Annotated in this window: 55 protein-coding genes (1 of these 55 running past the window's edge); 37 read left to right on the top strand and 18 right to left on the bottom strand. The window is 71.9% G+C overall.

The genetic code is table 11. The annotated features are described in order from the left end of the window. From ACZ6TI_RS38060 to ACZ6TI_RS38070, 3 genes are all read left to right on the top strand, one after another. On the top strand, positions 1-1,623 hold a 1,623-nt coding region (locus tag ACZ6TI_RS38060; RefSeq protein ID WP_465350102.1), incomplete at its 5' end, for a cellulose binding domain-containing protein. Between the two features lie 240 nt (positions 1,624-1,863). Further along, positions 1,864-2,124, top strand: a complete 261-nt coding sequence (locus tag ACZ6TI_RS38065) for a hypothetical protein (RefSeq protein WP_465350103.1) — start codon at positions 1,864-1,866, stop codon at positions 2,122-2,124. A gap of 119 nt (positions 2,125-2,243) precedes the next feature. Further along, positions 2,244-3,149, top strand: coding sequence for a sigma-70 family RNA polymerase sigma factor (locus tag ACZ6TI_RS38070; protein ID WP_465350104.1), 906 nt, complete (start codon positions 2,244-2,246; stop codon positions 3,147-3,149). Between the two features lie 107 nt (positions 3,150-3,256). Here ACZ6TI_RS38070 and ACZ6TI_RS38075 read toward each other — a convergent pair whose 3' ends face one another. The 8 genes from ACZ6TI_RS38075 to ACZ6TI_RS38110 all read right to left on the bottom strand — a co-directional run bounded on the left by ACZ6TI_RS38075 (position 3,257) and on the right by ACZ6TI_RS38110 (position 9,954). After that, positions 3,257-4,123, bottom strand: a complete 867-nt coding sequence (locus ACZ6TI_RS38075; RefSeq protein WP_465350105.1) for an urease accessory protein UreD — start codon at positions 4,121-4,123, stop codon at positions 3,257-3,259. Next, positions 4,069-4,782: an urease accessory protein UreG gene (ureG, locus tag ACZ6TI_RS38080; protein WP_465350106.1), complete on the bottom strand. Its 714-nt coding sequence runs from the start codon at positions 4,780-4,782 to the stop codon at positions 4,069-4,071. The genes ACZ6TI_RS38075 and ureG overlap by 55 nt, the downstream gene beginning before the upstream one ends. Positions 4,783-4,812: 30 nt before the next feature. Continuing rightward, complete coding sequence (locus tag ACZ6TI_RS38085; protein ID WP_465350107.1) at positions 4,813-5,793, bottom strand: urease accessory protein UreF; 981 nt, start codon at positions 5,791-5,793, stop codon at positions 4,813-4,815. Then, the gene (locus ACZ6TI_RS38090) at positions 5,793-7,511 is read right to left on the bottom strand and encodes an urease subunit alpha (RefSeq protein ID WP_465350108.1); all 1,719 of its coding nucleotides are present in this window, start codon (positions 7,509-7,511) and stop codon (positions 5,793-5,795) included. Before ACZ6TI_RS38090 ends, ACZ6TI_RS38085 begins: the two co-directional genes overlap by 1 nt. Continuing rightward, positions 7,508-7,915 carry an urease subunit beta gene (locus tag ACZ6TI_RS38095; RefSeq protein WP_465350109.1) on the bottom strand — a complete coding sequence of 136 codons (408 nt, stop codon included), beginning with the start codon at positions 7,913-7,915 and terminating at the stop codon, positions 7,508-7,510. The genes ACZ6TI_RS38090 and ACZ6TI_RS38095 overlap by 4 nt, the downstream gene beginning before the upstream one ends. Further along, positions 7,912-8,214 carry an urease subunit gamma gene (locus ACZ6TI_RS38100; protein WP_465350110.1) on the bottom strand — a complete coding sequence of 101 codons (303 nt, stop codon included), beginning with the start codon at positions 8,212-8,214 and terminating at the stop codon, positions 7,912-7,914. Before ACZ6TI_RS38100 ends, ACZ6TI_RS38095 begins: the two co-directional genes overlap by 4 nt. Before the next feature lie 99 nt (positions 8,215-8,313). Further along, the gene (locus ACZ6TI_RS38105) at positions 8,314-8,691 is read right to left on the bottom strand and encodes a RidA family protein (protein WP_465350111.1); all 378 of its coding nucleotides are present in this window, start codon (positions 8,689-8,691) and stop codon (positions 8,314-8,316) included. A gap of 15 nt (positions 8,692-8,706) precedes the next feature. Beyond that, positions 8,707-9,954: an amidohydrolase family protein gene (locus tag ACZ6TI_RS38110; protein ID WP_465350112.1), complete on the bottom strand. Its 1,248-nt coding sequence runs from the start codon at positions 9,952-9,954 to the stop codon at positions 8,707-8,709. 81 nt (positions 9,955-10,035) lie between these two features. Here ACZ6TI_RS38110 and ACZ6TI_RS38115 point away from each other — a divergent pair, with 81 nt between their 5' ends. Both ACZ6TI_RS38115 and ACZ6TI_RS38120 read left to right on the top strand, forming a co-directional pair. Then, positions 10,036-11,193, top strand: a complete 1,158-nt coding sequence (locus ACZ6TI_RS38115; RefSeq protein WP_465350113.1) for an alanine racemase — start codon at positions 10,036-10,038, stop codon at positions 11,191-11,193. Then, positions 11,193-12,671, top strand: a complete 1,479-nt coding sequence (locus ACZ6TI_RS38120; RefSeq protein ID WP_465350114.1) for a beta-N-acetylhexosaminidase — start codon at positions 11,193-11,195, stop codon at positions 12,669-12,671. The genes ACZ6TI_RS38115 and ACZ6TI_RS38120 overlap by 1 nt, the downstream gene beginning before the upstream one ends. A gap of 356 nt (positions 12,672-13,027) precedes the next feature. Here the strand turns inward: ACZ6TI_RS38120 and ACZ6TI_RS38125 are convergent, their stop codons facing one another. After that, positions 13,028-13,552: a tetratricopeptide repeat protein gene (locus tag ACZ6TI_RS38125; protein ID WP_465350115.1), complete on the bottom strand. Its 525-nt coding sequence runs from the start codon at positions 13,550-13,552 to the stop codon at positions 13,028-13,030. A 64-nt stretch (positions 13,553-13,616) separates the two neighbouring features. Between ACZ6TI_RS38125 and ACZ6TI_RS38130 the strand changes: the two genes are divergently transcribed. The 6 genes from ACZ6TI_RS38130 (at position 13,617) to ACZ6TI_RS38155 (ending at position 19,635) form a co-directional block, all read left to right on the top strand. Continuing rightward, the gene (locus ACZ6TI_RS38130) at positions 13,617-14,048 is read left to right on the top strand and encodes a hemerythrin domain-containing protein (RefSeq protein ID WP_465350116.1); all 432 of its coding nucleotides are present in this window, start codon (positions 13,617-13,619) and stop codon (positions 14,046-14,048) included. Further along, positions 14,045-15,190 carry a 2-phosphosulfolactate phosphatase gene (locus ACZ6TI_RS38135; RefSeq protein ID WP_465350117.1) on the top strand — a complete coding sequence of 382 codons (1,146 nt, stop codon included), beginning with the start codon at positions 14,045-14,047 and terminating at the stop codon, positions 15,188-15,190. The genes ACZ6TI_RS38130 and ACZ6TI_RS38135 overlap by 4 nt, the downstream gene beginning before the upstream one ends. A gap of 252 nt (positions 15,191-15,442) precedes the next feature. Then, positions 15,443-17,245 carry an aspartate--tRNA ligase gene (gene aspS, locus ACZ6TI_RS38140; protein ID WP_465350118.1) on the top strand — a complete coding sequence of 601 codons (1,803 nt, stop codon included), beginning with the start codon at positions 15,443-15,445 and terminating at the stop codon, positions 17,243-17,245. A gap of 14 nt (positions 17,246-17,259) precedes the next feature. Further along, complete coding sequence (locus ACZ6TI_RS38145) at positions 17,260-18,018, top strand: sugar nucleotide-binding protein (protein WP_465350271.1); 759 nt, start codon at positions 17,260-17,262, stop codon at positions 18,016-18,018. Positions 18,019-18,028: 10 nt separating this feature from the next. Beyond that, entirely contained in the window at positions 18,029-18,517 is a 489-nt protein-coding gene (locus ACZ6TI_RS38150) for a GyrI-like domain-containing protein (protein ID WP_465350119.1), read from the top strand. A gap of 254 nt (positions 18,518-18,771) precedes the next feature. Beyond that, positions 18,772-19,635: a hypothetical protein gene (locus ACZ6TI_RS38155; protein WP_465350120.1), complete on the top strand. Its 864-nt coding sequence runs from the start codon at positions 18,772-18,774 to the stop codon at positions 19,633-19,635. Here ACZ6TI_RS38155 and ACZ6TI_RS38160 read toward each other — a convergent pair. Then, positions 19,623-20,237, bottom strand: coding sequence for a TetR/AcrR family transcriptional regulator (locus tag ACZ6TI_RS38160; protein WP_465350121.1), 615 nt, complete (start codon positions 20,235-20,237; stop codon positions 19,623-19,625). The genes ACZ6TI_RS38155 and ACZ6TI_RS38160 overlap by 13 nt on opposite strands. 103 nt (positions 20,238-20,340) lie before the next feature. Between ACZ6TI_RS38160 and ACZ6TI_RS38165 the strand changes: the two genes are divergently transcribed. Beyond that, complete coding sequence (locus ACZ6TI_RS38165; RefSeq protein WP_465350122.1) at positions 20,341-21,345, top strand: aldo/keto reductase; 1,005 nt, start codon at positions 20,341-20,343, stop codon at positions 21,343-21,345. Between the two features lie 3 nt (positions 21,346-21,348). On the opposite strand, the gene ACZ6TI_RS38170 is transcribed toward ACZ6TI_RS38165, so the two are convergent. From ACZ6TI_RS38170 to ACZ6TI_RS38180, 3 genes are read right to left on the bottom strand one after another with little or no spacing between them, the layout of a single operon-like run. Beyond that, on the bottom strand, positions 21,349-22,482 hold the full coding sequence (locus tag ACZ6TI_RS38170) for a M14 family zinc carboxypeptidase (protein ID WP_465350123.1): 1,134 nt from the start codon (positions 22,480-22,482) through the stop codon (positions 21,349-21,351). A 59-nt stretch (positions 22,483-22,541) separates the two neighbouring features. Further along, positions 22,542-23,525, bottom strand: a complete 984-nt coding sequence (locus tag ACZ6TI_RS38175) for a questin oxidase family protein (protein ID WP_465350124.1) — start codon at positions 23,523-23,525, stop codon at positions 22,542-22,544. 28 nt (positions 23,526-23,553) lie between these two features. After that, positions 23,554-24,042 carry a GNAT family N-acetyltransferase gene (locus ACZ6TI_RS38180; RefSeq protein WP_465350125.1) on the bottom strand — a complete coding sequence of 163 codons (489 nt, stop codon included), beginning with the start codon at positions 24,040-24,042 and terminating at the stop codon, positions 23,554-23,556. Positions 24,043-24,077: 35 nt separating this feature from the next. On the opposite strand from ACZ6TI_RS38180, the gene ACZ6TI_RS38185 reads away from it, so the two are divergent. The 11 genes from ACZ6TI_RS38185 (at position 24,078) to ACZ6TI_RS38235 (ending at position 37,587) form a co-directional block, all read left to right on the top strand. Further along, complete coding sequence (locus ACZ6TI_RS38185; RefSeq protein WP_465350126.1) at positions 24,078-24,638, top strand: helix-turn-helix domain-containing protein; 561 nt, start codon at positions 24,078-24,080, stop codon at positions 24,636-24,638. Next, the gene (locus tag ACZ6TI_RS38190; RefSeq protein WP_465350127.1) at positions 24,635-25,879 is read left to right on the top strand and encodes an MFS transporter; all 1,245 of its coding nucleotides are present in this window, start codon (positions 24,635-24,637) and stop codon (positions 25,877-25,879) included. Before ACZ6TI_RS38185 ends, ACZ6TI_RS38190 begins: the two co-directional genes overlap by 4 nt. 46 nt (positions 25,880-25,925) lie before the next feature. Continuing rightward, a complete protein-coding gene (locus ACZ6TI_RS38195; RefSeq protein WP_465350128.1) occupies positions 25,926-26,141 on the top strand; it encodes a hypothetical protein in 216 nt (71 codons plus the stop codon). A gap of 74 nt (positions 26,142-26,215) precedes the next feature. Then, positions 26,216-27,760 (top strand): replication-associated recombination protein A, encoded by a 1,545-nt coding sequence (locus ACZ6TI_RS38200; RefSeq protein ID WP_465350129.1) that lies wholly within the window; start codon positions 26,216-26,218, stop codon positions 27,758-27,760. After that, complete coding sequence (locus tag ACZ6TI_RS38205) at positions 27,757-31,542, top strand: hypothetical protein (protein ID WP_465350130.1); 3,786 nt, start codon at positions 27,757-27,759, stop codon at positions 31,540-31,542. Before ACZ6TI_RS38200 ends, ACZ6TI_RS38205 begins: the two co-directional genes overlap by 4 nt. A 77-nt stretch (positions 31,543-31,619) precedes the next feature. Further along, on the top strand, positions 31,620-32,078 hold the full coding sequence (locus ACZ6TI_RS38210; RefSeq protein WP_465350131.1) for a DUF948 domain-containing protein: 459 nt from the start codon (positions 31,620-31,622) through the stop codon (positions 32,076-32,078). 25 nt (positions 32,079-32,103) lie between these two features. Then, the gene (locus ACZ6TI_RS38215; protein ID WP_465350132.1) at positions 32,104-32,409 is read left to right on the top strand and encodes a hypothetical protein; all 306 of its coding nucleotides are present in this window, start codon (positions 32,104-32,106) and stop codon (positions 32,407-32,409) included. Continuing rightward, on the top strand, positions 32,406-35,093 hold the full coding sequence (gene alaS / locus ACZ6TI_RS38220; protein ID WP_465350133.1) for an alanine--tRNA ligase: 2,688 nt from the start codon (positions 32,406-32,408) through the stop codon (positions 35,091-35,093). Before ACZ6TI_RS38215 ends, alaS begins: the two co-directional genes overlap by 4 nt. 15 nt (positions 35,094-35,108) lie before the next feature. Next, on the top strand, positions 35,109-35,570 hold the full coding sequence (ruvX, locus tag ACZ6TI_RS38225) for a Holliday junction resolvase RuvX (RefSeq protein WP_465350134.1): 462 nt from the start codon (positions 35,109-35,111) through the stop codon (positions 35,568-35,570). Next, positions 35,567-36,757 (top strand): endolytic transglycosylase MltG, encoded by a 1,191-nt coding sequence (gene mltG, locus ACZ6TI_RS38230; protein WP_465350135.1) that lies wholly within the window; start codon positions 35,567-35,569, stop codon positions 36,755-36,757. Before ruvX ends, mltG begins: the two co-directional genes overlap by 4 nt. Next, positions 36,754-37,587, top strand: a complete 834-nt coding sequence (locus ACZ6TI_RS38235; protein ID WP_465350136.1) for a shikimate dehydrogenase — start codon at positions 36,754-36,756, stop codon at positions 37,585-37,587. Before mltG ends, ACZ6TI_RS38235 begins: the two co-directional genes overlap by 4 nt. Here ACZ6TI_RS38235 and ACZ6TI_RS38240 read toward each other — a convergent pair. Next, on the bottom strand, positions 37,544-38,782 hold the full coding sequence (locus ACZ6TI_RS38240) for a multidrug effflux MFS transporter (protein ID WP_465350137.1): 1,239 nt from the start codon (positions 38,780-38,782) through the stop codon (positions 37,544-37,546). The two genes, ACZ6TI_RS38235 and ACZ6TI_RS38240, sit on opposite strands and share 44 nt — an antisense overlap. Next, positions 38,779-39,744 (bottom strand): AsnC family transcriptional regulator, encoded by a 966-nt coding sequence (locus ACZ6TI_RS38245; protein ID WP_465350138.1) that lies wholly within the window; start codon positions 39,742-39,744, stop codon positions 38,779-38,781. Before ACZ6TI_RS38245 ends, ACZ6TI_RS38240 begins: the two co-directional genes overlap by 4 nt. A gap of 77 nt (positions 39,745-39,821) precedes the next feature. Here ACZ6TI_RS38245 and ACZ6TI_RS38250 point away from each other — a divergent pair, with 77 nt between their 5' ends. Genes ACZ6TI_RS38250 through ACZ6TI_RS38260 form a run of 3 tightly spaced genes read left to right on the top strand, consistent with a single transcriptional unit; the run spans position 39,822 to position 42,538 of the window. Then, a complete protein-coding gene (locus ACZ6TI_RS38250; RefSeq protein WP_465350139.1) occupies positions 39,822-40,853 on the top strand; it encodes an ABC-2 transporter permease in 1,032 nt (343 codons plus the stop codon). A 3-nt stretch (positions 40,854-40,856) separates the two neighbouring features. After that, positions 40,857-42,035, top strand: coding sequence for a chorismate synthase (aroC, locus tag ACZ6TI_RS38255; protein ID WP_465350140.1), 1,179 nt, complete (start codon positions 40,857-40,859; stop codon positions 42,033-42,035). After that, positions 42,035-42,538, top strand: coding sequence for a shikimate kinase (locus ACZ6TI_RS38260; RefSeq protein WP_465350141.1), 504 nt, complete (start codon positions 42,035-42,037; stop codon positions 42,536-42,538). Before aroC ends, ACZ6TI_RS38260 begins: the two co-directional genes overlap by 1 nt. Here ACZ6TI_RS38260 and ACZ6TI_RS38265 read toward each other — a convergent pair. Continuing rightward, positions 42,528-43,244, bottom strand: coding sequence for an alpha/beta fold hydrolase (locus ACZ6TI_RS38265; RefSeq protein WP_465350142.1), 717 nt, complete (start codon positions 43,242-43,244; stop codon positions 42,528-42,530). The genes ACZ6TI_RS38260 and ACZ6TI_RS38265 overlap by 11 nt on opposite strands. Positions 43,245-43,306: 62 nt before the next feature. Between ACZ6TI_RS38265 and ACZ6TI_RS38270 the strand changes: the two genes are divergently transcribed. After that, positions 43,307-44,269, top strand: coding sequence for a helix-turn-helix transcriptional regulator (locus ACZ6TI_RS38270; protein WP_465350143.1), 963 nt, complete (start codon positions 43,307-43,309; stop codon positions 44,267-44,269). A gap of 30 nt (positions 44,270-44,299) precedes the next feature. Here ACZ6TI_RS38270 and ACZ6TI_RS38275 read toward each other — a convergent pair whose 3' ends face one another. Next, complete coding sequence (locus tag ACZ6TI_RS38275; protein WP_465350144.1) at positions 44,300-44,992, bottom strand: Clp protease N-terminal domain-containing protein; 693 nt, start codon at positions 44,990-44,992, stop codon at positions 44,300-44,302. 67 nt (positions 44,993-45,059) lie between these two features. Here ACZ6TI_RS38275 and aroB point away from each other — a divergent pair, with 67 nt between their 5' ends. The 4 genes from aroB to nusB all read left to right on the top strand — a co-directional run bounded on the left by aroB (position 45,060) and on the right by nusB (position 47,621). Further along, entirely contained in the window at positions 45,060-46,121 is a 1,062-nt protein-coding gene (aroB, locus tag ACZ6TI_RS38280; RefSeq protein ID WP_465350145.1) for a 3-dehydroquinate synthase, read from the top strand. Beyond that, positions 46,118-46,561, top strand: a complete 444-nt coding sequence (locus ACZ6TI_RS38285; RefSeq protein WP_465350146.1) for a type II 3-dehydroquinate dehydratase — start codon at positions 46,118-46,120, stop codon at positions 46,559-46,561. Before aroB ends, ACZ6TI_RS38285 begins: the two co-directional genes overlap by 4 nt. A gap of 63 nt (positions 46,562-46,624) precedes the next feature. Continuing rightward, a complete protein-coding gene (gene efp, locus ACZ6TI_RS38290) occupies positions 46,625-47,182 on the top strand; it encodes an elongation factor P (RefSeq protein ID WP_465350147.1) in 558 nt (185 codons plus the stop codon). Positions 47,183-47,210: 28 nt separating this feature from the next. Further along, positions 47,211-47,621, top strand: a complete 411-nt coding sequence (gene nusB / locus ACZ6TI_RS38295; RefSeq protein ID WP_465350272.1) for a transcription antitermination factor NusB — start codon at positions 47,211-47,213, stop codon at positions 47,619-47,621. 64 nt (positions 47,622-47,685) lie between these two features. Here nusB and bldD read toward each other — a convergent pair whose 3' ends face one another. Continuing rightward, a complete protein-coding gene (gene bldD / locus ACZ6TI_RS38300; RefSeq protein WP_020517563.1) occupies positions 47,686-48,174 on the bottom strand; it encodes a transcriptional regulator BldD in 489 nt (162 codons plus the stop codon). Positions 48,175-48,453: 279 nt separating this feature from the next. Here bldD and pyrR point away from each other — a divergent pair, with 279 nt between their 5' ends. The 6 genes from pyrR to ACZ6TI_RS38330 form a co-directional block, all read left to right on the top strand. Further along, on the top strand, positions 48,454-49,014 hold the full coding sequence (gene pyrR / locus ACZ6TI_RS38305) for a bifunctional pyr operon transcriptional regulator/uracil phosphoribosyltransferase PyrR (RefSeq protein ID WP_465350148.1): 561 nt from the start codon (positions 48,454-48,456) through the stop codon (positions 49,012-49,014). Continuing rightward, entirely contained in the window at positions 49,011-49,934 is a 924-nt protein-coding gene (locus ACZ6TI_RS38310) for an aspartate carbamoyltransferase catalytic subunit (RefSeq protein ID WP_465350149.1), read from the top strand. The genes pyrR and ACZ6TI_RS38310 overlap by 4 nt, the downstream gene beginning before the upstream one ends. Continuing rightward, a complete protein-coding gene (locus tag ACZ6TI_RS38315; protein WP_465350150.1) occupies positions 49,931-51,196 on the top strand; it encodes a dihydroorotase in 1,266 nt (421 codons plus the stop codon). The genes ACZ6TI_RS38310 and ACZ6TI_RS38315 overlap by 4 nt, the downstream gene beginning before the upstream one ends. After that, complete coding sequence (carA, locus tag ACZ6TI_RS38320) at positions 51,193-52,335, top strand: glutamine-hydrolyzing carbamoyl-phosphate synthase small subunit (RefSeq protein WP_465350151.1); 1,143 nt, start codon at positions 51,193-51,195, stop codon at positions 52,333-52,335. The genes ACZ6TI_RS38315 and carA overlap by 4 nt, the downstream gene beginning before the upstream one ends. Further along, positions 52,335-55,646 (top strand): carbamoyl-phosphate synthase large subunit, encoded by a 3,312-nt coding sequence (gene carB / locus ACZ6TI_RS38325; RefSeq protein WP_465350152.1) that lies wholly within the window; start codon positions 52,335-52,337, stop codon positions 55,644-55,646. The genes carA and carB overlap by 1 nt, the downstream gene beginning before the upstream one ends. Before the next feature lie 118 nt (positions 55,647-55,764). After that, positions 55,765-56,315 carry the 5' portion of a quinone-dependent dihydroorotate dehydrogenase gene (locus tag ACZ6TI_RS38330; RefSeq protein ID WP_465350153.1) on the top strand. The gene runs 478 nt beyond the window's last position, so only the first 551 of its 1,029 coding nucleotides appear in the window; its start codon is at positions 55,765-55,767; its stop codon lies beyond the right edge, outside the window.

Genomic DNA, 56,315 nt, shown 5'->3' on the forward strand with positions numbered 1-56,315 from the left:
GACCCGCTGCCGCCGGTCGAAGGACTGCCCGCGAACGTCGCGGAGCTGGTCGAGCGGTGCCTGGAGAAGCGGCCCGACGACCGGCCGTCCAGTGCGGAGCTGGCCGACGTGCTGGCCGCCGCCTCCGCGGGCGCTCCGGTGGCGCGGGGCTACGTCGCGGACTGGGCGTCGGACAACGCCGAGGACACCACGATCCTGCCGAACCCGCACCCGTACACCGCGGGCATCGGCCGGGTCCGCCCCGGCCACGCCCAGGTGGCGGACGGGCCGGCCCAGGCCGGCCGCGGCGTCGCCGCGGTGCGCGCCTCCGCCGAGGGTCCGGCCGGTCTCTCCGCCGCGGCCGCCGCGATGGCCGCCGCCGAGGAGAGCGCGCCGGTCTCGCCGGCCCCCGGCAACGCGGTGCCCGTCCCGGTCGCCGAGGTCGAGGCCGCCGTGCACGGGGAGCCGCAGAACTCGGTCGTCGAGTCACCCGCCGTGCCGCACGCGCCGAATCGCGGACCGGGCTCGGCTCCGGGCCGCAACAACCGCTTCGGGGCGACGCCCCGATCCACTCCGGTGGCCGGCGCCCCGAACGGCCCGTCGCAGCAGCACGGCTCGCTGCGGCCGGCCGTCGGCGGCCCCGGCGCACCGGACCAGGGCCTGGCTGGTGGCGGCACGCCGCCCCCGCCCGGGAAGGGCCGGTCCGCCGGCACCGGCCCGAATCCGTCCCGGCCACCACGGTCGGGCCGCACCCAAGGCCGCCGCGTGTTGATCGTGGCGGGCACGGTCGCGCTGCTCGGCGCGGCGACGTACGCGTGGACTCTCGCGGCAGGAGGGCCGGGGGGCACCACCCCGGCTAAGGGGCAGCCGCAGCCCACCGTGCTGGCCGCGTCGGGCAAGTGCGTCGTCAGCTACGCCGTCTGGTCCGTGGACGCGAACAAGCGCTTCAAGGCGTCGGTGACCGTCGCGAACCGGGACAACCAGGCGATCAAGAACTGGAACCTCTGGTTCATCATGCAGGGCGACCAGGTGCTCAACGGCAACGGCCGGGTCAGCCTGGACCAGCAGGGCCGCACGGTCACGGTGAAGGGCGCCTCGACGCTCAGCCCGCAGAAGGCCGTGACCATGGAGATCTCCGGTCGATACACCGAGAACAACGAAGCGCCGATGGTGTTCCAGCTCGGCGGGCAGACCTGTGACGCGTACGTGTCGCCCAAGCCGGGTGAGCCGTCGCGGCCGGTGCAGCGGTTGTCGAACGGTGATGTGCGGCTCGGGCCGCCGGCCTCGCAGATTCCGGTGCCCGGGATCTCGGTGGGGCCGAACGGCATCGTGACTATCAAGCCGACTCCCGGCGTCTCGACCAAGCCCGGCGGCGGGATCACCACGCTGCCCACCGACGTCGAGACCATCGACCCTCCGCCCGTCTGCCCGGACCCCACCGACCCGCGGTGTGAGCCTCCGGGCCCTGGGCCGGGTGAACAGACGCCGACGAACACCACGACGGAGCCGACGACCACGACCACGGAGCCGACGATCGAACCGGAGGGTGGCACGACGCCGCCGGTCGACGACACCGACACCGGCAGCGACGTCGACGACACCGACACCGGGACGGAACTCATTCCGCCGCCGCCCGGCGGCTGACCGGCCCTGCTTTCGGCCGCCTGATCGGAACTCCCGAACAGGCGGCCGTTGCGCGTTAGGGTGAAGTCGACACTTGCAGGCACGTTCCTCCGGTTGCGATCAATTTCCGGCTGTAGGCATGGATGACATCGGTTGTGCACCCACTTACGGCGTGCCTGCGGGCCGGCTGACAACTCCGAGCGCATGATGGCGCTGTCAGCTGGATCACAGAGCAGAACGTCGCAACACGGGGAGCTCACCATGATCAGCACCGTTGAGGACCTGGCGGCGGAGGCCTTGTTCGTCTCCGACCTGCAGCCGTCCGACAGCCCGAGCCGCGAACGGCTCGAAGGCGCGGTCACCGCCATGATCCTGCGGCACGGCAGTGACGGATGTGCCGCGGTCGTCGCCGAGGAGTTCGGCGACCACCCGGAGGTGGCCGTGCGCCGCATGTGCTGGGTGCGCAGCGAGCTGCGGGTGGTGGCCCAGAGACGGTCCATGAGCACTCCGCGCGCTTACTGAGGACTTTTCACAAAAAACACCACAAAAGCAACCGAGTTCGGCCGCGCCTGCACCTTAAGGCCGCAAATGTTCTCCTCGTCAGCCGGTTCAGACCGGTTCACACGAGCGAGGAGGACCACGTGATCGATACGACCGCACTCCCCGCCGCCGTCGGCTCCATCACTCACGACGCACCCTCCGCGCGTGACATCGAGGACCTCGTCCGTGAGCACATGCCGATGGTTGGCCACCTGGTCCGGGAGTTGCTGAACCGCGTACCCGGCCATGTGCACGCCGACGATCTGTCGTCCGCGGGCTTCGCCGCGCTGCTGGGAGCCGCCCGGTCCTTCGACGTGTCCCGGGGCATCCCGTTCCACCGCTTCGCCGCGGTGCGCATCCGTGGCGCGTTGCTGGACGAGTTGCGGGGGCAGGACTGGGCCAGCCGTTCGGTGCGGGCCCGGGCCCGTAAGACGACGGCCGCCCGGGCGGAGCTGACCGCGGCGCTGGGGCGCACCCCGTCGGACGCCGAGGTGGCCGAAATGCTGGGGATAGGCGTGCAGGAACTGGCCGCCGTCGAGGACGACGTGCAGAAGGCCGCGCTGCTCAGCCTCCAGGGCTTCCCGACCGGGGCGGCCGAGGAGATGGTGCCCGAGCAGAGCGAAGGCCCGGAGGACCTGTTGCTCAAGCGCGAGCGGCTCGGCTATCTGCACCAGGCGATCCAGGCTCTCCCCGAGCGCCTGCGCCTGGTGGTGACCGAGTCGTTCCTGCAGGAACAGCCCCTCAGCGACGTGGCGGCCCGGCTGGGCGTGACCGAGTCCCGCATCTCCCAGCTCCGCACGGAGGCGTTGCGGCTGCTGCGCGAGGGCTTGAACAGTTCGCTCGCCCCGGAATTGCTGGCGGTCGCGGCGGGCGGCGCCCGCTCCCGCAAGGGCTGCCTGCAGCGCCGCCGCACCGAGTATTTCCAGCGAGTCGCCGACCAGGGCAACCTGCGCACCCGCCTGGCCCTGACCGACGAGCACGGAGTCCCGATAGCGGTGGCGGCCTAGCAAGAACGCCCGCAGCGAAGGGCGGCTCCTCCGGGAGCCGCCCTTCGGCATTCGCTCAGGCGGTTGCCCTTCGGCATTCGCTCAGGCGGTTGCCCTTCGGCATTCGCTCAGGCGGTTGCCGCGAGCGCCTCGGGCCGGGCCGGCGGGGAGGGGAGGCCGAAGGACTCGCAGATCGGGTCCAGGACGCGCTGCACCTGGCGGATGTCGGCGCCCACCGCGGACGCCAGCAAACCCGGACCGGCCAGGGGCATCACGGCCGCGTCCGGGCCGGGCAGGTGCGGATCCGGGAGATCGGGTCCGGCCAGCACTGCCGAGCCGATGGCCCGGGCGCTGCCCAGCACGGCGGCGCCTGACCAGCCCGGGGCGCCGATGGCCAGTTCGTGGCGGTAGAGGGTGCGGCCGGCGTACCGGATGGTGGTGTCGGCTCGCACCGAGCCGGAGTCCTCGTCGTGCCGGCCGCAGACCAGGTCGTCGCGCCAGACCAGCGTGCCGCCCTCCGCGACCTCGACCCGCGTGATGGCGTGGTGGTCGCAGCCGGCGGCGGCGATGGCCGGCTCGGGCAGCCAGCGCAACACCGCACCCGGCCCGACCGCGGCGTGGATGGTCAGCCGCGACGGCGGCGCCGGCCGGCCGGGCAGCAACAACGTCGCGGCGACGCTGCGGACGTCCAACCGGGCGCCCGCACCGACCTCGATGGTGAGTTCCAGCTCATCCCCGCGCAGCGGCCCCGCCGCCCCGCCGATCAGATGGACGGTCACCCCCGCCGCGCGGCGATGGTCCGACTCTTCGGCGCGGTTCGCAGAGCCGGACGGCGTGGGGCCGGTGCGGCGGACCAGCAGCGGGGATTCGCCGCGGAGGACGGCCAGGCGGGTGCGGCCGGAGGCATCCGCCTCGGCGACTATCCGGGCCTCGGCCCGCATCAGCCCGATCCGGCCGGTGCGCCGGCGCGTGCCGCCACCAGCGTGCGGATCCACTCCGCCACCGGGGTGGCCGCGCGGTCCTGCACCAGGGACAGGAAGACCGTGGGCAGATCGCCGCGCCGGGCCCTGGCGTCGCGGTCCATCACGCCGAGGTCGGCGCCGACCTGCGGGGCCAGGTCGGTCTTGTTGATCACCAGGAGGTCGGCGGCGGTGACGCCGGGGCCGCCCTTGCGGGGCACCTTGTCGCCGCCGGCCACGTCGACCACGAAGATCTGCTGGTCGATCAGGCCCTTGCTGAACGTCGCCGTGAGATTGTCACCGCCGCTCTCCACCAGCACCAGGTCGAGCGGGCCGAGCTTCTCCTCGAGGTCCTCGACGGCGTCCAGGTTCGCGGAGATGTCGTCGCGGATCGCGGTGTGCGGGCAGCATCCGGTCTCCACCGCGCGGATCCGCTCGGCCGGCAGCACCCCGTTGCGCAGCAGGAAGTCGGCGTCCTCGGTGGTGTAGATGTCATTGGTCACGACGGCCAGCCGCAACTCCTCGCCGAGGGCCCGGCACAGCGCCGCGACCAGCGCGGTCTTGCCGGAGCCGACCGGCCCGCCGATGCCGATGCGCACGGCCCGCGGACCGGTGTGCAGCGGGTCGTGCGGGTCGACGCCCGGCTCGGGATGGGTGTGCGGAACTTCGTCGGGCCCGTGCTCGTGAGGATGCATTTCGTTACCTTTCTCCGCGGGGCCGGCCGTTCAGGAAGCGAACAGCCGAACCTCCCAACTTGCGTGGTGCTCGGCGCCGATGTCGAGCAGAGGAGCGCCGTTCGCCGGCAGGTCGTCGACCGGATCCCCGGCGTGTGCGGCCGCCTCCGCCGCGATCCGATCGCATTCCGGGGCCAGCGCGGCGATGAGCGCGTGCGCGGCATAGGGATCGAGCCCGAGCAGTCGCACCGCGGCACTCGCCGACCCGGTCACCGTGCCGTGTGCCGCAGCCGTGGCGGCCGCGAGCGGATCCAGCCCGGCGACCGCTGCCACCACACCCAGCGCGACCGGATGATGCGGTTCCCGCCCGATCGCCGGCACGACCCACATCGCCCGCGCGGCCCGCAGCAGCGCCCGCCCCTGGGCTCGCGAAGCCCGCCGCAAAGCAGGCGACGGAGTCCGGGCGTCCATCCCCGCATCGAGCTCGGCGCTGATCGCGCTCGGCGAAAGACTCGCGCCGGGTTGAGCGATGCTCGCGTCAGCCGAAACGCTCGAGCCGGGTTGAGTGATGCTCGCGTCAGGCGAAATGCCCGCGCCGGGTTGAGTGATGCTCGCGCTCGGCGGTGGGGTCGCGCCGGGTTGAGCGATGCTCGCGCTCGGCGGTGGGGTCGCGCCGGGTTGAGCGATGCCTGCGCCAGGCGAAATGCCCGCGCCGGGTTGAGCGATGCTCGCGCCCGGTGAAACCCTCGGGCCAGGTTGAGCGACGCTCGCGCCAGGCGAAACCCTCGCGCCGGGGGAGAACCCGGTGCTGAGTGGAGGCCCCGCGCCGAGGGAGAAGCGCGCGCAGGCGGCGGCCGCGAAAGCGGCTGCCACCACGCCGGCCGTGGCGAGCCGGCCCCGCAGGAATCCCTCCACGCCGGACAGATCCCGCACCCGCCCGCCGGACACCGCCGCCTCGAAGCCGCCCGAATGAGCGTGCCCACCGGCGGGCAGCCGTCCGTCGGCGAGGACGAGCAACGTGGCCAGCGACATCAGAACAGGAAGTAGCGCTGGGCCATCGGCAGCTCGGTGACCGGATCCGGTTCCACCACCTCGCCGTCGATGCGCACGGTGAACGTGTCCGGCTCGACCTCGATGCGTGGCAGGGCGTCGTTCATCGGCATGTCCGCCTTGCCCACCGAGCGGGTGTTCGACACCGGCACGAAGGCCCGCTTGCAGCCGATCCGGTCGCCGACCATGGCGTCGATCGCGGCCGGCGCGACGAACGCCACCGACGTCTGCGCGGGCACCACGCCGTATGCCCCGAACATCGGCCGCGGCAGCATCGGCTGCGGCGTCGGGATCGAGGCGTTCGCGTCGCCCATCTGCGCCCAGGCGATCATGCCGCCCTTGATCACCAGGGACGGCCGGACACCGAAGAACGCCGGGTCCCACAGCACCAGGTCGGCCAGCTTGCCGGGCTCGACCGAACCCACCTGCTCGGCCATGCCGTGCGCGACCGCCGGGCAGATCGTGTATTTCGCGACGTATCGCTTGGCCCGCTCGTTGTCCGCGCCGCCGTCACCGGGCAGCGCCCCGCGCCGCGCCTTCATCACGTGCGCGGTCTGCCAGGTGCGCAGGATCACCTCGCCGACCCGGCCCATCGCCTGCGAGTCGGACCCGATCATCGAGATGGCGCCGAGGTCGTGCAGCACGTCCTCGGCGGCCATCGTGGACGGCCGGATGCGGCTCTCCGCGAACGCCAGGTCCTCCGGCACCGAGGAGTTGAGGTGGTGGCAGACCATCAGCATGTCGAGGTGCTCGCTGAGCGTGTTCCGCGTGTATGGCCGGGTCGGGTTCGTCGACGACGGCAGCAGGTGTGGCTGCCCGGCGACCGTGATGATGTCCGGCGCGTGCCCGCCCCCGGCGCCCTCGGTGTGGTACGCGTGAATCGACCGCCCGGCAATGGCCCGCAGCGTCTCCTCCACGAACCCGGCCTCGTTCAGCGTGTCCGTGTGGATCGCCACCTGCACCCCGGACGCATCCGCCACCCGCAGCGCGGCGTCGATCACCGCCGGCGTCGTGCCCCAGTCCTCATGCAGCTTGAATCCGCCCGCACCGCCGCGCAGCTGCTCCCACATCGACTCCTCGGACATGGTGTTGCCCTTGCCGAGCAGCAGCACGTTGATCGGGAACGTGTCGATCGCCTCGAGCATGCGGGCGAGATGCCAGGCGTTCGGGGTGACCGTGGTGGCCTTGGTGCCCTCGGCCGGGCCGGTGCCGCCGCCGATGATCGACGTGATACCGCTCGCCAGCGCGGTGTCCAGGATGGTCGGGCTGATCAGGTGCACGTGGCTGTCGATCGCGCCGGCCGTGAGGATCTTGCCGTTGCCGGCGATCACCTCGGTGCCGCCGCCGATCACCAGGTCGGGGTGCACACCGTCCATCGTGTCCGGGTTGCCGGCCTTGCCGAGCGCGACGATCCGGCCGTCGCGGATGCCCACGTCCGCCTTGATGATGCCCCAGTGGTCGAGCACGACCGCGCCGGTGATGATCGTGTCCGGGGTGCCCTCGGCGCGGGTGGCCCGGGACTGGCCCATCGACTCGCGGATCACCTTGCCGCCGCCGAACACCACCTCGTCACCGGCCTGCGGGCCGCCGCTGCGGTCCTCCTCGACCTCGATCAGCAGGTTGGTGTCGGCCAGCCGGATGCGATCGCCGGTGGTCGGGCCGAAGAGCGCGGCATAGCGGCCACGGTCCAGCGTGGTCACCGCGGGCTCCCGTTCTCCGGCAGCGCACCGGTGTCCTCGTCGAGCGAGCCGGCCGGCTCGATGTCGGTCGGGTCGGGCTCGGCGGGCGCCGGCGCCGGGTCGAGCGGGCCGCCGGCCAGGCCACGCAGGCCGGGCACGATGCGCCGGCCGCCCAGCGGCACCAGCGAGACGTCACGGGGCATGCCCGGCTCGAAGCGCACCGACGTGCCGGCCGGGATCGCGAGCCGATGACCCCACGCGGCGTCACGGTCGAAGTCGAGCGCGGCGTTCGCCTCGGCGAAGTGGTAGTGCGAACCGACCTGCACGGGGCGGTCGCCGGTGTTGCGTACGGTCTGGGTCTGGATCGGTCTGCCGACGTTGATCTCCACGACGCCCGCACCGGGGATGATCTCGCCCGGGATCATGAGATCGGCCCGTGCACGGTGACCAGCTTGGTGCCGTCCGGGAAGGTGGCCTCGACCTGCACCTCGGCCAGCATCTCGGGCACACCCTCGAGCACGTCGTCGCGGGTCAGCACGCGCCGGCCGGCGTCCATCAGCTCGGCGACGGTGCGACCGTCACGCGCGGCCTCGAGCAGGAAGGCGGTGATGATCGCGGTCGCCTCGGGGTAGTTGAGGCGCAAGCCCCGTTCCCGCCGGCGTTGCGCGACATCGGCCGCGACGTGGATGAGCAGACGTTCCTGCTCGTGCTGGCTGAGGAACAACGGACCTCCCCTTTAGCTCGCCCAGCGCATGCTCGCAGCCTGACGTTTCCGACGTGTTACCCGGAATGTAAGCACGTGCCGGGTCCCTCCCGGCGGCAATCAGCCCAGGTAGAGAACGGCGTCCACCTCGATCGCCATGCCCTGCAGCGCGACCGGGATCGTGGTCCGCACCGGCGGGTGATCACCCTTCAGGTATTGCCCGTAGATCTCGTTCATCTCCGCGAAGTCGCCGAAGTCGGTGAGGTAGACGCCGACCCGGACGGCCTGGTCGAGGCTGCCGCCGGCCGCCTCGGCGACGGCCGCCAGGTTGCGGAACGCCGCGTGCGCCTGCTCGGCGAACGAGCCGGTCACCCGGGTGCCGTCCGGCAGCGCCGGGACCGCCCCGGCCAGATAGACGGTGTCGCCGGCCACGATGGCCTGCGAGTACGGACCTCCGGGAGGGGCGGCCTGGTCGGTGTGCACGGCGCGCTTGGGCATGGCGGGACCTCCTGATCAGGACTTGCGGGGGAACTGCTCGGCGAGATCGTCGACGCCGACGAGTGGAGTGGTGAGCAACCTGCGGACCGCATTCTCGCGCTCGGCGAGGGCGGCGCGCTGCCCCGCGGTGAGCGGGACCCAGGGCGGTGGCGCGGTCGGAAACGACGCGGGCAGAAGCTCGCCACCGACATAGGTCGCATCGTTGACCAGGCGAACCTCTGCCCGGCGGGTCTGCCGATGCGCATCCACCAGCTGATCATCCCCGGACACGAGCGTGAACACCGCCACATCCGCGGGCGCGCCGGGCGTCAGAGTGCCGGCGTCCAGGCCGAGCGAGCGCGCCGGCCGCACCGTGGCCGCCGCGACCACCTCGGCCAGCGGCATCCCGGCGGCCAGCAGCTTGGCCATCGTGACCGGCAGGTCGAACACCGGTCCGAGGACCGATCGCGCGTGCAGGTCGGTGGAGATCGAATGCGGCGGCATTCCGCCCGCGAGCTGCGCCTCGGCCACGTCGAACGCGAACGCCCCCGACCCGTGCCCGATGTCGAACAACACCCCGCGCTCGTGTGCGTCGCGCGCCTCCGGACCGGTCGGATTCGCGATGCCGCTCGCGCAATGCGTCAGAATGTCGCCCGGCCGCAGCAGCGCCAGCACCTCGGCCAGCGGCGGCGGCGTCGTTCCGATGTGGACCATCACCGGCACGCCGCACTCCTCGGCCGCGGCCAGCCCACGCCGCAGCGGCTCCACACCGTTCGCGCCCACGGTGTCCCGGTCGATCCGCACCTTCACCCCGCGCACGAACCCCGCATGTCCCCGGATCGCCGTCGCGGCCTGCCCGGGATCACAACTGCCCAGATCAAGCCCTTCTCCGGTACGCGCGGCCAGCCCCTGCCCCGCGATGTTGAGCAGCGCGTGCACCCGGACCCGGCGAGTCGCCGCATAGTCCCGCAGCCCGCCGATCGAATACGCCCCCGCGGAACCCGCGTCCACCCAGGTGGTGGCCCCGCTGCACCAGGCGACCGGGTCGGGATCGATGCCCCAGTAGCCCGCGCCGGGATAGACGTGCGTGTGCAGGTCGACCAGCCCCGGAGTGACGAGCCGGCCGGTCACGTCCACGATCTCGGCGACCCCGTCGCGAGGCAGCGCCGGACCGACCGCGGCGATCCGCCCGGCCCGGATCGCCACGTCCAGCCGGCCCCGGTGACCGCCGCCCGGGTCGAGCACGTCACCACCGGTGAGCAGCAGATCTGCGGACTCGGGCACAGGCACTCCGGAAAATGTCGGTCGGCGTTGGTAGCTTCCACAGCGTTCCCCGATCGACGATCACCGGTCAAGGAGGCAGCGTTGCTCACCATCCCCGACGAGCCGATCGACTGGCGTGCGAAAGGCTTCTGGGCGCCGGCCGGCCCTCCCACGACCGGCACGAGCATCTTCGACGGCGGCTTCACCTGGCCGCTGCTGGTGATCCGCGAGTCGGCGGTGCGGGCGAACATCGCCACCATGGCGGCATATTGCGCCCGGCACGGCATGGACTTCGCGCCGCACGCCAAGACGACGATGGCGCCGCAGCTGCTGCGGGCACAGTTCGACGCGGGCGCCTGGGGCATGACCGTCGCGACCCCCAACCAGGCCCTGGTGATGCGCAATCTCGGCGTGCCGCGAGTGTTCATCGCCAACGAGGTGCTCGATCCCGCGGCGCTGCGCTGGCTGGCCGCGGAGACCGCGGCCGGCTGGGAGGTCTGGTTCCAGGTCGATTCGATCGCCGGGGTCGAGGCGGCCGCGGCCACCGGCGGGCCGCTGCGGGTGCTGGTCGAGCTCGGCCACGCCGGCGGGCGCACCGGGGTGCGCACGCTCGACGAGATGGAGGCGGTGGCCCGCGCGGTGGTCGCGGCCGAGGGCCTGACGCTGGCCGGGGTGACGGGGTACGAGGGACAGCTCGGCGACGTCGAGGCGGTGGATGCGTTCCTCGACCAGCTGGCGGCCGGTGTCCGCCGGCTCGCCGATCTGCTGCCCGCCACGCCGATCGTCTCGGCCGGCGGCAGCGCCTGGTTCGATCGGGTGACCGCCCGGCTGGCCGGCGCCGGGCTGGGGCAGCTCATCCTGCGCAGCGGCGCGTCGGTGACCCACGACGACGGGTTCTACCGCGAGATGACGCCGTTCAACCGGGTGCCCGCCGAGGGCCCGCTGCACGCCGCGATGGAGATGTGGGCCCAGGTCATCTCGACGCCCGAGCCCGGGCTCGCGCTGGCCGGCCTGGGCAAGCGCGACGCGCCGATCGACGAGGGGCTGCCGATCGTGCTCGAGCCGTCCTCCGGCCTGACCGTCACGAAACTGAACGACCACCACACCTATCTGTCGGTGGCGCCGGGCGCGTCGGTGAAACCCGGCGACCTGATCCGGTTCGGCCTGTCCCATCCGTGCACGGCCTTCGACAAGTGGCGGCACATCCCGCTGGTCGACGACGAGCGCCGGGTCGTCGACGTGCTGCACACCTACTTCTGATGATCCCGCTTCCGCGTTCCGTCACCCGGTCGCCCGGCCACCTCGACCTGGCGCCGGGCGACATCGCCACCTCCCTCGACCCCGCATTGCCGCCCGAGGGTTACCACCTCGTCGTGGACGCCGGCGTCACGATCACCGGCGGCTCACCGGCCGGCGTGTTCTACGGCCGGCAGACGCTGCGCCAACTGATGGCGCCCGAGACGCTGCGGCGGGCCCCGGCCGGCGCCGGGCCGGTGGCCGTGCCGCGGGTGGTGATCCGGGACGAGCCGCGGTTCCGCTGGCGGGGCGTGCTGCTCGACGTGGCACGGCACTTCATGCCGGTGGCCGACGTGCTGCGATTCGTCGAGCTGATGGCGTTCCACAAGCTCAACGTGCTGCAGCTGCACCTGACCGACGACCAGGGCTGGCGGGTCGAGGTGCCGGGCTGGCCGCGGCTCACCTCGGTGGGTTCGTGGCGCCCGCGCAGCATGCTCGGCTCGTCGTCGCACGGGCGTTACGACGACCGCCCGCACGGCGGCTTCTATTCCGCGGCCGACCTGCGCGAGATCGTGGCGTTCGCGGCCGAGCGGCAGGTCACCGTGGTGCCCGAGATCGACCTGCCCGGCCACATGCAGGCGGCCATCGCGGCCTACCCCGAACTCGGCAACGGCGTGACCCCGCGGGTGCGCACCGCCTGGGGCATCTCACCGCACCTGCTGAACGTGTCGGACACCGCGCTGCGCTTCTGCCGGGACGTGCTCGATGAGATCTGCGCGATCTTCCCGAGCGACGTGATCGGCATCGGCGGCGACGAGTGCCCGCCCGGGGAGTGGGCGGAGTCGCCGGCCGTGCGGGCGTTCCGGCGCGACCACGGCCTGGCCGACGAGCGGGCGGTGTACGGCTGGTGGATCACTCAGGCCGCCGAGCACCTGCGATCACGGGGCCGCCGGGCCTATGGCTGGGACGAGATCCTCGACGGCGGCGTGCCCGCCGACGCGCTGGTCGCCGCCTGGCGCGGCCCGGCCCAGGCCGCACGGGCGGCGCGGCTCGGCCACGACGTGGTGTCCTGCCCCGACACGTCGGTCTACCTCGACTACCGCCAGTCCGAGGATCCCGGCGAGCCGACCCCGGTCGGCACCCTGCTGACCATCGACGACGTGCACGCCTTCGACCCGGTGCCGCCCGGCCTGACCCCGGCGGAGGAGGCCCACATCATCGGCGCGCAGGCGAACATCTGGACCGAGCACATGGAGTCCGCGCGCCGGGTCGACTACATGGCATACCCACGGTTGTGCGCTTTCGCCGAGGTCGTCTGGCACCGAGCCGACGGCTTCGCCGACCGTCTGACCAGCCACCTGCCCCGCCTGGACGCCCTGCACGTCAACTACCGCCCACCGTCCGGCCCACGCCCGTGGGACGCCCGCCCCGACGCCCTGGGCCGCCCCCGCTCCCGAGCCGCCCGAGAGCGGGAAGTGGCCCAAATGACCAGCCCACCATGACCCCCCGCCCACCGCCGCCCGTTGGCAAGCTCCGCACCGGCTCGCGGCAGGTCTGTGCACCGGCTCGCGCTGTTGGCCACGCAGCGGCTGGCGGCGGGTGCCGCTTGGCGGTGTTGGCCACGCAGCGGCTCGCGGTGTTGGCCCTGCAGCGGCTGGTGGCGGGTGCCGCTTGGCGGTGTTGGCCTCGCGGTGTTGGCCATGCACCGGCTCGCGGTGTTGGCCATGCACCGGCTCGCGGTGTTGGCCCTGCAGCGGCTGGCGGCGTGTGCCGCTTCGTGGTGTTTGGCCAGGCGGCGGCTCGCGGTGTTAGCCCCGCAGCGGCCGGCGGCGGGTGCCGCCTCGGGGGTCGTGCCGGGTCAGTCGTGGACGTCGGTTTCGGGGTTTGCGGCCGGGTCGGGTTCGAGCAGGGCCCGGGCGTAGTTGGCCATCGAGCGCTGGTAGCGGGGGAGATGCGCGGCCAGGGCGCCGACCGCGATCGACACTGCTTCGCGTTCGCGGCCCACGTCGGTCAGGGCCAGGGCGAGGACCGTCTTCACCGCGTCGTCCAGGTGGTCCGGCGGTGCCGTCAGTTCGGCGGTCAGCATTGCCACGCTCTCCTGCGAGCGGTCCAGGTTGCGCAGCGAGCTGGCCATCTGGATCACCGCGCGGCGGCGGCGTTCGCCGGTCAGGCCGGCGTCGAGGGCGGTGCGGTAGAGCGGGACGGCCAGGTCCGAGTGGCCGGTCGAGTCGAGGGCGGCGGCCCGTTCGAAGAGGCCGTCCGGCGCGCCCGGCGGCAGTTCCTCGACCAGTTTTTCGATCAGGGTGAGGAACGCCGCCTCGTCCCGCTCGTCGAGGGAGGCCCACGCCTCCGCCATCCGCTGCTCCCACTCCGCCGTCTGCATCCGGACAGCGTCGCACAGCAAGGCCGGTTGACCTGGCGGCGCGCGTTTGGTGGAGTCGTGGCAAATGACCGACGACCACGCACGACTCACCGCCCTCGGCCACCAGCTCATCGAAACCCACGCGCACCTGCTGGACGCGCTCGACGATCTCCGCGACGGCGGCCGGATGCCCGCCGACCTGGCCACCCACTGCCTGGCCTTCTGCGCGGCCGTGACCCGCCACCACACCCAAGAGGACAACACCGTCTTCCCGCTGCTGGCCGGCCGCCATCCCGAGCTCCAAGATCTGCTGGACGGCCTGAAACGCGATCATCAGATGATCGCCGGCATGCTCGGCCGGGCCGGTGAGCTCGCCGCCGACCTGGACGCCGACGGCGCCCGCGCCGAGCTGGACGGCCTGGCCGCGCTGTTGGAGTCGCACTTCGCCTGGGAGGAGAAGCGCCTGGTGCAGATCCTGAACGCGCTGCCCAGGGACACCCCGGTCCCGCACTGGTGATTGATCGGGTCCACTTCGACTGGGGTCCGGCCGGCGCGCAAGCCGCGGGCGCCGACTTCGTGGTGATCGTGGACGTGCTCTCCTCCACGACGACGCTGACCGTGGCCGCCGAGCGTGGGATCGCGGTCATGCCCTATCGGTGGCGGGACGAATCCGCCGCCCGGGTCGCCCGCGAGCACGACGCGACCCTGGCGGTCGGCCGTTCGCAGGCGGGTCCGGGCCAGGTCAGCCTGTCCCCGGCGACGGTGCTGAACGCGACCGGTGTGCGGCGCCTGATCCTGCCGTCGCCGAACGGCGCGACCATCGCCGCGACGGTGGCGGGCTCGGGAGCCACCGTGATCGGCGTCTGCCTCCGCAACGCGGCCGCCGCCGCGGCCTGGGTGCACCGACACGCCAGCGGTTCGGTCGCGGTGATCGCGGCGGGCGAACGCTGGCCCGACGGCTCGCTGCGCCCAGCGGCCGAGGACCTCTGGGGCGCAGGCGCCTTCCTGCACGCCCTCGCCGCTCGAGCCACCGACGGCTGCGCCGCCCACGCAGCAGACGGCCACATCACTCGAGCACCCCACGGCGACGCCGTTCACCCAGCCAGTGGCGACGCCGTTGACGCTGCCCGTTGCGATGGCGTTCACGCTGCCCGTGACGCTGCCCGTGGCGGTGGCGGCACTCGCGGCGGTGGCGTTGACGCTGCCCGTGGCGGTGGCGCTACTGGCGGCGACGGTGTTCACGCTGCTGGCGGCGATGGCGATGGCGATGGCGATGGCGATGGCGTTGCTCGCGGCGATGGCGTTCACGTAGCCGGCGGCGATGGAGTTCACGCTGCCCACGGCGATGCCGCTCGTGCCGCTGGCGCTTGCGGTGCGGACGGCTGCGTCTCTTGTGCTGCGGAGGGCGACACGCTCCATGCGCTCGATGGCCGCGGTGGATCGGCTGGCGGTGAGGGTGTGGGTTGGACGTCGCCCGAGGTCGGGGTGGCTGTTGCGGCCTACCTGGCCGTGGCCGGCGATCTTGTGGCCGCGCTGCGGGACTGTGTTTCCGGGCGGGAGTTGATCGGTATGGGGTTTGGTGGCGACGTGGCGGTCGCCTCGGAGACCGGGTCGGCTGTGGTGCCGGTTCTGGTTGATGGGTGGTTTGTCGGAGGGTGAGTGGGCACGGACCTGGCAGGGTGGGCTCGCCGTTCTGGACGCGCAGCGGCCTTGGTGTGCCCGCCCGGTGTCGGCGGGAGCTGCGGCGCGCAACCACCCACCAAGGTGCGACCTGAAGATCTCGATCGGTCATCCGAGGGGCTGATCGCCGCCGGACGCGGACGGGGACGGCGGGCCTCCGTGCGACCTCGTGGACGGTGCCCTGACAGAATGTCGGGTGCGCCCCGTGACACCTGATGAGGAGACGTTCCCGTGATCCGTACCCATGACGCCGGCATTCTGCGTGCCGGTGACGCCGGCACGACGGTGACGCTGGCCGGCTGGGTGGCCCGCCGGCGCGACCACGGTGGGGTCATCTTCGTGGACCTGCGCGACGCCTCGGGCGTGGTGCAGGTGGTGTTGCGCGAGGAAGATGCGCACGCGCTGCGCAACGAGTTCTGTGTGCTGGTCACCGGCGAGGTCACCGCGCGCCCGGCCGGCAACGAGAACCCGGAGCTGCCGACCGGCGCGATCGAGGTGACGGCGGCCGAGCTGACCGTGCTCTCCGAGGCCGCGCCGCTGCCGCTGCCGATCGACGACGCGGTCACCGCCTCGGACGACCTGCGGCTCAGATACCGCTACCTCGACCTGCGGCGCAGCGGCCCGGCGAACGCGCTCAAGCTGCGCTCGCGGGCCAACCAGATCGCCCGCGAGGTGCTGCACGCCCGCGACTTCAACGAGATCGAGACGCCGACGCTGACCCGGTCCACGCCGGAGGGCGCCCGCGACTTCCTGGTGCCGGTGCGCCTGCAGCCGGGCACTTGGTATGCGCTGCCGCAGTCCCCGCAGCTGTTCAAGCAGCTGCTGATGGTGGCCGGCATGGAGCGTTATTACCAGATCGCCCGCTGCTACCGCGACGAGGACTTCCGGGCCGACCGGCAGCCCGAGTTCACCCAGCTGGACATCGAGATGTCGTTCGTCACGCAGGACGACATCATCGAGCTCGGCGAGGAGATCGTCGTCAAGCTGTGGGGCGAGCTGGCGGGTTACACCGTGCAGACGCCGATCCCGCGGATCACCTGGACCGACGCGATGGACCGGTACGGATCGGACAAGCCCGACCTTCGATACGGCGTGGAGCTCACCGAGCTGACCTCCTATCTGTCCGGGACGGAATTCCGGGTCTTCAAGGGCGCCATCGACGCCGGCGGCTATGTCGGTGCCGTGGTGATGCCCGGCGGCGCCTCCCAGACGCGCAAGGAGCTGGACGGCTGGCAGGACTGGGCCAAGGCGCGTGGCGCCCGCGGCCTGGCCTACGTGGTGCTCGACGAGTCGACCGGGGAACCCCGCGGCCCGGTCGCCAAGAACCTGAGCGCGGAACACCTCGGTGGACTGGCCGACGCGGTCGGCGCCAAGCCCGGTGACGCGATTTTCTTCGCCGCCGCCACGGAACGCCGCGAGGCCCAGGAGCTCCTCGGCGCCGCGCGCATCGAGATCGCCAGGCGCTCGGGGCTGATCGACGAGTCCACCTGGGCGTTCTGCTGGGTGGTGGACGCGCCGATGTTCGAGAAGACCGAAGACGGCGGCTGGACCGCGGTGCACCACCCGTTCACGTCGCCGAACGCCGAGTGGATGGACCGCTTCGAGGAGGCGCCGGACCGGGCGCTGGCCTATGCATACGACATCGTGGTCAACGGCAACGAGATCGGCGGCGGCAGCGTCCGTATCCACCGCGGTGACGTGCAGAGCCGAGTGTTCGACCTGCTCGGCATCACGCCGGAGGAGGCGCAGGACAAGTTCGGCTTCCTGCTCGAGGCGTTCAAATACGGTCCGCCGCCGCACGCCGGCATCGCGCTCGGCTGGGACCGCACCTGCATGCTGCTCAGCGGCAACGACTCGATCCGCGAGGTCATCGCGTTCCCGAAGACCCGCGGCGGCTACGACCCGCTGACCACCGCGCCGACCCCGATCACCGCGCAGCAGCGGCTCGAGGCCGGCATCGACGCCAAGCCCAAGCCGGCCGCCGGCACCCCGGGCACCGACGGCGTCGCGGCGCCGGTGGAGCCGAGCAACTGACACGCATCCTGGTCATCGGCGCGTCGGGCAACCTCGGAGGCGAGGTCGCCCGGCAGGCCGCTGCCGCCGGGCACGAGGTCACCGGCACGTCGTCGGCGGACCTGGACATCACCGATCCGGCCGCGACGCGCGCCTTCGTGGCGGCGGCCCGGCCGGATGTGGTGATCAACTCGGCGTACCGCACGGAGAGCTGGGCGGTGACCGCCGAGGGCGCGGCCAACGTCGCGCTCGCGGCCGCGGGCACGCGCCTGGTGCACATCTCCTCCGACGCGTTGCACCGCGGCCGGCCGGAACCCTACGGCGACGCCGACCCGCCCACGCCGATCTATCCCTACGGCGCCGCGAAGGCCGCCGCCGAACTCGCGGTGCGGACCGCCGACCCGGCCGCGGCGCTGGTCCGGACGTCACTGATCCTCGGCGACGAGCACAGCAGCCAGGTGCGCCTCTGCCTCGAACTGGCCACCGGCGCGCGCGAGGGATTCCTGTTCAGCGACGAGTTCCGCTGCCCGATCCTGGTCACCGACCTGGCCGCGGCGGTGCTCGAACTGGCCGCGTCGGACTGGTCCGGCCCGATCAACGTGGCCGGCCCGCAACGGCTGAGCCGCGCCGAGGTCGGCACGCTGATCGCCACCCGCTACGGCCTGGACCCGTCGAAGATCCCGGTGCGCACGGTCGCGGAGAGCGGCCTCGGCCCGCGCCCGCAGAATGTCGTCCTCGACAGCACGCGCGCGGCCGCCATGCTGCACACCCCGCCACGCCCCATTCATATGTGAAAATGTCGCGGTGAACCCGACGATTGTGCACCGCGACGAGCAGCCCTATCTGGGGCGCCGCGAGTCGATCACGATGACCGAGTTCGCCCGGCTGGCAGACCACCTGCCGGAGATGTTCGGCGCGCTGGCCGAGCGCGGCGTGGCGGTCGCCGGTCCGCCGTTCTTCCGCTACCGGGTGATCGACATGGCCGCGGAGCTGATGGTCGAGGCGGGCATCCCGATCGCCGCGCCGATCGAGGCGGACGAGCCGAGCTTCATCGACACGCTGCCGGCCGGTCGTTATGCCACGATCAGCCACATCGGCCACCCCGACGAGCTGATGGGCGTCACCGCCAAGCTCCTCGACTGGGCCCAGCGCGAGGCCCTGACCTGGGACATGTCCCAGACTCCCGAGGGCGAGGTGTGGGGCAGCCGCCTCGAGCTGATGATGACCAACCCCGCCGAGGAACCGGACATGCACAAATGGGAGACCGTGCTGATGTTCCGCCTGGCGGACTGAGAAAACTTCGATGTCGCACCTGGGTGGGTGGTGCTGACCGCAGTTCCCACCGAGGCCGGGCGTGCCCATCAGGCCGCTGACGCGTCCAAACCGATGCGCCCACCCTTCATTCTCCGTGCCCACTCACCCTCTTCGAAACACTGCCAGTCCTGACCAGCGCCGAAACCACCGCCGTCGTGACCCACCCCGACCAAGCGGGCATCAGCGGTGCCGATGAGCAGGAGCGCCGCGCTACCTCTGCCCTGCTCGCCGTGATGAGCTCGGTCCGTGAGTTCGGACGGGCGCTGGTGCAACCCGTCGGTGCGCCGGCCGGGCAGATCCAGACCTACATCGAGGTTCCGTTCAAGCTGGAAGACAAGCAGTGCTTCCCGGACGGGCGGGTGCGGGTCGTGCGCGGGCAACGACAGTGGACTGCGCTCGTCGAGGTCAAGACCGGCAGCAATGAGCTGCATGCCGAACAGCTCGAGCGATATCTTGACGTGGCCGAGGAACAGGGCTTCGACGCGCTGTTCGGCGACATGGGTCCGGCGTGGGTTCCGGTGCGCGAATCGATCGGCGCCGGCACCCTTCGTCCCGGCGATGCGAACGCCGCCGCGGTCGTCGGCCGGTTCGACGCGCTCGTCCGATACGCCAGCCTGAAGCTCGGTCGGCAACTGGGCACCGAGGTGGTGCCCGCGCTCAGCCGCCGGGAGTTCGCCGAGCCCGCTGGCCGGGCCCAAAGTCTGATCACCGAGCTGACCACCACCGCGACCATGACCGCCGGCCTCAAGATCCCGGGTGCGGTCGGCCCGATGTCGATCGTCGGCGACGCCACCAAGGAACTGAAGGCGTTCCGGGTCGCGCAGCTGTCGGCCGCGGGGACGAAGCGCGGGACCGGCCGCGGGTCGTTCATCGACTCGTTCCTGGATGCCGTGGACGTGTTCTACGAGCAGGTCCTGCAGAACCTCAAGCCGTGGATCGCCGCGCCGCCGCGGCTACGGACGGTCGACGAGCCGGCCGTCGAGCCGGTCTCGAAGAACCTGGTCTCCACCGCCATCTCGTCCCAGGACGGTCCTCAGCCAGAAGGGCCGACCTCGACCGTCGCCGAGAGTGAGCCGGTCGGACTTCAGGCGCCGTAGCGGGCCAGGAACGAGTTGACCGCCTCGCGGATGGCCTTTTCGGTTTCGGCCTCGGTGGGGGCGTAGTCGATCAGGAGCATGCGCGGCCAGAAGGCGAAATCCCCGATCATGCCGAGGAACTGGTTGGCCGGGAGCAGCGCGTCGGCGAAGCGGACCGTGCCGGCTTCCCGCTCTGCCTCCAGGTAGGTGCGGACGCTGTCGAAGAACGGGAGCTTGCCCAGCCGGAACAGGGTCTGGCCGAGCTCCGGGAAGCGCGGCAGCTCGCCGATCACGATGCGGAAGAGGGCCACCATGCGCGGGCGGGTGAGCACGCCGACGTAGGTGTGGCCGAGCGACAGCAGGCCCGCCTCGACGTCGCCGGGCTCGGGGGACAGGTCCCAGCCCTGCTCGAGAGTCCAGTATTCGCTGACCATCGCGTCGAACAGCGCGGCCTTCGTCGGGAACTGCTTGAACAGCGTGGCGGTGGAGACCCCGGCCGTCTTCGCTATGCGGGCCAGTGACGTGCGCTCGTAGCCCATCTCGAGGAACAGGTCTGTGGCCGCGCCGAGGATCGCCTCGCGCTTCTCGCGCTGGAGGCGCTCGTGATATCCGATCACCGCCATGCCGACCAGTCTGGCACATGTGAGGTGAGTCGCTTGACTCACCACCCCGCCGAAGGCTAGCTTTCTGAGGCGAGTCACTCAACTCACCACTGGAAGAGGAAGCATGCGAACACGTCTCCTGGGCGCCGCGAAGCTCGAGACCTCGGCGCTCGGCCTGGGCACGATGGGCATGACGATGGCCTATGGCCCGACCGACGACAGCGCGAGCGCCGCGACCATCCGCCGCGCCCACGAGCTGGGCATCACCATGTTCGACACCGCCGAGCTCTACGGCCTCGGCACCGGCGCCAACGAGCGGCTGCTCGGCACGGCGGTGCGGCCGTTCCGGGACGAGGTGCTGCTGGCCACCAAGTTCGGCTACGACCTGACCGCCGACCAGAGCCTCGGCGAAGCCCTGGACAGCCGGCCCGTGCACATCCGCGAGGTGGTCGAGAACAGCCTGCGGCACCTGGGCACCGACCGCATCGACGTGCTCTACCAGCACCGCGTCGACCCGGCCGTGCCGATCGAGGACGTCGCCGGCACGGTCGCCGAGCTGGTCCGCGAGGGCAAGGTGCTGCACTTCGGGCTCAGCGAGGCCGGGCCGGACGTGCTGCGCCGCGCGCACGCCGTGCATCCGGTGACCGTGCTGCAGAGCGAGTACTCGGTGTTCGAGCGGGCGGTCGAGGCGGCCGTCCTGCCGGTCGCCCGCGAGCTGGGCATCGGGTTCGTCGCGTATTCGCCGCTGGGCCGCGGCTTTCTGACCGGCGCGGTGCGTCCGGCCGACCAGTATCCGGCGGACGACATGCGCCGCTTCGACCCGCGCTGGCAGGGCGACAACTACCCGCGTAACGCCGCCGCGGTGGACCGGTTGGCCGGCCTCGCCGCGCGTAAGGGCATCGCCGTCACCCAGCTCGCCCTCGCCTGGCTGCTGGCGCAGGGCGACGACGTCGTCCCGATCTTCGGCACCCGCAGCCCGGATCGGCTGGCCGAGAACGCGGCCGCCACCGAGGTCGAGCTGAGCGACGCGGACCTGGCCGAGATCCGCGCCGCCCTGCCGCACGGCTCGTTCGGCAGCCGCTATGCCGGCGGCCACCTGCCTTCCTGGGAGCGCGAGCAGGCTGCCTAGGGGCTAGGACGCGATCCCGGCGGCGGCCGGCCGGGGCAGGGCCGGCCCCCGCGCCGGAATGCTGTCGGCCCGCGCCGGGTCGACCCGCCGGAGGGTGCCGTCGGCGGCCGCCTGGGCGGTGGCGAGCATCGACACGAACGCCGTCCGGATCTGCGACTCGACGTCCTCCGGCGGCAGGTTGGAGAGCTCCACCAGGAGCGAGGCGCTGCCCAGGATCCCATAGGCGTTGCGCGCGATGCCCTCGTAGAGCTCGCCCGGATAGCGGGTGACGTTCGCCCCGGCCAGGTGTGTCATCGCGTCGTAGTTGAGCACCGCCAGCCGCCGTCCCGCGGTCACCGCCTCGGCGCTCGCCAGCGGCGACGTCGGCCAGAGCATCGACGCGGTGGTCTCCCGGCCGTCGGGCTGCAGATAACGCCCCTGCATGTGGTAGTCGACCACGATGTCCGGCTCGGTGGCGTGCCACTGCCGCTGGATCGCCCGGGACTCCGGCACCGGGTTGTCCTCGATCGGGGTCAGCGGGTTGTGGAAGCGGTTGATGTCATAGCCGACGCCCGGGTTCGTGTAGGGCCCGCTCGCGGTCGGATCATTGTTCCAGCGCTGGTCGAGCACCGCGCCGTCGGGGTTGGCCTGCACCACCACGTCGAGCGTGACGCGGCTCAGCAGCCAGCTGTGCCACGGTGTGCGCGGCACCCCGAGCGTCCACAGTGCCCGGATGGCGGCCGGCGTGCCGAGCGGCTCGTCACCGTGCTGCTGGGTCACATAGAGCAGACGCACCGGCCCGTGCCCGACCGAGGCGAGCCGCACCGGCCGCCCGTCGTTGGTCCGCCCGATCACGCCGAGCCGCACCCGCCCATGGCTGTTCCGCGCGATCGAGGAAAGCGCCGCTCCCACCTGCTCGGGGCTGGGCTCGGAAGGAACAAGATCGGCCGGCGCGGTCGGCAAGCCGGCCGGGGCCGGCGCCAACGCCGTCGTAAAGGAGGAGGAGGCGGCCGAGGCGGGCGGCGCGGCCAGCGTCACTCCCAGAAGCGCGGCGACCAGCGCCGCAGCGGCGCGAACAGCGCCGACACGGGCCCGGCGGGTGCGCGAAGCGGCGCGGGGCGCGCCGCACGGCAAGGTGGCGGTGGACTTCGTTGTCATCCGGACTCCCAGCGCATCGAGGTCATTCGATTGAACGTAAGCGCCGCCGGGGACCGCCGCTAGTCGATCATGCTGGTCGCGTTGTCCGCCGCGGCCAGCAGCGCCGGGTCGCCATCGCGCTCGAACGCCTCCACCGCCGCGTCCGCGAACTTGATCGCGTGCGCGTCACCCGACCGCGCCGCCCGATCCATCGTCGCCGCCGCATCGACCGCGCCGGCCGCCCCCGCGGGCCGGAGCGTGGCGGGGGAGTAGGCCGCGGTCACCGCCGCGGTGGCCGCCCACGCCGCGGTGACACTCACCTCGTGCAATGTGGACGGCAGGGCGGGCAGCGTCCGCAGCACGGCGGCCGGCGCGGTCGCCGCGTGCACGAGCATGACCGGGTTCCCGTACCCATGGGTGTGATGTCTGCGGACCGCGGCCGAGACCAGATCACCCAGCGCGAGTGACGGGCCCGGCGGGGGTGGCAGCTCGGTGAGCTGCGCGAGCCGATGCCGGATGCCGAACCGCTGATCCGGCACCCGCGGCACCGCGTCCAGCGCGGCCCGCGGATCGCCGGTCCGATAGGGACCCTGCCCCGGCGGCGCGAGCGGCTGCCAGCGGGCGGCCCAATAGGCGAGCCCCTGACCGAGTTCGGCGACCCGCGGCGCGGTCTCAGCGGAAAGCAGCGCCCGCACCGCGTGCCCGACCCGGATCACCCCGTGCGTCGCCCCGGCCGCGATCCCCGGCAGCAGCCGCGGCCACCACACCGCCAGCACGTCACGCCAGGGCGCCTCGCGCAGCTCGCGGTCGAAGAACCCGATCCAGTCGCCGGTTCGCACCGGATCGCCGAGCGGATCCCGCCACTCCTGCGGCGAGATCCGCGCGATGCCGCGTGGCGCGTCCTCCAGCCGGTCGCGGTAGCCGTCGATCCACCGATGCACGTCCGCCTCGTGGCCGTGCCGGGTCAGCGCCTCGGCGGCCATCGGCGCGTGGTTGCTCAGCCAGCCGTCGCGCTCCGGCCCGGTGTCCCGCAACCGTTCCAGCGCCTCGTCCAGAATGCCCATCCGGGCAGCCTGCAACCTGAAGCGAACTTCAGGTCAAGCGACGCATCGCCGGGTGCGCGGTCGGCTCGAAACCCAGCGACCGGTAGAGCGGCTCGCCGTCCGGCGAGGCCCGCAGATCAACGGCCCGCACATCACGCTCGGCGAACCACTCCAGCAAGGCTTCCATGCAGGCCCGCGACAAACCCTTCCGCCGGTACGCGGGCAGCGTCGCGACGTTGTACACGTACCCCCGGAGTCCAGCCGGATCGCGCGGTCCCGGAAGCCGCTGATCCACCTGGCCCACCGCGCAGGCCGCGAGTCCGGGCCGGTCGGCGCGGTCGACCACGAACGCCGCCATCGTGTCGCCCAGCCGCGAGCGCAGGATCCGGGCGCCCGCCGACACCCACTCACCGCCCGCCGGCGTCCCACCGTCGAGCGCGCCGAGCATCACGCCGCGCAGCGCCATCAGTTCCTCGGCGTCCCGGACGGACGCCTGCCGCACCTCGATCACCACGGCGCCCAGCCTCGCACATCGCACTTGCATGATTCCTTTGCACAACTATTGTGGAAGGCGTGAGCGACGACCTCAAGCACGTGCATCTCGACTCCCGGCAGATCCGCACGCTGGCCCACCCGCTGCGTTCGCGGCTGATCGGCGAGCTGCGGCTGAACGGGCCGGCCACGGCCACCAAACTGGCCGAGCGGTTCGCCACCAACACCGGCGCGACCAGCTACCACCTGCGCCAACTCGCCGACGTCGGGTTGGTCGCCGAGGACGAGGGCGCCGGCCGCGGCCGCGAGCGCTGGTGGCGTGCCGCGCACGACGTGACCAGCTGGGAGCGCGACGCGTTCGCCGGCGATCCCGATGCCCAAGCCGCCGCCGACTGGCTGACCAGCGCATATGCCCGACAGGTCGCGGAGCGGATCGAGGACTGGAACAACGGCGTCGCCACCGAGCCGGCCGAGTGGCGGGCCGCCGCGCAGTTCAACGACTACATCCTGCGGCTCGATGCCGGTCAGCTCGCCGAACTGGTCGGTGAGCTCGACGCGGTGATCGACCGCTGGGTCGGCCGCGAGCCCGCGCCGGCCGCCCGGCAGGTGCTGCTGTACGTCTACCCGATCCCGCTGTCATGACCGCCGCACAGGCACGCCGCCGCTTCCTCGTGCTGCTCGGCCTGCGCTGGTTCCCGGTCGGCCTGGTGATCCCGGTGCTGGTGCTGCTCCCGCTCGAACGCGGCCTCACCATCGCGCAGGTCGGCGCGGCCGCCGCGGTGCAGGGCATCACCGTGCTGATCCTCGAGCTGCCCACCGGCGGCCTGTCCGACACCATCGGCCGCCGCCCGGTGCTGCTGCTCGCCGGGCTGATCAACCTGGCGTCGATCGGCCTGCTCGCGGTGGCCTCGTCGGTGGCCGTGTTCGTGCTGGTCTATCTGCTGCAGGGCATCCACCGCGCGCTGGACAGCGGCCCGCTCGAGGCGTGGTACGTGGACCACGCGCTGGCCGCCGACCCGGACGCCGACATCGAGACCGGGCTGGCCCGCAGCGGCGTGGTGCTCGGCCTGAGCGTCGGCGGCGGGTCGCTGATCGGCGGCGGCCTGGTCGCCCTCGGCCCGTGGGGTCCGTTGTCGGCGCTCACGCTGCCGGTGCTGTTCTCCCTGCTGATGGTCGTGGCCAGCCTGATCGCGGTGCTGTTGCTGATGGACGAGACCCGGCCGGTGCGCGCCGAGCTTCCGGCGCGCGGCATCATCACCGCGATCGGCGGGGCCCTCCGGCTGGCCCGGCGCAACCGGGTGATCGCCGCGCTGATCTCGGTCGAGCTGTTCTGGGGTTTCGGGATGACCACCTTCGAGACGCTGATGCCGGTGCGGCTCGACGACGTGCTCGGCGACGCGGACCGGGCGGCCGCCCTGATGGGCCCGGTCGGCGCGGGCGGCTGGGCGGCGTCGGCGGCCGGCGCGGCGCTGATCCCGCTGCTGGCCCGGCGCATCGGCGCGCCGTGGACCGGCTTCGCGCTGCGGATCGCCCAGGGCGCCACGGTGGTCGGGATGGCTCTGCTGGCCGGTCCGATCGGCATCATCGCGGCCTACCTGCTGTGTTACACGGTGCACGGCGCGGCCAACCCGGTGCACGTCGGGATGCTGCACCGGCAGGTCGACGGGCCGTGGCGGGCCAGCGTGCTGTCGCTCAACTCGATGGTGTCCCAGCCCGGCAACGCGCTAGGGCTGGTGGTGCTCACCGTGATCGCCGGGAGCGCCGGCACCACCGCGGCGATGCTCACCGGCGCGGTCGTGCTCGCGGTGGCGGCGCCGCTCTATCTGGTCGGCCGGCGATCGACGCCGATAGTGGTCCACAGCGGAGTTTCAGAAACCGCGTGACCGGGGTATCAGCAGGCACGAAGCGCTCTCACCCCCGGAGGACATCATGCTTGCCATTGCCGCAGCCGTCGTTTTCGGCATCTACCTTCTGCTCGACCTGCTCGACGTCGGCAACACCGACCTGTTCAACTTCCCCACCTTCGCGGCGCTGGGCTTCCTGCTGCTCTCGCTCTATCTGGCGGGCATCGGCAGCGGCCCGCGCGGGACCGGCTCGGGAAGCAGCGGCCGCCGCTTCTACGGCCGTCGCCCCGGCCGCGGCTGACCCGGACGGGGCATCGGCCCGCTCTCGGTGCACATTTCGGGCACCCGAGGGCGGGCCGGTACTGTCTGTACCCGATGGAAACCGACGGGCTGTTCTCGCTACAAGCCCCGGCGAGCGGTGGTCCCACAGGATTCTCGCCTCCGCCGGCGGATGCGCCGCTGCCCGTGCGGATGCGCCCGGTCAAGCTGGATGAGCTGGTCGGGCAGCAGCATCTGCTGGCGCCCGGCGCGCCGCTGCGCCAGTTGGTGACCGGCGCCTCCCCGATGTCGGTGATCCTCTGGGGCCCGCCCGGCACCGGCAAGACGACCATCGCTCATCTGGTGGCCTCGGCTACGGACCGTAAGTTCGTCGCGATGTCCGCGCTCTCCGCGGGCGTCAAGGACGTGCGCGCGGTCATCGACACCGCACGTCGCGAACGCCGATCCGGTGGCCCGCCGACCGTGCTCTTCATCGACGAGGTGCACCGCTTCAGCAAGACCCAGCAGGACTCGTTGCTGGCCGCGGTCGAGGACCGCACGGTCACGCTGCTGGCCGCCACCACCGAGAACCCCTACTTCTCGGTCATCTCCCCACTGCTGTCCCGCTGCGTGCTGCTCACGCTGCACGCGCTCGACGAGGACGCGGTCCGCTCGCTGGTGCGCCGCGCGGTCTCCGACGAGCGCGGCCTGGGCGGCGCGGTCACGCTCACCGCCGAGGCCGAGGAGCATCTGGTACGCCTGGCCGGCGGCGACGTCCGCAAGGCGCTGACCGCCCTGGAGGCCGCGGCCGCGTCCGCGGAGGCCCAGGGCGTCACCGAGATCGACCTGGCGACCTCGGAGAAGGCGGTCGACGTGGCGGCCGTCCGCTACGACCGCGACGGCGACGCGCATTACGACGTGATCAGCGCGTTCATCAAGAGCATGCGCGGCTCCGACCCGGACGCGGCGCTGCACTGGCTGGCCCGGATGCTGGTGGCCGGGGAGGACCCGCGGTTCATCGCCCGGCGCATCGTGATCTTCGCCAGCGAGGACGTCGGCATGGCCGATCCCCAGGCGCTGCTGGTGGCGACCGCGGCGGCCCAGGCGGTGCAGAGCGTCGGACTGCCCGAGGCCCAGCTCAACCTGGCCCAGGCGGTCGTGCATCTGGCCACCGCGCCCAAGTCGAACAGCGTCACCACGGCGCTCGGCGCGGCCATGGAAGACGTGCGCACCGGCCACGGCGGCGCGGTTCCGACGGGTTTGCGTGACGCGCATTACCCCGGGTCGCGTGGCCTTGGTCACGGCAAGGGCTACCGATATCCCCACGATGATCCGCGTGGTGTGGTTAAGCAGCAATATGTCCCTGATGATCTGGTCGGCACCGATTACTATCGGCCGTCCGAGCACGGCGCCGAGCGTGCCGTCGCCGACCGTCTGCCGAGGCTGCGGCGCATCGTCCGGGGTCTGCCCGGCCCGGCCGGCGGTCCGCCGGCGGCCGGCGGCAGGCCCGGGACGGCCCCGGCGCAGGATCGCGCTGGGGGCTCTGTGGGCTTTTCGGCTGAAGGCGCGGATGGCGTTTCGACCGTAGGCTCGTCGGCTGGTGAGGATATCGACGATGGCCGAGACGACAGCGGCACCGCCGCCGGAAAGGAACAGCCGTGAGCCCGCGCGGTGCCGAACGGCCCGACGACGACGCTGACCTGCGCAACGACCAGACCGGCCGCCGTGGCCGCCGGTTCGGGCGGGGCCGGCCGGTGGAGCCCGTCGCGCCGGAAGAGGTGCCGCAGGAGGAGACCGGCTGGCTCGACGATCTGCGCACCGCCAAGCAGGAGCGCGGCGCGATCGGACCCGGCCGGCCGGGCGAGGGGCGCGCCAGCCGATCCGGCAAGGTCGCGCCCGGCCCCGAGGACGATCCCGGCCCGCCCGGCTTCGCGCCGGTGTCGCCCGCGGCGTCCCCCGTCTCGCCGGCCGCGCCGCCGCCCGTCGCCGAACCGCCCACCATGGTTCCGCCGCCCTCGTCGCGGCCGGTGAGCGCATCGCCGTCCGCGCCGGTCAGCCCGGCGCGCGCCCGGTTCGACGACTCGTGGCAGACCTCGAGCGGCTCGTGGCAGACCCAGAGCGGGCCCGGGCGGCACACGTCCGAGGTGCCCGATGAGGCCGGCCCGGGTCGTGGCCGCCGACAGCTCGACGCCGGACAGCACGGTCAGCCCGGTCCCACGCCACGCAGCCCGGCCCCGGCGGCTCCACCCGGCCCGGCGCCACACAATCCGGCGCAACACACTCCGGCGCAGCACAGTTCGGCCCCGGTGGTTCCGCCCGGTCCGGCGCAGCACAGTCCTGCGCAGAACAGTCCGGCGCAATACGGTCCGGCGCAATACGGTCCGGCGCAGGACGATCCGACACCGCGCGGTCCGGCGCAGCACAGTCCGGCGCCGCCGGCTGGGCCGCAGCAGCGGCCGGAGCGTCGCGGTTCGGATTGGCAGAGCCTGACCCAGCCCGGTCCGGCGCCGCGCAGCCCGATTCCGCCCGGTCCGGCGCCGCAGAGCCCGGCCCGCGGGTTCGGTGGGCCGCCGAGCGTGCGGCCGGTTTCGGCCGTGCCGCAGAGCCCGGCTCGCGGGTTCGGTGGGCCGCCGAGTGCTCGGCCGGTGTCGGCCGTGCCGCAGAGTGGCAATGCTCCGGCCGTTCCGCCATCCCCAGCATTGCCCACCCCGCCACCCCTGTCCGCCCCGCCGCCGCGTGGCGCGCCGCCGCGTGGCACCGGCCGGGTGAGCGGGCTGCCTCCGGCCGGACGCGCACAGCCGGGACAGTTCGGCGGCGGGCACGCGGCCGACGACGACCAGCCGTCCGGCCCGATCGGCCGGGTGGCGCCGCCCGCCGGTCCGCAGCACGGCGCACCGCCGCCCTCCGGGCCTCCACCGACCGGGCCGCAGCACGGCGGAACGCCGCCCACCCGGTCTCAACGTGGTGGGCTTCCGCCCGCCGGGTCGCACTCCGGTGGGCTCGCGCCCACCGGGCCGCAGCACGGCGGACCGCCGCCGGCCGGCCCGCAGCATGGTGGTGGCCGGCATGCCAGCGGCGAATATTCGCAGGTCGGATCGCATGGCGAACCCGGACCGCGGGAGCGTGGCCGCGGACGAGGCGAGCCCGGTCCCGGCTATCCGATGCCCGCGGAAGAGGGCACCGGGCGGCACGGCGTACCCGAGCCCGGCCGTCGCACCGGTCCGATCCCGCAGGGCCAGCGCTCGGCGCCGCCACCCGGCGGGCAATACGGCGGTGGCCCAGGCCCGAACAGTGGCGCACCCACCGGCCGCGCGGGCACCGGACAGGCCCGTCCCGCGCCGGGCGCCGCAGCCGCCGGTCCGGCCGCCGCCCGCCGGCCCGGCGCACGCCCGAACGGCCAGCCGGCCGCCCGCGCCACCGCCAGCGTGGTGCCACCGGTGGTGCCGGGTCGCGAAGGCGCCCGGGCACCGGCCCTTCCGGGTCGTGCCGGTGCCATGGCGGACAGCCCTTCCGGGGTCATCAAGCGTCCCGGGGAGCGCGGCACCGGTCGCGTGCCGCGCCCGGCTCGCGAACCGGACCAGCAAACCAGGACCGGCCGCCGAGCCGCGTCCGGCCGCGCCCAGCCCACCGGCGACATCAGCCAGCCGCTGCACGCCCGTCCACAGCCCGGGGACGTGAGCCAGCCGCTGCATGGCCGTCCGCAGCCCACTGGGGACGTCCGGCATCCGACGGGGGACATCGGTCAGCCGTTGCACGGGCGTCCGCAGCCGGGCGGGGAGGTCAGTCAGCCGTTGCACGGCCGGGTGGCGCCACCCGAGGTGAGCCAGCCGCTGCATGGCAGGGCGATGCCGCCCGACGTCAGCCAGCCGTTGCATCGCCGTCCCGCACCGCCGGACGCCGCCCCGCCGCTGCCCGGTCGCGCCGGAATGGCGCAGCCGCCGGACGTGAGCCAGCCGTTGCACGGCCGTGCCGCGCCGCCGGACGTGAGCCAGCCGTTGCACGGCCGTGCCGCGCCGCCGGACGTGAGCCAGCCGTTGCACGGCCGTGCCGCGCCGCCTGAGGTCAGCCAGCCGCTTCCGGGTCGGGCCGCCGTGCCCGGCCGGGCCGCCGCGCCGCCACCCGGCGAGGTCAGCCAGCCGTTGCACGGGCGTGCCGCGCCGCCGGACGTGAGCCAGCCGTTGCACGGGCGTGCCGCGCCGCCTGAGGTCAGCCAGCCGCTTCCGGGTCGGGCCGCCGTGCCCGGCCGGGCCGCGCCGTCGCCGCCCGGGGACGTGAGTCAGCCGCTGTCCGGGCGGGCCCGTTTCGGCACCGGCGAGATGAGCGCCTCCGGCCTGGCCGCGCCGCCCGAGGTCAGCCAGCCGCTGCCGGCCATGACGCCGGACGAGGCTCCGCGCCCCGGCGCCCGCCGGGCCGGTCGGCACAGCGGCGAGTTCGCCGAGGTCCAGCCGGGTCGTGCCACGCCGGCGGAGATCAGCCAGCCGCTGCCCGGCCACGACACCGGCCCGGTGCGCGCCGCCCGCGCCGCCGTCGCCGTGCCCGGCGATGTCAGCCAGGCCCTGCCCGGACACTCCTCCGGGGACCTCGCCGACCGGCCGGCCGGTCGAGCCGGTGTGGCGGTGCCCGGCGACGTGAGCCAGGCGCTGCCGGGCCGGGCCACGGTCCCGAACCCGAATGCGGGCGCCGACGGCGAGGCGGGCGGCCGGGTCACCGGGAGCGTGCGGCCGCCGGCTGTGGGCGTACCGGAGGAAGAGGCCGAACCGGCGCGGGATGCCCTCGCCGACGGGTTGCGCGCGAAGCTGCGCGCCGAACGACGTCTCCGCGTGATCGCGCTGGTGGCGGTCAGTGTGGTGGCCCTGGTGCTGCTGCCCGCGATCTTCGGCGTGCGGGCCGCCATGCGCGACCCGGTGGTCTCGTCTCTGGACGCGCTGAACGTGCCGGGCTGGGCGGCGAGCGACATCGACGACCGCAGCAACGGCAGCCGGTGGTGCTTCTTCGACTGCCGGTTCCGGGAGCGCACCGCGCAGTCCGACCGGCCGTTCAACGAGACCGCCAAGGTCTATGCGGCCGCGCTGACCGCCGCCGGCTGGCAGCCGTGGAAGGTCGCGCAGTGCCCGGAGCAGCCGGTCACCGACGGCGAATACAGCTGCTGGCGGCGCGACGAGTTCACTCTGGACCTCTGGGTGCGCCTGCCGGAGTGCGCGGTGGACGCGCTGGCCGCGCAGGACCCGGCATCGTTGCCGTCGGTCGGCCCGGACGGCGTGGTGCCGACCAGCCCACCCGCGGACTGTGTCGGTTCGACGGTCAGCATCAAGGTGCAGCCGGCCATCAACGACCCGCGCGGGCAACCGCAGCAACAACCGGATCCGGACCTGATCGGGGAGACCCCGGACCCGGAGCTGACCAATGATCCACTTCTGGAGCAGCCGACACCCACGACGTCGTGAAGCGGCGCCCGGTCACGGACGGTAGGGTCTGCACGTTGTCCTGCCGCAGTAGATCGGGTTAGTAGAGGAGCCACTTCATGGACGCCGGAGAAATCGCTGGTCTGATCGCGGCGGGCGCCTTCCTGATGCTCGTCCTGGTGCTGGCCGTGCCGATCCTCAAGCTCGGCCGCACGGTCGATGCCGCGACCCGGGCGATCAACGAGCTGAACGACCGCACCGGGCCGCTGCTGGGGAACGTGAACCAGACCGTCGAGGGCGTGAACACGGCGCTGGGCCAGGTGCAGGTCTCGCTCGACGGGGTGAACGTGCAGCTCGCCAAGGTCGACACCATGACCAGCCACGCGCAGAACGTCACCGCCAGCGTCGCCAACCTGGCCACGATCGTCTCGGCCGCCGCGGCCAACCCGCTGATCAAGGTGGCGTCGTTCGGCTACGGCCTGCGCAAGGCCGCGAACGCCCGCCGGTCCGCCGAGGACGAGCGCGAGGTCCGCGCCACCCTCAAGCAGCGCCGCAAGGCCGCCCGCGCCGCCCGCTGACCTTTCACGAAGGGAACCACGTCACATGAAGCGCCTGCTCTGGCTGGGGGCCGGCCTGGCCGTCGGCGCCCTGGTGGTCCGCAAGCTCACCCGCAAGGCGAACGAGTTCACCCCCTCCGGCATCGCCACGTCGCTGTCGGAATCCGCTGGCGGGCTCGTCGAGTCGCTGCGTAGCTTCGTGGATGACGTCCGCGAGGGAATGGCCGAGCGGGAGGGCGAGATCCACGAGGCCTTCGCCGCGGGCGAGCTCTATCAGGACGAGTTCGCCGACCTGCGCGACGACGAGCAGACCGGCACGGTGGGGAAGCATTCCCAGGAGGGTCAACGATGAGGACCGCGGAGATCAAGCGGCGCTTTCTGGCGCATTTCGAGGCCAACGGGCACACGGTCGTGCCGAGTGCCCCGCTGCCCGCCATCGACGACCCCAACCTGCTGTTCATCAACGCCGGCATGGTGCAGTTCGTGCCCTACTTCCTGGGTCAGCGCAAGCCGGCCTGGGACCGCGCGGCGAGCGTGCAGAAATGCATCCGCACGCCGGACATCGACGAGGTCGGCAAGACCTCGCGGCACGGCACGTTCTTCCAGATGAACGGCAACTTCTCGTTCGGCGACTACTTCAAGGCGGGCGCGATCCCGCTGGCCTGGGAGCTGTCCACCAAGCCGATCGAGCAGGGTGGCTTCGGCCTCGACCCGGAGAAGATCTGGGCGACCGTCTATCTCGACGACGACGAGGCGATCGAGATCTGGAAGCAGCAGCCGGGCATGTCACCGGACCGCATCGTGCGCCGCGGCAAGAAGGACAACTTCTGGTCGATGGGCATCCCCGGTCCGGCCGGCCCCTGCTCGGAGCTCTACTACGATCGCGGCCCGGCCTATGGTCCGGACGGCGGTCCCGAGGTCGACGAGGACCGGTTCCTGGAATATTGGAACCTCGTCTTCATGCAGCACGAGATCACCGACGTGAAGTCGAAGGAGGACTTCCGGATCGTCGGTGACCTGCCGAACAAGAACATCGACACCGGCATGGGCCTGGAGCGGATCGCGTCGATCCTGCAGGGCGTCGACAACCTGTACGAGATCGACGAGGTGCGCCCGATCCTGTCCCGGGCGGCGGAGCTGACCGGCACGCAGTACGGCGCGCACTCCGGCCACGCGGCGTCCGAGTCGCACCCGGACGACGTGCGGCTGCGGGTGATCGCGGACCACGTGCGCACCGCGCTGATGCTGATCGGCGACGGCATCACGCCGTCGAACGAGGGCCGGGGTTACGTGCTGCGCCGCATCATGCGCCGGGCGATCCGGGCGATGCGCCTGCTCGGCTGGCAGGGCGCGACGTTCCCCGAGCTGCTGCCGATCGCGCGCGACTGCATGTCGCCGTCCTATCCGGAGCTCGCCGAGGAGTTCGGCCGCATCTCGACGTACGCGTACGCGGAGGAGGACGCGTTCTCGGCCACGCTGCGGGCGGGCACCACCATCCTGGACACCGCGATCACGTCGGCTCGGCAGAACAAGGAGTCGCAGCTCTCCGGTGACAAGGCGTTCCAGCTGCACGACACGTACGGCTTCCCGATCGACCTGACCCTGGAGATCGCGCAGGAGCAGGGCCTGGAGGTCGACCAGGAGGGCTTCCGGCGGCTGATGGCCGACCAGCGGTCCCGGGCGAAGGCCGATGCGGCCGCGCGTAAGACCGGCCACGTCGACCTGTCGGCATACCGCACGGTGCTGGAGCAGGGCGGTCCGGTCGAGTTCACCGGCTACCAGGAGGTCAGCCGCGAGTCGCGGGTGCGCGCGGTGCTCGGCGCGGACGGCGGCGCGGTGCAGGTGGCGGGCGAGGGCGACTTCGTCGAGCTGATCCTGGACTCCACTCCGTTCTATGCGGAGGGCGGCGGCCAGCAGGCGGACAGCGGCCTGATCAACGTGGGCGGCGGCCGGCTCGAGGTGGTCGACGTGCAGCAGCCGGTGCCCGGCCTGATCGTGCACAAGGCGCGGGTGGTCCGCGGCGAGGTGCGCCAGGGCGAGGCGGGCTTCGCGGAGATCGACGTGACCCGGCGCAAGGCGATCTCCCGCTCGCACACCGCGACGCACCTGATCCACCAGACCATGCGGGCGTTCCTCGGCGAGTCGGCGACCCAGGCCGGCTCGCTCAACGCGCCCGGCCGGCTGCGGTTCGACTTCAACACCCCGGGCGCGGTATCGCCGTCGGTGCTGCACGACGTCGAGCAGCAGGTCAACGAGGTGCTGCTGCGCGACCTCGAGGTCCACGCGTTCATCACCTCGCAGGAGGAGGCGCGCCGGCTCGGCGCGATGGCCCTGTTCGGGGAGAAGTACGGCGACGAGGTCCGCGTGGTCGAGGTCGGTGACTACGCGCGTGAGCTCTGTGGCGGCACGCACGTGGCGCGGTCCGGCCAGCTCGGCCTGGTGAAGATCCTCAACGAGCAGTCGATCGGCTCCGGCGTGCGCCGCGTGGAGGCGCTGGTCGGCATCGACGCGTTCGGCTTCCTGGCCAAGGAGCACCTGCTGGTGTCCCGGCTGGCGGAGCTCTTCCGGGTGCCCGGCGACCAGGTCGCGGACCGGGTCGAGCAGACCGTGACGGCGCTGCGCGACGCGGAGAAGGAACTCGAGAAACTGCGGGCGCAGATGGTGCTCGGCGGTGCGGGTGCGCTGGCCGGCAACGCCCGTGATCTCGGTGGCGTGGCCTATGTCGGAACCGAGGCTCCGGAGGGCGCGGCGGGCAACGACGTGCGTACCCTGGCGCAGGAGATTCGCGGCAAGATCGAGCAGAACCGTCCCGCGGTGGTCGCCGTGGCGGCCCGGTCGAACGGCAAGGCGTCGCTGATCGTCGCGGTCAACGCGGCCGCGAAGGGCCGTGGGCTCAGCGCGAGCGATCTGGTCAAGGGCGCGCTGTCCGGCCGGGGCGGCGGCAACGCCGATCTCGCGCAGGGCGGCGGCGTGCCGGCCGACCAGGTGCCGGCGCTGCTGGCGGCGGTGGAGAAGGCGGTCGGATCGGCCGTCTGATTACAGGGGGTAGCCATGACCGCACTACCGCGGGGTAGGCGGTTGGGCGTCGATGTCGGTAAGGTCCGTGTCGGGGTCGCGATCTGCGATCCCGACGGGATCTTGGCCACCCCCCTGGTCACGCTGTCCCGTGACATGGGCGCGGCCGCCGATTCCGTACCCGCAGACATAGCTGAGCTCAGGCGTCTCGTGGGGGAACACGAGGCGGTGCAGATCGTGGTGGGGCTTCCGGTGCGTCTCAATGGCGCCGAGGGGAGTGCTGCCATCGACATTCGTGCGTACGCTGTGCGACTGGCGAGCGCGGTCACTCCCGTGCCCGTCGTTCTGGCGGACGAGAGGATGTCGACCGTGGTTGCGACCCGTAGGCTGGCCGAGCGCGGGGTCCGTGGCAAGCGACAACGGGCGGTGGTCGATCAGGCTGCCGCGGTGGAGATCCTGCAGAGCTGGCTGGATGCGCAGCGGAGGCAGACGAGATGATCGACGAGCTTGACCTGGCGTTCGATGAGCACGCCGAGAAGGGCAGGCCACGGCACCGGCGGGGCTCCCGGGGCAAGGGCGGGAAGTCCGGCGGGCGTTCGACGGTGGCGTTCCTGATGGCCTTCATCCTGCTGGCGGTGCTCGGCGGCGGGGTCTATCTGGGCTACAGCAGGATCAAGACTTTCTTCACCGCGGCCGATTACGACGGCAACGGCGGTGAGGTGGTGCAGGTCCAGATCAAGGACAATTCCACCCTCACGGAGATGGGCAACACGCTCTTCGATGCGGATGTGGTGAAGAGCACAAAGGCCTTCACCGAGGCGGCCGAGAAGAATCCGCGCGGCAAGAACATCCAGTCCGGCACGTTCAACCTGCGCAAGCAGATGTCCGCCGAGGCGGCCGTGACCCTGCTGCTGGATCCGAAATCGCGGATCAGCAACGGCGTCACGATCCCCGAGGGCACGACGACGATGGCGGTCTACGACATCCTCTCGAAGGCGTCCGGCATCCCGGTGGCCGAGTTCAAGACGGCGGCCAAGGACCCGGAGGCGCTGGGCGTGCCCGCCTTCTGGTTCAACCGCACCGACAAGCAGAAGGTGCAGAAGTCCCTCGAGGGCTTCTTGTTCCCGGACACCTACGAGTTCGAGCCCAACGCCACCGCCGAGCAGATGCTCAGCACCATGGTCGAGCACTTCCTGACCGTGACGACGAAGCTCGACTTCGTGGACAAGGCCCAGCAAAATCGCAAGATCAGCCCCTATGAGGCGCTGACCGTGGCGTCGCTGGCCCAGGCCGAGGCGGGCAACAACGACGACATGGGCAAGGTCGCCCGGGTGGCCTACAACCGCCTCTACAGCGGCAACTTCCCGTGCAACTGCCTGCAGTTCGACGTCGGCATCAACTACTTCTACCAGCTGCAGGGGAAGCCGAAGAAGGCGTCCAAGGACATGACCGCGGCCGAGCTGAACGACCCGAAGAACCCCTACCGGACGCACGGCAAGGCGGGCCTGACGCCGACCCCGATCAACAACCCGGGTCAGCCGGCGCTGAACGGCGCGCTCAACCCGCCGGCCGGCCCGTGGCTGTTCTTCGTGGCCATCGACAAGCAGGGCCACTCGGCCTTCGCCGCGACGCTCGAGCAGCACCGGAAGAACGAGGCGACCGCTCGCAAGAACGGCGTCCTGTGACCGATGCCCGCCGGGCCGCGGTCTGCGGAAAGCCGATCGCGCACTCGTTGTCGCCGGTCATCCACTCCGCGGGCTTCGCCGCCGCCGGGCTGCTGACCTGGACGTACACGTCGATCGAGTGCGCGGCGGCCGAGCTGGCGGATCTGGTGGCGGGGCTCGGTCCGGAGTGGGCCGGGCTGTCGCTGACCATGCCGTTGAAGGAGGTCGCGCTGACCCTGGCCGCGACCGCGACGCCGGCCGCGGTGGCGGTCGGCGCGGCGAACACGCTGGTGCGCCGCGAGGACGGCTCGTGGCACGCCGACAACACCGACATCCCTGGCATGGTGCGCGTGCTGCGCGATGCCGGGGTGGCGGAGTCCCCGTCGGTGACCGTGCTCGGCGGCGGTGGCACGGCGCGCGCCGCCCTGGCCGCCGCGGCCGCGCTGGGCGCGCCGCGGGTGACGCTGGTGACCCGCCGTCCGGCCGCGGCCGACGATCTGGCCCCGGTCGCGTCGTCGCTGGGCGTCAAGCTCGACCCGGCGCCCTGGTCGGCGGCGGCCGCCGCGTTCGAGGCGGACGCGGTGATCTCCACGGTGCCCAAGGGCGCGGCCGACGAACTCGCGATGGCGGTCCGCTGGCAGCCGGGCACGGTGCTCTTCGACGCGATCTACGATCCCTGGCCGACGCCGCTGGCCGCGGTCGCGCAGGCGCACGGGGTGCGGGTCGCCTCCGGCCTGGATCTGCTGCTGGCGCAGGCGCTGGGCCAGTTCGAGCAGTTCACCGGCGTGGTTCCGGCGCCCGAGCGGGCTATGGGTGAGGCGCTGGCCGCGGCGGCGGCGCTGCGCTCCTGAAGGTCAGCAGCAGGACGGCGAGCAGGGCGCCCGCCGCGCTCACCACGATCACGACGCCCATCGGCACCCCGCGCCCCGGCGAGCCGATCAGCCCGACCATCGGCGCGGCCAGCGCGGCGACCACCGACTGGATGCCACCCATCAGGGCCGCCGCGGTGCCGGCCCGGTCGGGGTGCGGGTCCAGCGCCAGCGCGACCCCGTTCGGCGTCACCATGCCGATCGCCGAGACCAGCACGAAGAACGCCGCCAGCATGCCGATCAGCAGCGCGGCCGCGGCGGAGACCAGCACCGCGGCGCCGGCCACCGTCTGCGCGGCCAGTGCGGCGATCAGCAGCGAGCGGGGCGGCACGCGGTCGACCAGCGCGCCGTTCGCCTGGCTCAGCGCGATCAGCCCGCAGGCGTTCACGCCGAACAGCACACTGTAGACGGTCGGCGACACGCCGTAGCCGTTCTGCAGCACGAACGGCGAACCCGAGATGTAACCGAACAGCGCCGCGAAGGACAGCGACCCGGCCAGCGTGTAGCCGACGTAGCGGCGGTCGGCCAGCAGCGTCCGGGCCGTGCGCGCCAGGTCGCCCAGGTCGCCCGGGCTGCGCCGCTCGGGCGGCAGCGTCTCCGGCAGCTTCCCCGCGATCAGCGCGGTGAGCAGGGCCGCGATCAGGCCGAGCGCGACGAAGATGCCGTGCCACGAGGTCAGCGACAGCACCGCGCTGCCCAGGCTCGGCGCGGCGATCGGCGCGACCCCGAAGATCAGCGTCAGCCGGGAGAAGAACTTGGCCGCGGCCACCCCCGAATACAGGTCGCGCACCACGGCCCGGGCCACCACCACGCCCATCCCACCGGCCAGGCCCTGCAGCAGGCGCAGGCCGATCAGGATCGGCGCCGAGGGCGCCAGGGCGATCAGAAACGAGATGACGGCGTACGCGCCGATGCCCGCGATCGCCGGCCGCCGACGCCCCCACCGGTCACTGAGCGGCCCACAGATCAACTGACCCAGGGCCAGGCCGACCAGGCACGTGGTCAGCGACAGCTGCACCTGGGCCGGCGGCACCTGAAGATCCGCGGCCATGTCCGGTAGCGCCGGCAGATACATGTCCAGCGACAGCGGCCCGACCGCGGTGGTCAGTCCGAGGATCACCACCAGCAGCGGCCCGTGCGCCGCCGGGGTCTCGCGCCCTGCCGCCATCCCGGTCATCCTGTGTTGCGGACGCCCGCCAGCGGAAGCCGGCCGGACCGTTTGATGATGCGGATCACCGGCGCGGTCTGCACCTCCCGGACCGCCGGCAACGCGCCCAGGCGCTCGGTGAGATAGCGGAACAGGTCCTGGTTGTCCCGGCAGGCGACCGAGACGAGCAGGTTCGTGGGCCCGGTGGTCGCGGCGCAGAACGCCACCTCGGGATGAGCGGCCACCGCGGCGCCGGTCTCGGCGAGATGCGCGGGCGGCACGCTGGCCCAGAGCCGGGCGTTGGCGTGGAAGCCGAGCGCGGCGGAGTCCACGTCCGCGTCGAAGCGGAGCAGGCCGGCGCCGCGCAACGCCTGGATGCGGCGCGCCACGGTCGACTCCGACCACCCGGTCGCGGCGGCCAGGGCGGGATAGGGCGCCCGGCCGTCCACGGCGAGGACGTCGAGCAGGGGGCGGTCGCCGTCCGCGAGGCGTACACCGGGATCGTGGTCTTGCGGCGGGCGAAGCGCCGCGATCTGAGCCGCGGTGAGCGGACCGGCGTCGTCCACGGCACGGGTGAACTCGTGCAGCACGCTGTGCGCGGTCACCGACACCACCGGCGCGGTGCGCTGCAGCCGTTGCAGGATCAATTCGTCGCGTTCCTTGGCGGACCAGGGCTGCAGGCTCGCGCTGATCTCGGTGCCGCCGGACAGCAGCGTGACCCAGCGGGTGTCGTCGCGGCGGGCCAGCGCCTCGGCGACCGCCACCGCCGAGCCCGGCTTGCACTGCATCCTGATGACCCACTCGGCCCCGCCGAGGCTGCCCGCGTCGACCACCCCCACGACGTCCACCACCCCGGCCGTGCGCAGCCTGGCGAAACGGCGCGCGACGGTCTTGTCGGAGACGCCGAGCACCGCACCGATCCGGGCGAACGAGGCCCGGCCGTCGACCCGTAACGCATGCACCAGGCCGAGGTCGACGGAATCCATCTGCATGGGCTCGATGCTGCCGGATTCTTGCGACAAGCGCGATGTGGGTTCGTGATCCGGGCGGAAGATCCGAGTCTGGGGTCATGACAAGTCAAGCCACCGCCCACCACCACGTCGAGGACGCCGTCGCACCGCAACCCACCGGGCCGAAGACCGCCGTCATTCCGGCCGCGGTCGGTCTGGTGATCGGCACGATCTTCGTCTCGATCTTCCTCGCCGCATTCCACACCCCGGCCCCGCACGACCTGCCGATCGGCGTCGTCGGCACCGCCACCCAGGTAGAAGTCGTGCGGCAGCAGTTGCCGCCCGGTGCCATCGAGCTCACGCCGTACCCGTCGGCCGGCGCCGCCCGCGCGGCCATCGAGGACCGATCCGTGTTCGGCGCCTATGTCGTCGGCGCCGACGGCCGATCCGCGGAACTGCTCTACGCCGGCGCGAACGGCCCGGCCGTGACCAGCACCCTCCAGGGCATCTTCGGATCGCTCGGGACGACCCTGCACAGCGAGGACGTGCGACCGACCTCGCCGGGGGACACCCGCAGCCTCTCGATCTTCTACGCGGGCTTCGGCCTGGTCCTGGCCGGCTACCTGTTCGGCCTCGTCTCCTATCAGATGGCGCCGCGCCTGCAGTTGCGCCTGCGGCTGCTCAGCCTGGCCGGGTTCGCCGTCGCGGGCGGCCTCGCCACGACGCTGATCGCGGGCCGCACCGGCTTCAACGCCCTGCCCGGCAGCCTGGTCGCCACCGGGGCGATCACCATCCTGCTGGCCCTGGCGGTGGGCGCCGCCACGCTGCTGCTGATGCGCGTCGCGGGCCCGGCCGGCACGCTGGTCGCCTCGCTGGTGCTGCTCATCCTGGGCAACGCCACCGGCGGCGGCACACTCCCGATCGCCTATCTGCCCGACTGGCTGCGGCCGCTCGCGCACGTGCTGCCGGTCGGCGCCGGGATCCGGGCGCTGCAGGGCGTCTCCTACTTCGACGACGACGGCTTCGTGGCCGGCCTCGTCACGCTCGCCCTGTGGGCGGTGCTGGGCATCGGCGTCGTCGCCCTGGTCGACACCATCGCGGACCGGCGCGCCCTGCGGCCCGCGGCGGATGAACGGCGTGCCAGACTATGAGCCGTGTTGCGCTGGCTTACCGCAGGTGAATCCCATGGCCCGGCCCTCGTCGCCCTGCTCGAGGGGGTGCCCGCCGGGGTGCGGGTGACGAGCGAGGACATCGGTCGTGATCTGGCGCGCCGGCGCCTCGGTTACGGCCGCGGCGCCCGCATGCAGTTCGAGCAGGACGTGCTCGAGCTGATCGGCGGCATCCGGCACGGCGTCACCCAGGGCAGCCCGGTGGCGATCCGGATCGGCAACTCCGAGTGGCCCAAGTGGCAGACGGTGATGGCGGCCGACCCGGTCGACCCCGACGAGCTGGCCGCGCAGGCCCGCAACGCGCCGCTGACCCGGCCCCGGCCCGGCCACGCCGACCTGGCCGGCATGCAGAAATACGGCCACCAGGACGCCCGCCCGATCCTGGAGCGCGCCAGCGCCCGGGAGACCGCGGCCCGGGTCGCGGTGGGCGTGGTGGCCAAGGCGATCGTCAAGCAGACGCTCGGCATCGACATCGTGTCGCACGTGATCGAGCTGGGTTCGGTGACCGCCAAGGCGGGGCTGATCCCCACCCCCGAGGACGCCGACAAGATCGACGCCGATCCACTGCGCTGCCTCGACCCGGAGGCCAGCGCACGCATGGTGGCCGAGGTCGATGCGGCGAAGAAGGACGCGGACACCCTCGGCGGCATCGTGGAGGTCTTGGCTTACGGCGTACCCCCGGGTCTGGGGTCTCATGTGCAATGGGACCGCAAGCTGGACGCCCGCCTGGCCACCGCGCTGATGTCCATCCAGTCGGTCAAGGGCGTGGAGATCGGCGACGGCTTCACGCAGGCCCGGTCGCGCGGTTCGGTCGCGCACGACGAGATCATCCCGACCCCCGACGGCGTGCGGCGGGTCACCGATCGCGCCGGCGGCCTCGAGGGCGGCATCACCAACGGCGAAAATCTCCGGGTACGCGCGGCGCTCAAGCCGATCTCCTCACTGAACCGCGCCCTGCAGACCGTCGACGTCGTGACCGGCGAGGCGGCGACGGCGATCAACCAGCGCTCGGACGTGTGCGCGGTGCCGGCCGGCGCGGTGGTGGCCGAGGCGATGGTGGCGCTGGTGCTCGCCGAGGCCGCGACCGAGAAGTTCGGTGGCGACTCGGCCGACGAGATGCGCCGCAACCTGGCGGGATACCTCGACAGTCTGCTGATCCGCTGATGGCGCCGGTCGCGATCATGGTGGGCGCGCCGGGCGCCGGGAAGAGCACCATCGGGCAGGCCGTCGCGAGCCGGCTCGGCGTCGAGTTCGCGGACGCCGACACGCTGATCGAGGGGGTCGCCGGCAAACCGGTCCCGGAGATCTTCTTCGACGACGGCGAGGACGAGTTCCGCCGCCTCGAGGTCGAGACGATCGCCGCGGCGCTGGACTCGTTCGACGGCGTGCTGGCGCTCGGCGGGGGAGCGATCCTCAACGAGACCACCCGCGAGCGGCTGCGCGAGCACCGCGTGGTCTATCTGTCGGTCGAGCTGACCGACGCGGTCAAGCGGGTCGGTCTGGGCGCGGGCCGGCCGCTGCTGGCGATCAACCCGCGGGCGACGCTGAAATACTTGCTCGATCAGCGCCGCCCGCTCTACGCCTCGGTCGCCACGCACACCATCGTCACCGACGCGCGTCCGCCCGAGGACATCGCCGCCGAGGTCACGGAGCTGCTCAAGAACTAGCTTCGAGCGCCGCCGCCAGCCCCTTCGGCTCGCTCAGCATCGGCCAGTGCCCGGTGGGCAGCGGGACGATCCGGGCCTCGGTCATCTCCACGAACCACGGGTGCCCGGCCGCCATCATCTGCTCGATCATCTCGACCGGCAGCGCGCACGCGATCAGCACGGTCGGCAGGTCGGCCGAGGTCGCGTGCGCCCCGACCGGCTGCTTCACCGAGGCCATCGGGTGCGGGGTCGATCGGGCGCGCAGCAACTCCAGCGCCCGCTCGTCGAGGCCGGCGAGCATCTGCGGGTCGGCCGCCGGGTCCCACTCGCGCGGGGCGAACCCGGCCGCGTCGTCCTCGATCCGCGCGCGTTCTTCCTCGCCGGTCGAGTCCCACTGGCTCGATCCCTCGGGCAGGGCGCCGGCGTCCACGTACACCACCGTCTTGATCCGGTCGCCGAGCCGGCGCGCGGCCGCGCTGACCGGCAGGCCGCCGTAGCTGTGCCCGACCAGCACGATGTCGCGCAGGTCCTCGGTCTCGGCCAGCCGCACGATGTCCTCGATGTGCGTGTCGAGGTCGACGTCCGGGCCGAGCAGGTGCGAGCGGTCGGCCAGGCCGGTGAGGGTCAGCGGAAAGACCTCGTGGCCCGCGTCGCGCAATGCCGCCGTTACGTCGTGCCACGCCCACGCGCCGATCCACATGCCAGGAACCAGGATGTATGTGCTCATGGATCAACCGTAGAAGTGATACCGGGCAGATTCCGCCCGGTATAGCTGAGAAGATTTCTCCCATGGCCCACCCCGCTTCCCGCGTGCTCGCGATGCTCGAACTGCTCCAGGCCCACCGGCGGATGACCGTCGGCGAGCTGGCCGAGCGGCTCGCGGTCGACGAGCGCACCGTGCGGCGTTATGCGGGCACGCTCGCCGACCTGGGCATTCCGGTGGCGTCCGAGCGCGGCCGATACGGCGGCTACCAGCTCGCCCCCGGCTTCAAGCTGCCACCGCTGATGCTGACCGACGACGAGGCGGTGGCGATCCTGCTCGGCCTGCTGGCGGGCGACCGGATCGGGCTCGCCGCGGCCACCCCGGCGGCCGCGTCGGCGGAGGCGAAGATCGCCCGGGTGCTGCCACGGGCTCTGGCCGAGCGGCTGTCCGCGCTGCGCGAGAGCCTCGGTTTCACGATGCGCGGTTCCCGATACAAAGACGACGCCGCCGCCGAGACTCTTCTGACGCTCGGCGCGGCGGTTCGCGAACGCGAGAGCCAGCGCATCTCCTACCACGGCGACCGCGACGTCGATCCCTACGGCCTGGTGTTCCACTCCGGACGGTGGTACCTCGTCGCCCATGATCATCGCAGCGGGGAGATCCGGTCGTTCCGGGTCGACCGGATTCTGCGGTTGCACGCCGCCGGCGCGCGGTTCGAGCCGCCGCCCGGCTTCGACGCGGTCGCCCACTTCAACCGGCAGTGGGCCCAGCGGGACTACCGCTGGGAGGTGGAGGCGCTGGTCGAGGCCCCGCTGGCGGCGCTGCGCCGGTTCGTGCCGGAGAGCGTCGCCGGGCTGACCGAGACGCCGGACGGCGTGTTGATGACCTGCCGCACCGAGAACCTGCGCGGGATGGCCGCGATGCTCGCCGGACTCAACCACCCGTTCACGGTGATCAAGCCCGACGAGCTGCGCGCCGAGGTGGCCGCGCTGGCCGCCGACCTGTCCAGCTGGATCAGCAGGCCAGTGCCAGAAACAGGATCAGAATGACGAGCACGTCCTCCCGGGTCAGCCGCATCGTCAGGCCGAGCGCGATTCCAGTGCCTCGATGCGGCTGATCACCGGCGCCAGCTCGCGGCGCACGACCGACGCCATCAGGTCGATCTGACTGGTCGCGGTCGGCGCCTGCGCGCGCAGGTGGGTATATCCGGCGAGCGCCGCCGACACCGCCCGGCGCAGCGCCTTGGCGTCGGCGCCCGCCTCGCGCAGCGCCCGCCCCGCGGCGCCGTCCGGCTCGGCGGCCAGGCCGATCAGCAGGTGCTCGCAGCCGACGTAGTTGTGGCCGAACGCGGTGGACTCGCCGACCGCCAGCTCCAGCGCGTTCGCGGCGGGCAGGCTGAAGCCGGCGCCGCCCGGCTCGGCCGGCGCGTCGTCGATGCGCAGCCGGGCCGGGTCGATCTCCATCGACCGCAGCACCTGCAGGGCGAGGTTCCCGCCCTCGTCGACGATGCCGCCCAGCAGGTGCGCGGTGCCGACCTGATCGCCGGCGCCGTCGCGGGCCAGCCGCAGCACGGCGACCGCGCGGGCGGTGAAGGAGGTCAGCTGGACGCCGAGCTCCTCGTCGGAGAGCGCGCTGAGCACGGTCTGCCGGATCGCCGTGACTCGGCGGACGGCCTGCTCGAGCGCGCGCTGGCAGATCGCGGAGACCGGGATGCCGGCGTCGCGCACGGCGTCGGCCAGATCGTCGGGAAGGTACACGTTGATTTTCGGCATGCGATGTTTATAACCCGTCTGGGGTTAGAAAAATATAACCCCATGACCGGCCGACTAGCGTGCTCGTGTGACCACCACCCGCATCCCGGTGCTCGGCGACCGGCCCTACGACGTGCTCGTGGGTCGTGACCTCGCCAAACACCTGCCCGACCTGATCGCCGGTGCGGCCCGCACCGCCGTGCTATTCGCCGCGCCGCTGCGCGAGAAGGCCACCGCGATCGCCCGCGAACTGCCGCAGCCGCTGCTGCTCGAGGTGCCGGACGCCGAGGCCGGCAAGACCGTCGAGGTGGCCGCGCGCTGCTGGGACGAGCTGGGCGCGGCGAGCTTCACCCGCACCGACGCGGTGGTCGGCGTCGGCGGGGGAGCGGTGACCGATCTGGCGGGTTACGTGGCCGCGGCCTGGTTGCGCGGCGTGCGCTGGGCGCCGGTCTCCACCTCGCTGCTCGGCATGGTCGACGCCTCGGTGGGCGGCAAGACCGGCGTCAACATCGCGGCCGGGAAAAACCTGGTGGGCGCGTTTCATCCGCCGGCCGGCGTCCTCTGCGATCTGGACATGTTGGACACCCTGCCGCCGGACGATCTGGTCGCCGGCCTGGCCGAGGTGGTCAAATGCGGCTTCATCGCCGACCCGGTGATCCTCGATCTGATCGAGGCGGATCCGGCCGCCGCGGCCGATCCGCGCTCTCCGGCGCTGCGCGAGCTGGTCGACCGCGCGATCCAGGTCAAGGCCGACGTCGTCGGCCAGGACCTGCGCGAATCGGGGTTGCGCGAGATCCTCAACTACGGCCACACGCTGGGTCACGCCATCGAAAAACGCGAGGGGTACGGGTGGAAGCACGGTCACGCCGTCGCGGTCGGCATGATCTTCGCCGCTGAGCTGGCCCGTCTCGCCGGCCGGCTGGACGACGACACCGCCGCGCGGCACCGCACCGTGCTCGACCTGGTCGGCCTGCCCACCGGCTACCACCCGGACGCGCTGCCCGAGCTGGTCGAGACCATGCGGGTGGACAAGAAGGCGCGCGCCGACCGGCTGCGGTTCGTGGTGCTGGACGGCCTCGCGCAACCCGGCATCCTGGCCGGTCCGGAAGAGGAGCTGTTGGCGCGGGCATACTCGGAGGTGGCGCGATGACCAGGGTCTACGTGCTGAACGGTGCGAACCTGGGCCGCCTGGGCACCCGTCAGGTGGACGTGTACGGGGTCACCTCGTACCAGGATCTGGTGAAACTCTGCGAGAGCGAGGGCACCGAGCTCGACCTCGACGTGGTGGTCCGGCAGACCGACGCCGAGCACGAGATGCTGGGCTGGCTGTACGACGCCGCCGACGAGCAGGCGCCGGTGGTGCTCAACCCCGGCGCGTGGTCGCATTACAACTACGCGATCCGGGACGCGTGTGCCATGTTGCGCAACCGGCTCGTCGAGGTGCACATCAGCAACATCCACGCACGAGAGCAGTTCCGGCACCACTCGGTCATCTCGGCCGTGGCCAGCGGCGTGATCGCGGGCCTTGGCGTGGACGGCTACCGTCTGGCGTTGCGGCACGTGGCCGCAACCGCGAAAAACCCCGATTAGCAGGCCGAGAGCCCGCGCCGGTAGACTCGATCGGTCACCGCGAACACCAAGAACAGGCAGGACATGGCTTCCACCAACGACCTGAAGAACGGCCTGGTGCTCAACCTCGACGGCGAGCTCTGGTCCGTCGTGGAGTTCCAGCACGTCAAGCCGGGCAAGGGCGGCGCGTTCGTGCGCACCACGCTCAAGAACGTGCTCTCCGGCAAGGTCGTGGACAAGACCTTCAACGCCGGCACCAAGGTCGAGACCGCGACCGTGGACAAGCGCACGATGCAATACCTCTACCTGGACGGCGAAGACTACGTCTTCATGGACCTGGACACCTTCGAGCAGATCCCGGTGCCCGGCGGCACGGTCGGCGAGGCGGCCAACTACCTGCTGCCCGAGGCCGAGGCGACGGTCGCGCAGCACGAGGGCGTGCCGCTCTACATCGAGCTGCCCACCAGCGTGTTCCTCGAGGTCACCTACACCGAGCCGGGCATGCAGGGCGACCGGTCCACCGGCGGCACCAAGCCGGCCACGGTGGAGACCGGCGCGACGGTCAACGTGCCGCTGTTCATCACCATGGGCGAGAAGATCAAGGTCGACACCCGCGACGGCCGCTACCTCGGCCGCAGCTGACCTGATGGCTGAAGGCCCCAAGACGCAGATGCCGGCGCGCCGCAAGGCGCGCAAGCGTGCGCTCGATGTTCTTTACGAAGCCGACCTGCGTGATCTGCCGCCGAGCCAGGTGCTCGAGGCATATCTGGGCCGGATCGAGAAGCCGCATCCCGATCACCTGGACTACGCGATCGGGTTGATCGAGGGCGTCGCAAAAAATCTTGACCGGATCGACGAGTTGATCGCGAGTTACGCCGAGGGCTGGACCATCGACCGGATGCCGGTGGTGGATCGCAACCTCGCCCGGATCGCGGTCTACGAGCTGCTCTATGTCTCGGAGATCGACGACCCGGTGGCGATCACCGAGGCCGTCGAGCTGGCCAAGCAGATGTCGACCGATGACAGTCCGCGGTTTCTCAACGGCATCCTCGGCCGGATCGCGGAGTTCGCGTCGCGCTGATCAATCCCAGACACGAAAAAAGGGAGCCCTCGCGGGCTCCCTTTGTCGTTGCGGTGCGTCAGCGTCAGGACGCGAAGAACGCGCGCGGGTCGGCGACCAGCACACCCTGTTCGGTCAAGCGCTCGATCAAGCCGGACGGCGAGATGTCGTACACGATCGCGAGTGCACGCAGATCGTCGGCGCGGATCGACAGGACCCGGCCGTTGTAGTCACCACGCTGCTGCTGGATGGCCCGGGCATAACGCGCCACGTAGGCCAGATCCTCGCCGGTGGTGTCGTACAGCTTCTCGAGGTCGAGCACGATCTTGTTGGTGGCCTCGAGCCGGACGCCACTGCCGTCGGGCAGCAGCTCGGAGACGGGCACCCGATAGAAATCGGCCAGCTCGGCGAGACGCGAGACGGTGACCGCACGGTCGCCGCGCTCGTACGAACCCACCACGACGGCCTTCCAGCGACCGTTCGACTTCTCTTCCACACCCTGCAGGGACAGGCCCTGCTGCTGGCGGATCGAGCGCAGGCGGGCGCCCAACGACTTGGCGTACTCAGACGGCATTCGGACACTCCCAGTACTGTGCTGGCCCGGAGGGTTCTTCCTCCGCGATCGCTACGCAGCGTGACGGTACGGCCGTTGCGACCTCTGGTCAAGTGTTGGTCGCCGATGTGTCGTGTGACTCCCGTGAAAGTTGCCCACTTTCCACGTCAGCCACGTCACGCTGATCGGCGCTCGCTGCACTGGTAACGTAGCGTCAGCCTGCAAGCCGGCGATCATCGGGGTGAGCAGGCATCCGACGTCCTTTAACGACCTGTCCAGTGAGGCAGGGAAGGAGGTCCTGTGGCATCCGTGCATGCCCAGACGGCCAAGACCATTTTGTCCGCGTCCGACTTGCAGCGAGTCGTCGATCGCATGGCCCATCAGATTCTGGAGAAGACGTCCGGCGGCGCCGGCACCGTCCTTCTCGGCATCCCCACCCGCGGTGTCCCGCTCGCCCATCGGCTGGCGCAGCGCATCCACGCGTTCGAGGGCATCGACATCCCGGTCGGCGCCCTCGACATCACGCTCTACCGCGACGATCTGCGGCTGCACGCCACCCGCGCGCTCGGCAAGACCGAGCTCCCGGGCGACGGCATCGACGGCCGCCGGGTGATCCTGGTCGACGACGTCCTCTTCTCCGGACGCACCGTCCGGGCCGCGCTCGACGCCATCTCGGACGTCGGCCGGCCCAGCTCCGTGCAGCTCGCCGTGCTGGTCGACCGTGGCCACCGCGAGCTGCCGATCCGCGCCGACTATGTCGGCAAGAACATCCCGACCGCGCTGGAGGAAAGCGTCCGGGTCTCGCTCGCCGAGACGGACGACGGCGTGGACGAGGTCAAGCTCACCGGAGGTCCCCGATGATCAGGCATCTGCGCTCCGCGTCGGACCTTGACGCCGACACCGCCACATTGATCCTGGACACCGCCGGCGAGATGGCCGCGCTGGCCGGCCGCGAGGTCAAGAAGCTGCCGACACTGCGCGGCCGCACCGTGGTCAACCTCTTCTACGAGGACTCCACGCGCACCCGCATCTCGTTCGAGGCGGCGGCCAAGCGGCTGTCCGCCGACGTGATCAACTTCTCCGCCAAGGGATCCAGTGTCTCCAAGGGCGAGAGCCTCAAGGACACCGCGCTGACCCTGCAGGCGATGGGCGCCGACGCGGTGGTCATCCGGCACCCGGCATCCGGCGCGCCGCACCGGCTGTCGAGCTGGGTGGACGGCTCGGTGATCAACGCCGGCGACGGCACCCACGAGCACCCGACGCAGGCGCTGCTGGACGCGTACACGATGCGGTCCCGGCTGGGGAAGATCGACGGGCTGAAGGTGGCGATCGTCGGGGACGTCCTGCACAGCCGGGTGGCACGGTCCAATGTGCTGCTGCTCACCACACTCGGCGCCGAGGTCACGGTGGTCGGGCCGCCGACGCTGATCCCGAACGACGTGGCCGCGGCGCTCTCGCCGAGGACGAAAGTGTCGTACGACCTCGATAGCGTCCTGCCCGACTCGGATGTCGTGATGATGCTGCGGGTCCAGACCGAGCGGATGCAGGATTCCTACTTCCCCTCGGCCCGGGAATACAGCCGCCGCTACGGACTCGACATGCCGCGCATGCGAAAGCTGCCCGAGCACGCGATCGTCATGCACCCCGGTCCGATGAACCGGGGCATGGAGATCGCGCCGGAGGTGGCCGACTCGTCCCGTTCCACGATCGTCGAGCAGGTCGCCAACGGCGTCAGTGCTCGGATGGCTGTTCTGTACCTGCTGCTGGGAGGAAAAGCGTGACCTCGTCCTACGTGATCAAGGGGGCGTCCGTGCTGGGCGCCGCGCCGACGGATCTTTTCGTCAAGGACGGGATTCTCGTCGACGCTCCCGCATCGGGCGCCGAGGTCATCGACGCGGCCGGTCTGGTAGTGCTGCCCGGCCTGGTCGATCTGCACACCCACCTGCGCGAACCCGGCCGCGAGGACGCCGAGACCGTGGAGACCGGCTCGCGTGCCGCGGCGATGGGCGGTTACACGGCGGTCTGCGCGATGGCCAACACGTCGCCGGTCGCCGACACCGCCGGCGTGGTCGAGCAGGTCTGGCGGCTCGGTCGCGAGGCCGGCCTGGTCGACGTGCAGCCGATCGGCGCGGTCACCGTCGGGCTGGCCGGCAAGCAGCTCGCCGAGCTCGGCGCGATGGCCACCTCCGCGGCGAACGTGCGGATCTTCTCCGACGACGGCAGCTGCGTCGCCGACCCGCGGCTGATGCGCCGCGCGCTGGAATACGTGAAGGCGTTCGACGGCATCATCGCCCAGCACGCCGAGGAGCCGCGGCTCACCGAGGGCGCCCAGATGCACGAGGGCGAGGTGTCCACGCGGCTCGGCCTGACCGGCTGGCCCGCGGTCGCCGAGGAGGCGATCATCGCCCGCGACGTGCTCCTGGCGGAGCACGTGGGCAGCCGGTTGCACGTCTGCCACGTCTCCACCGCCGGGTCCGTCGAGGTCCTGCGCCAGGCAAAGGCGAGGGGGGTACGGGTGACCGCCGAGGTCACGCCGCACCACCTGCTCCTCACCGACGAGCTGGCCGCCAGTTACGACCCGGTCTTCAAGGTCAACCCGCCGCTGCGCACCGCCGCCGACGTCGCCGCTCTGCGGGCCGCCCTGGTCGAGGGCGTGATCGACGTCGTCGCCACCGACCACGCCCCGCACGCGGTGGAGGACAAGGAGTGCGAGTGGGCCTACGCACGACCTGGCATGGTCGGTCTCGAGACCGCGCTGCCGGTGGTGCTCTCGGTCCTCGGTGAGCAGTGGGAGCTGATCGCCGACCGCATGTCGACCGCGCCCGCCCGCATCGCCGGTCTCTCCGCGCACGGCTCGCTGCGGGTCGGCGGACCGGCATCGTTCACCCTGGTCGACCCGGCTGCCCGCCGCGTCGTCGACCCGGGTGCGCTGACCTCTCGCAGCCGCAACACCCCGTATGCGGGCACCACCCTGCCGGGCCGCATCGTCGCGACCTTCCTGCGGGGCGAGCCGACGGTCCTCGACGGAAAGGCCACCAAGTGACCGCGGCGATTCTGGTGCTCGAGGACGGGCGCACGTTCACCGGCACCGCCTATGGCGCGGTGGGCGAGACGTTCGGCGAGGCCGTGTTCAACACCAGCATGACCGGTTATCAGGAGACGCTGACCGACCCGTCCTACCACCGGCAGGTCGTGGTGCAGACCGCGCCGCAGATCGGCAACACCGGAGTCAACCTCGAGGACGACGAGTCCTCGAAGATCTGGGTGGCCGGTTACGTGGTGCGCGACCCGGCCCGCCGGCCCTCCAGCTGGCGGGCGACCGGCTCGCTGGACGACCGGCTGATCGCCGAGGGCGTGGTGGGCATCAGCGGCATCGACACCCGGGCGCTGACCCGGCACCTGCGCTCGCGCGGCGCGATGCGGGTCGGCGTCTCCTCGGTCGACCTCGATCCGCGTTCGCTGCTCGAGCGCGTCCAGGCTCAGCCCCAGATGGTCGGCGCCGACCTGTCCGCCGAGGTCAGCACCCCCGCGGTCTACTCGGTGGACGCGATCGGCGAGCACCGCTACACGGTGGCGGCCCTCGACCTCGGGATCAAGCGCAACGTCGCCCGGCGGCTCGCCGCGCGCGGCGTCACCACGCACATCTTCCCGGCCGCCTCCTCGATCGAGGACCTGCTGGCGGTGAGCCCGGACGCGGTGTTCTTCTCGCCCGGCCCGGGTGACCCGGCCACCGCCGACCATCCGGTCGCGCTGGCGCGCGCGGTGATGAACCGCCGGGTGCCGCTGTTCGGCATCTGCTTCGGCAGCCAGATCCTCGGCCGGGCGCTCGGCTTCGGAACCTACAAGCTGGGCTACGGCCACCGCGGCATCAACCAGCCGGTGCTCGACAAGACCACCGGCAAGGTCGAGGTGACCAGCCACAACCACGGGTTCGCCGTGGACGCGCCGCTCAACACGGTGATCGACACCGACTTCGGCGGCGTCGAGGTCAGCCATGTGTGCCTCAACGACGACGTGGTCGAGGGGCTGCGGGCGCGCGACGTGCCCGCATTCACTGTCCAGTACCACCCCGAAGCGGCGGCCGGCCCGCATGACGCGGACTACCTGTTCGATCGCTTCGTGGAGCTCGTCGACGGCCGCCAGGCCGCCGAGGGGCAGCACAGCGAAGGGAAGCAGGCCTGATGCCGAAGCGGACTGATCTTCAGCACGTGATGGTGATCGGCTCGGGGCCGATCGTGATCGGGCAGGCCTGCGAGTTCGACTACTCCGGCACCCAGGCCTGCCGGGTGCTGCGCGCCGAGGGCCTGCGGGTCTCGCTGGTCAACTCCAACCCCGCGACGATCATGACGGACCCGGAGTTCGCCGACGCGACCTATGTCGAGCCGATCACGCCGGAGTTCGTCGAGCTGGTCATCGCCCGTGAGCGGCCGGACGCGATCCTGCCCACGCTGGGCGGGCAGACAGCGCTGAACACGGCGGTCGCCCTGCATGAGAACGGCGTGCTGGAGAAATACGGCGTCGAGCTGATCGGCGCGAACATCGACGCGATCCGGCGCGGCGAGGACCGCCAGCTGTTCAAGGAGATCGTCGCGCGCGCCGGTGGCCAGACGCCCCGCTCCCGGGTCTGCCACACCATGGAAGAGGTCCTTTCCACCGTCGAGGACCTCGGCCTCCCCGTCGTCATCCGGCCCTCGTTCACCATGGGCGGCCTCGGCTCGGGAATGGCGCACAACTCCGCCGATCTCTCGCGGATCGCCGGCGCCGGCCTGGCGGCCTCACCGGTGCACGAGGTGCTGATCGAGGAGAGCGTGCTCGGCTGGAAGGAGTACGAGCTCGAGCTGATGCGCGACCAGCACGACAACGTCGTGGTGGTCTGCTCGATCGAGAACATCGACCCGATGGGCGTGCACACCGGCGACAGCGTCACCGTCGCGCCGGCCATGACGCTCACCGACCGCGAATATCAGGACCTGCGCGACCTGGGCATCGCGGTGCTGCGCGAGGTCGGCGTGGACACCGGCGGCTGCAACATCCAGTTCGCGATCAACCCCGCCGACGGGCGGCTGGTCGTCATCGAGATGAACCCGCGGGTCTCGCGGTCGTCGGCGCTGGCCTCCAAGGCGACCGGCTTCCCGATCGCGAAGATCGCCGCGAAGCTGGCCATCGGCTACACGCTGGACGAGATCCCCAACGACATCACCCTGAAGACGCCGGCCGCGTTCGAGCCGGCGCTCGACTACGTGGTGGTGAAGATCCCGCGGTTCGCGTTCGAGAAGTTCCCCGGTGCGGATGCCGAGCTCACCACGACGATGAAGTCGGTAGGGGAGGCGATGTCTCTCGGACGCAACTTCGCCGAGGCGCTGAACAAGGCGATGCGGTCGATGGAGACGTCGGCGTCGGGGTTCTGGACGTCGCCCACCTTTGATTCTGTCGACGACGCCTTGGCCGCTTTGCGCATTCCGCACGACGGGCGTCTCTACACCGTCGAGGCCGCGTTGCGGCTGGGCGCCTCCGTCGAACAGGTTCATTCCGCCTCCGGGGGCATCGACCCGTGGTTCCTGGACGAGATCGCGGCGCTGGTGTCGCTCCGGACGGACATTTTGGACGCTCCGGTGCTCGATGAGGCGCTGTTGCGTCGGGCCAAGCGAGCCGGGCTCTCCGACCGGCAGCTCGCGGCGCTGCGGCCGGAGTTCGCGGGCGAGGACGGGGTGCGGTCGCTGCGGCATCGGCTCGGGGTGCGGCCGGTCTACAAGACCGTCGACACGTGCGCGGCCGAGTTCGAGGCGAACACGCCCTACCACTACTCGACGTACGACGAGGAGACCGAGGTCGCGCCGTCGGACCGGCCCAAGGTGATGATCCTCGGGTCCGGGCCGAACCGGATCGGGCAGGGCATCGAGTTCGACTACTCGTGCGTGCACGCGGTGATGGCGCTGCGTGCGGCCGATTTCGAAACCGTCATGGTCAACTGCAACCCGGAGACGGTGTCCACCGACTACGACACCGCCGACCGGCTCTACTTCGAGCCGCTGACCTTCGAGGACGTGCTCGAGGTCTTCCACGCCGAGGACACCTCCGGCAAGGCGGCCGGCGGGCCCGGCGTGATCGGCGTGATCGTGCAGCTCGGCGGGCAGACCCCGCTCGGGCTCGCGCGGCGGCTCAAGGCGGCCGGCATCCCGATCGTCGGCACCTCCCCGGAGTCCATCGACCTGGCCGAGGACCGCGGCATGTTCGGCGCCGTGCTGGCCAAGGCCGGGCTGCGCTCGCCCGACCACGGCACCGCCACGTCCTTCGAGGAGGCCAAGGCGATCGCGGACGAGATCGGTTACCCGGTGCTGGTCCGGCCGTCTTATGTGCTCGGCGGGCGGGGCATGGAGATCGTCTATGACGAGCCGACGTTGAACGCGTACATCGACCGGGCCACCGAGATCTCGCCGAACCATCCGGTGCTGGTCGACCGGTTCCTGGACGACGCGATCGAGATCGACGTCGACGCGCTCTGCGACGCCACCGGCGAGGTCTATCTCGGCGGCGTGATGGAGCACATCGAGGAGGCCGGCATCCACTCCGGCGACTCGTCCTGCTCGCTGCCGCCGGTGACGCTGGCCGGCTCGCACCTGGCCGAGGTGCGCCGATACACCGAGGCGATCGCCCGCGGGGTCGGCGTGCGCGGCCTGCTCAACGTGCAGTACGCCCTCAAGGACGACGACCTCTACGTGCTGGAGGCGAATCCGCGCGCCTCGCGCACGGTCCCGTTCGTTTCGAAGGCGACCGCCGTGCCGCTGGCGAAGGCGGCCGCCCGGATCATGCTCGGCGCGACGATCAAGGAGCTGCGCGCCGAGGGCCTGCTGTTCGCGTCGCGGGACGGCGGCTCCACCCCCGAGGCGGCGCCGATCGCGATCAAGGAGGCGGTGCTGCCGTTCAAGCGGTTCCGCACGCCGGCCGGCCAGGGCGTGGACAGCCTGCTCGGCCCGGAGATGAAGTCGACCGGCGAGGTGATGGGCATCGACGCCGGCTTCGGCCAGGCCTTCGCCAAGTCACAAGCCGCGGCCTACGGCTCGCTGCCGACCAGCGGCAAGATCTTCGTGTCGGTGGCCAACCGCGACAAGCGCTCCATGATCTTCCCGATCAAGCGGCTGGCCGACCTGGGCTTCACGATCGTGACAACGGCCGGGACAGGCGGGGTCCTGCGCCGGCACGGCATCGAGTGCGAGATCGTGCCGAAGCACTTCGAGAGCCCCGGTCAGAACGCGATCGCCCTGATCCACGCGGGCGAGATCGCGCTGATCATCAACACGCCGCAGGGCTCGGGCGCGAGCGCCCGCTCTGATGGCTACGAGTTGCGCTCGGCCGCGGTGACCGCGGACATCCCGAGCATCACGACGGTGCCCGGCGCGGCGGCCGCGGTGATGGGCATCGAGGCCTTGATGCGCGGAGACCTGACGGTCCGCCCCTTGCAGGAGTTGCACGCAGTCCTGCGGAGCGCCGAGTGACCAAACCCGCCCCCAAATCCGCCCCACGGCCCGGCGCCGGGTTCCCGGCCGGGTCGGGGGTTCGTGCTGCTTTCCCGGCTCGCGAGTTCTCTCGCGACTGGGTAGTCGGGGTTTTGTCGTGAGTGCGTTCGAGCGGGCTCTGCGGCCGGTGCTGTTCCGGGTCGGCGGGGGCGATGCCGAGGCGGCGCATGAGTTCACGTTGCGGCGGTTGGCCGCGCTCGGGTCGCAGCCGCTGGCGTTGATGCGCCGGCGATATGCGGTGAGCAAGCCGGTCGAGGTCTTCGGGGTGCGCTTTCCCAACCCGGTCGGCCTGGCCGCCGGGATGGACAAGAACGGTGTGGCGTTGCGGGCGTGGCCGTCGCTCGGGTTCGGCTTCGCCGAGGTCGGCACGGTGACCGCGCACGCGCAGCCGGGGAACGATCGGCCGCGGCTGTTCCGGCTGCGGGAGAGCGAAGCGATCATCAACCGGATGGGCTTCAACAACGAGGGCGCGGCGGCGCTGGCCGCACGGCTCGAGGCGGCCGGCGACCTCGGCTATCCGCTCGGGGTATCGCTGGGCAAGTCCAAGATCACCCCGCTGGAAGAGGCGGTCGAGGACTATCTGACCTCCTACAACCTCCTGCAGGGCCATGCCGACTACATCGCCGTCAACGTCTCCTCGCCGAACAC

This window comes from Actinoplanes sp. NPDC051388, assembly GCF_055586225.1.

Coding starts and splice junctions, on each gene's coding strand:
- ACZ6TI_RS38195 (WP_465350128.1), top strand. CDS start 25,926: ATGCTTGCCATTGCCGCAGCCGTCGTTTTCGGCATCTACCTTCTGCTC.
- ACZ6TI_RS38155 (WP_465350120.1), top strand. CDS start 18,772: ATGAGCTCGGTCCGTGAGTTCGGACGGGCGCTGGTGCAACCCGTCGGT.
- ACZ6TI_RS38310 (WP_465350149.1), top strand. CDS start 49,011: ATGATCAGGCATCTGCGCTCCGCGTCGGACCTTGACGCCGACACCGCC.
- efp (WP_465350147.1), top strand. CDS start 46,625: ATGGCTTCCACCAACGACCTGAAGAACGGCCTGGTGCTCAACCTCGAC.
- ureG (WP_465350106.1), bottom strand. CDS start 4,782: ATGCATCCTCACGAGCACGGGCCCGACGAAGTTCCGCACACCCATCCC.
- alaS (WP_465350133.1), top strand. CDS start 32,406: ATGAGGACCGCGGAGATCAAGCGGCGCTTTCTGGCGCATTTCGAGGCC.
- ACZ6TI_RS38285 (WP_465350146.1), top strand. CDS start 46,118: ATGACCAGGGTCTACGTGCTGAACGGTGCGAACCTGGGCCGCCTGGGC.
- ACZ6TI_RS38240 (WP_465350137.1), bottom strand. CDS start 38,782: ATGACCGGGATGGCGGCAGGGCGCGAGACCCCGGCGGCGCACGGGCCG.
- ACZ6TI_RS38245 (WP_465350138.1), bottom strand. CDS start 39,744: ATGCAGATGGATTCCGTCGACCTCGGCCTGGTGCATGCGTTACGGGTC.
- ACZ6TI_RS38250 (WP_465350139.1), top strand. CDS start 39,822: ATGACAAGTCAAGCCACCGCCCACCACCACGTCGAGGACGCCGTCGCA.
- ACZ6TI_RS38265 (WP_465350142.1), bottom strand. CDS start 43,244: ATGAGCACATACATCCTGGTTCCTGGCATGTGGATCGGCGCGTGGGCG.
- ACZ6TI_RS38275 (WP_465350144.1), bottom strand. CDS start 44,992: ATGCCGAAAATCAACGTGTACCTTCCCGACGATCTGGCCGACGCCGTG.
- ACZ6TI_RS38085 (WP_465350107.1), bottom strand. CDS start 5,793: ATGTCGCTGGCCACGTTGCTCGTCCTCGCCGACGGACGGCTGCCCGCC.
- ACZ6TI_RS38105 (WP_465350111.1), bottom strand. CDS start 8,691: ATGCCCAAGCGCGCCGTGCACACCGACCAGGCCGCCCCTCCCGGAGGT.
- ACZ6TI_RS38260 (WP_465350141.1), top strand. CDS start 42,035: ATGGCGCCGGTCGCGATCATGGTGGGCGCGCCGGGCGCCGGGAAGAGC.
- ACZ6TI_RS38120 (WP_465350114.1), top strand. CDS start 11,193: ATGATCCCGCTTCCGCGTTCCGTCACCCGGTCGCCCGGCCACCTCGAC.
- bldD (WP_020517563.1), bottom strand. CDS start 48,174: ATGCCGTCTGAGTACGCCAAGTCGTTGGGCGCCCGCCTGCGCTCGATC.
- ACZ6TI_RS38125 (WP_465350115.1), bottom strand. CDS start 13,552: ATGCAGACGGCGGAGTGGGAGCAGCGGATGGCGGAGGCGTGGGCCTCC.
- ACZ6TI_RS38095 (WP_465350109.1), bottom strand. CDS start 7,915: ATGATCCCGGGCGAGATCATCCCCGGTGCGGGCGTCGTGGAGATCAAC.
- mltG (WP_465350135.1), top strand. CDS start 35,567: ATGATCGACGAGCTTGACCTGGCGTTCGATGAGCACGCCGAGAAGGGC.
- ACZ6TI_RS38160 (WP_465350121.1), bottom strand. CDS start 20,237: ATGGCGGTGATCGGATATCACGAGCGCCTCCAGCGCGAGAAGCGCGAG.
- ACZ6TI_RS38200 (WP_465350129.1), top strand. CDS start 26,216: ATGGAAACCGACGGGCTGTTCTCGCTACAAGCCCCGGCGAGCGGTGGT.
- ACZ6TI_RS38210 (WP_465350131.1), top strand. CDS start 31,620: ATGGACGCCGGAGAAATCGCTGGTCTGATCGCGGCGGGCGCCTTCCTG.
- ACZ6TI_RS38065 (WP_465350103.1), top strand. CDS start 1,864: ATGATCAGCACCGTTGAGGACCTGGCGGCGGAGGCCTTGTTCGTCTCC.
- ruvX (WP_465350134.1), top strand. CDS start 35,109: ATGACCGCACTACCGCGGGGTAGGCGGTTGGGCGTCGATGTCGGTAAG.
- carB (WP_465350152.1), top strand. CDS start 52,335: ATGCCGAAGCGGACTGATCTTCAGCACGTGATGGTGATCGGCTCGGGG.
- ACZ6TI_RS38270 (WP_465350143.1), top strand. CDS start 43,307: ATGGCCCACCCCGCTTCCCGCGTGCTCGCGATGCTCGAACTGCTCCAG.
- ACZ6TI_RS38170 (WP_465350123.1), bottom strand. CDS start 22,482: ATGACAACGAAGTCCACCGCCACCTTGCCGTGCGGCGCGCCCCGCGCC.
- ACZ6TI_RS38215 (WP_465350132.1), top strand. CDS start 32,104: ATGAAGCGCCTGCTCTGGCTGGGGGCCGGCCTGGCCGTCGGCGCCCTG.
- ACZ6TI_RS38190 (WP_465350127.1), top strand. CDS start 24,635: ATGACCGCCGCACAGGCACGCCGCCGCTTCCTCGTGCTGCTCGGCCTG.
- ACZ6TI_RS38175 (WP_465350124.1), bottom strand. CDS start 23,525: ATGGGCATTCTGGACGAGGCGCTGGAACGGTTGCGGGACACCGGGCCG.
- nusB (WP_465350272.1), top strand. CDS start 47,211: ATGCCGGCGCGCCGCAAGGCGCGCAAGCGTGCGCTCGATGTTCTTTAC.
- ACZ6TI_RS38165 (WP_465350122.1), top strand. CDS start 20,341: ATGCGAACACGTCTCCTGGGCGCCGCGAAGCTCGAGACCTCGGCGCTC.
- ACZ6TI_RS38130 (WP_465350116.1), top strand. CDS start 13,617: ATGACCGACGACCACGCACGACTCACCGCCCTCGGCCACCAGCTCATC.